The organism is Hymenobacter coalescens (genome assembly GCF_054783195.1).
Genome location: NZ_BAAGRA010000011.1, coordinates 114,821 through 170,654, shown reverse-complemented (window position 1 = coordinate 170,654; position 55,834 = coordinate 114,821). Strand labels below are relative to the sequence as shown.

Genomic DNA, 55,834 nt, shown 5'->3' with positions numbered 1-55,834 from the left:
GCTCGGTGCGCGACCCGGAAGCGCCCAACCCCGACCTCTCCAAGTACCTGGGCCGGGTGCCGGTGCTCGGCGTGTGCTACGGGGCGCAGTTGCTGGCCCAGCAGGGCGGCGGCGAAGTGTTGCCGGCCACCATTCGCGAGTACGGCCGCGCCCGCCTCCACCACCTCGACGGCAGCTCGCCGTTGATGCACGGGCTGAGCGTGGACTCGCAGGTGTGGATGTCGCACGGCGACACGATCAAGACGCTGCCCGCTGGCTACGACATCATCGCCAGCACGCCGGAGGTGGCCGTGGCCGCCTACCACATCCAGGGCCAGCCCACCTACGGCATCCAGTTTCACCCCGAGGTGACGCATTCCACCCAGGGCAAGCAGCTGCTGCGCAACTTCGTGGTCGACATATGCCAGTGCGCCCAGGACTGGACGCCCGAGCACTACGTGGACTCCGCGGTGGCCTCGCTGCAGCACACCATCGGCCCCGACGACCAGGTGATTCTAGGCCTCTCGGGCGGCGTCGATTCCTCGGTGGCGGCCCTGCTGCTGCATCGGGCCATCGGGCCGCGCCTGCACGGCATCTTCGTCAACAACGGGTTGCTGCGCAAGGAGGAGTTTGAGAGCGTGCTCGAATCGTACCAGGGCCTAGGCCTGAACGTGACCGGCGTGGACGCCTCGGCGGAGTTCTACGCGGCGCTGGCGGGCTTATCCGACCCCGAGCAGAAGCGCAAGGCCATTGGGCGCACCTTTATCGAGGTATTCGACCGCGAAGCCCACAAGGTGGACGGCGCCCGGTGGCTGGCCCAGGGCACCATTTACCCCGACGTCATCGAGTCGGTGTCGGTGAAGGGCCCGGCCGTGACCATCAAAAGCCACCACAACGTGGGCGGCCTGCCGGAGCAGATGAACCTGAAAATCGTGGAGCCGCTGCGCATGCTCTTTAAGGACGAGGTACGCGAAGTGGGTGAAACGCTCGGGCTGCCCCACCACATCCTGCACCGGCACCCCTTCCCCGGCCCCGGCCTGGGCATTCGCATCCTGGGCGACATCACGCCGGAGAAAGTGCGCCTGCTGCAGGCCGCCGACGCCGTATTTATCGACGCGCTACACGACACGGGCCTCTACCAGAAGGTCTGGCAGGCCGGCGCCATTCTACTGCCCATCCAGAGCGTGGGCGTGATGGGCGACGAGCGCACCTACGAGCAGGTGGTGGCCCTGCGCGCCGTCACCAGCGTCGACGGGATGACCGCCGACTGGGCCCACCTGCCCTACGACTTCCTGGCCGACGTGTCGAACCGCATCATCAACCAGGTGCGTGGCATCAACCGCGTGGTGTACGACATCAGCTCGAAGCCGCCGGCAACGATTGAGTGGGAATAAGCTCCGCTCAAGAGTTGTTGAGTTTGGAAAAAAGCCGCTTCGGGTAACTGGAGCGGCTTTTGTTCTACTTTGCCGGCGCCAACAACCGGAACTGAATGTACGCGGAGCTGCTATCCTTTCTGTTTTTATTTCCCGGCAACTACCTGCTGCTGGCCGGCTACGGCTGGCTGGCTTATCGAAACCACCGCCGGATGCTGCAGCGCCCGTACCGCAACCTGCCGGGCGCAGTAGTGGATGGGGTACGGTTCTGGCTGCTGTTTCTGCTGGGGCTGGCCGGAATGCTGGTGCTGAGCTACTTGACCAGCCTAGGCTACGGGATACTCCGACTGCGCGTGCCGATGTGAGGTGGGCCGGTGAACAACTCGGCTTAGCCCTTCAGCAACGCCTCGGCTTCCAGCAATAGCGCCGTGCAATCGAGCAGTTCCAGCAGCTCCGTCAGCTCGGCGAAGGAAAAGACCAGGGCCAGGCGCGGCACGGCCGTACGCACGGCAATGCAGCGCGCTTCCGGGTCGCGCGGCGGGGCAGCGGCGTAGTCGCGGAACGTCTGGGCAATGAGCGCCCGAAACTCCGCCAGCTCGGGTGGGGTCAGGGCCATGCCCACGCTGCTGAAGCAGAGGTGCACAAAGCCGGCCGCCCGGGGGCAGCGGGCCGTGTAGCCGAAGGTGTTGTGGTGAAGCAGCTGCGCCATCGGAAATCGGAGGTTGGGACGCGCGAACAAATCGGAATCAGGCCGGCACCGACGCCGCCCGGCGGGCGGCGGGGCGCCGGGTGGGGCGTTGCCGGCGCCACCAGAGCAGGTACCCCGTCACGGTGAGGACGGCGCTGCTCAGGGCGAGCAGGCTGTAGAGCAGCTTGACGGCCAGGCCGCCGTACTGGCCGTAGTGCAGGGTGCGCAGGGCAAAGTCGAAGCGCTCGGCCGGCCCCAGGTCCTGCTCGCGGAAAGCCTTTTTCAGCTGGGGCGGCCCGGGCGCGTTGGCAAATTCAAACTTGCTGGCCGTGCTGCCCCACAGCCAGTTGCTGCCCGGCGCCCGGCCGAGCACGGTGATGGGCGCGTCGGGCTTGCGCGGGAAGTTCACGCGCGTCAGCTGGAGGCCCGGCTCCTGCCGGGCGGCTTCGGCGATGAGCGCGTCGAGGTTGGCCACGACTTCGGGCAGGACTTTCGCCTTCGGCTCGCCCTCTCCTTGCAGCAGCTTGTTCAGGTCGAAGGCGTCGTAGGTCATCCACAGGCCGCTGCCGGCCAGCACCACGTTGAAGAGCAGCGCCCAGGAGCCCAGCACGCGGTGCAGCCCCGACGACGCCGTGCGCCAGTTGCGCCAGCGGATGGCCGTGCGGAACACCAGTGCATCGAGCACGTGGCGGCGGTACACCACGAAGCCCGTCAGCACCGAGCCGAGCAGGGCCAGGGCAAACAGGCCGGCCAGCAGCTTGCCCAACTCCTTCAGGAAGAAGGTGGAGTGCAGAATAATGAGCTGATCGGTAAACGAGGCAAAGGCCTTGCCCAGCACCCGGCCGCTGTACGGGTCGACGAACAGCCGGCCCGGCTCCGTCCCTTCGTAAATGCGGATTTCCAGTGACTCATCGGCGGCCTGGGGCAGGCGCCGGAACGAGTAGAACTGCGCCGTGGGCTGGGCCGCCTTGGCCTGCCGGTACAACCGGTCGTAGCCGGCATGCGAGCCGCTTACCCGCGGCACCCGAAACAGCTCCGGGTGCAGCCGCTGGTTCAGCTCCTCCCGGAACACCATCAGGGCCCCGGTCAGGAAGAACACCAGAATGAACGCGCCGCAGAGCAGGCCCAGCCAGGAGTGCAGCGTAAACAGGCGGCGCTTGAGGTTCATGGGGTGAGGCAGAGGGTCGGGCGCACCGGACCGCCCCGCGGGGCGGTCCGTGCTTTGGCGCAGGAAATTAGAAGGAGTAGCCCGCCGTGAGGTTAAAGCGGGCGCCGTTGCCGCGGGTGTAGTTGGCAGCCGTGCCGGTAAACTGAGCGATGGGCGCGTAATAGGAGTTGTTGAGCAGATTCTCGATGCCCAAGGTCAGGTTCAGCTTCGGGGTGAAGCGGTACGAGCTGGTCAGGTTCAGCAGGCCGAAGCTGTGCACTGGGCCTTCGCCCGAGGCGTAGTTGCCGGCCGCGTTCGAGCGGAAGCGGGTGCGCGTGCCCGAGTACACGTAGTTCAGCGCCAGGCTCAGGGGCTCCCAGGGCTGGTAGCGCAGGTAGGCGGTGGCTTTGGGCGGCGCAATGCGGTTGCCGTTGAGCCAGACCTTCGATTTGGTTTCCACCCCGCCGGCGGTGCTAGTGAGCGTGGCGCGGCCTTCCACCCACGACCACGACCCGCCCAGCGTCAGGTTTTTCTGCACAAACCAATCGGCCGTCAGCTCGTAGCCCCACACCCGCTCCGGGGCGCGCTGCGGCACCAGGATGCCGTTGCCCTGGTCCACCAGGTTGGCCCCCAGGTCCGACTTGCTCACGAAGTACACCCCGCTCAGGGTTACCGGACCCAGTTCGGAGCTGGCGCCGGCCTCGTAGTTGCGCACCACGATGGGTTGGGTCTCCAATAGCGAGAGGGTGTTGGCCCGGGCCGTACGCAGGGTGCGGCCCAGCTCGTAGAGCGAGAAGCCTTCGGAGTAGCTCACGAAGGGGTTCAGCCACTTGAAACGGGCGTAGCGCAGGCCGGCGTTGTACACGGTGGTGTTGTACTTGAGCGTGCCGCCCTGCACGGCCACGCCGCCCACGTACGTCGAGCCGCTGAGCGTGCGGATGGTGGTGTAGTCGGGCACTTCCACGCGGATGTTTTCGCGGCGGGCGCCGCCTTTCAGCACGAAGTGCTCCAGCAGGGTGGCCCGCAGTTGGGCGTACGGCGCCAGGTTGCGCATCTGCATGCGCGGCGTCCAGAGGCGGCCGTCCACCAGGTTCTGGGTGGTTTCGTCGCCGAGCACATCAAGGCCGTAGGTCAGCTCGGCGCTGAACCGCTCGCCCGTCAACACCGGCGTGTTCAGGTTCAGGCGCAGCCCCCGCTTGTCGGAGTTGATTTCCGACTGGCCACCGAACTCAAAAAAGCTCGGCTCGGCGTCGTAGATGGTGCGGAAATCCTGCCAGTACCCGGTCAGCTCCACGCTGGTAGCCAGGGGCAGCACCTGCTGGCCACGGTAAGTCAGGTAGGCGTTGTGGTTGTGGCGCGTGCCCTCGTCCGTGCCGGGCCGGTCGCCCTTCACCCCGATGGCCGGGCTCACCCCGTACTTGCCGAGCTGGGTGACGTAGTCGGAATTCTGGCGCGAGCTGAAGTAGTTGTACATCAGCTCCACCCGGTTCTTGTCGTTGAGGTCGTAGCCAAGCTTGGCGAAGCCGTTGTAGGTCTTGGTCTCGCCCAGGCCGTAGCGCGGCGAAATCACCGCCCCCCGGGCATCCTTGAAGACGCCGGTCTGGTCGAAGGTGCCGCTGGCCACGTAGTCGAAGCGCCCGGGCTTGCCGTAGAATTGCTGGGTGGCACGGTAGCCCAGGGTATTGCCGAGGTGGGCCACGTTGCCGTTGACGCCGAGCGTGCTGAGTCCGCCAAACTTCTGGCCCGTCGCCGGGCGCTTGGTGATGTAGTTGATCAGGCCCCCGTCGGCGCCGTTGCCGAAGATGGCCGTGGCCCCCTTGATGACTTCCACCCGCTCGATGACCGTCGCGTCGATGCTGCGGATGTCGCGGCCGCCGGCGCGCAGCGGGGTGCTCTGCGGAATGCCGTCGATGAGCACCAGCACGTTGCGGCCGCGCAGGGTCTGGCCCACGTTGCCGGTCTGGTTGGTGGTCAGGCCCAGGCCGGGTACAGCGTTGCCCACCACGGCCGCCAGGTTGTTGGGCGTGGCCGCGGCCTGCAGCTGCACCTCGCGGGCATTCAAAATAGTAGCCGACACGGGCGTCTCGCGGATGGGCTCGGCCCGCCGGCTCGCCGACACGATGACTTCGCTCAGCTGCCGGCCCGCGTCTTCCTCCTTCAACTGCAAATCGGCCGTGGTGGTAGCCCCCGCCGTCACGCTGATGCCCTGCCGCGCAGGGGCCGCGCCGATAAACGTGGCCTCCAGCGTGTAGGCCCCGGCCGGCACGTTGTCCAGCACAAACGTGCCGTCGGCCTCGGCGGCGGTGCCCAACTGGCCGGGCAGCAGCCGCACGCTGGCTCCGGGCAGGGCAGCGCCTTTCGCGTCGCGCACCGTACCGCGCACCGCGCCGGTCGTTTGGGCCAGGAGAGAAATGGAAAGAAGCAGCCCGCTAACGGTCAGAAGCAGGCGCTGGGAAAAAGGAAAAAGCATGAACGTCTGGGCTAGATGCGGCTTAAAGACGTCACAAAGGTAGGTCAGCAGCTCCCTTTTTGCCAAGCTTATTTAGAATTGATTTAAACAACCAATACCAAGAGCCCATCCCCCAACACGCCAACGCCCGCGCCGAAGCGCGGGCGTTGGCGTGTTGGCCACTCTCATACCAGTCCGACAGGCCGCCATCTCCCCCCGGGCCGCGCTTAGCGGATGCCCACCGGGTTTTGGACTTCCACCTCGAGGCGTTCGAGCTTGGTGATGGGAACGTATTGGTTGTCGTGGGCCTGCTGGGGGTAGCCGATGCCTTGAAACAGCGTGCCGGAAACCGGGCCGGAGCCGGCCAAGGGCTGCTGGAAAGCGGGACCGTGCTGGTGCAGCTGCGAGCCAAAGTAATACAGCAGCTCGAAGCCCGAAGCGGCAAATACCGAGGGCGGAATGTTTTGCTGCTGGGTATACAGCTGGCGGAAGCGGCGCACGCCGGGCAGCGTCGAGTCCAGGTATTTCGGCTGCACAAAGTACACCTCGCGACGGTCGAGCTGCGCAGGTTCGATGCTGGGGTTTTCCTGCCAGGAAGCGTAGGTAATCAACGGTACTGCAAGGCCCTGGCTCTGCATGATGCCCAGGGTAAACGGCCCGGCCTTGCGGTGGTCCGAGGCCACCACGAGGTGCCCGGCGCTTTTTAGGTCCAGCCCGCCGAAACCGGCGTTCAGGGATTCGGGGTTGTCCGAGTCGAGGCTCCGCACGGCCAGCACTTTGCCGCCGAGCGCCTCGAAGGTTTTGCGGTAAGCTTCGGCGAAGGCGGTTTCGTCCTTGGTGTCCTCGTGGAAGATGACGGCCGGGCGGCCCCCGCCGAAGGCCCGGTAGGCGTACTCGGCCGCCGCGCGGCCCTGGGTGGCGGTGCTCGGCTCATACAAGTAGTACCAGGCATTGTCAAGCACCAGCGACCCGTCCTGCGAGAGGGGGTTGACGGCAACAATTTGGTTTTGCTGGGCGAAGCGGGCCAGGATCTTCGCGCCCGACTTGTACACCGGCCCCACCATCATATCCATACCGGCCAGCTCCGGCTGCTGCAGCAACTGCTTGAGCTGCAGCGTGTCGGCACCGGTATCGTAGGCGTACAGGTTCAGCGTGCGGCCTTCGCGCTGCAGCGAGTCCTGGGCCAGCTTCATGCCCGCGTACAGGTCCGTCACGAACTGCAGGCGCCGGCGCGTTTCCCAGCTGGGGTCGCTGAACTCGAACGGCAGCAGCACAGCCACGTTGTAGCTGGTCTTGCGCTGGGGCCGCGGGCGCGGCGTGTAGCGGGTGCGGTCGAAGCCGTACTGTTGCACCAGCTGCTCCAGCTGGGAGCGGTCGGCATCGGTGTAGAGCCCGCCGTACACCAGCTGCTCGGCGTAGGCGCGGGCCACAGCGGTATCCTGCGGGTAGCGGCGCACCAGGTTTTGCCACAGCGCCTTATCGCGCACGCGGGCCAAGTAGGTGGATTTCATAGCCGTGCGCTGGGCCCGCAGTTGCGCGCCGGGAATCTGCCCGAGCACGCGCAGGGCGTTGTCGGTGTCGCCTTGCTCAAACGACACCTGCCCCTGAAGGAAAAACGCCTCGCTCAGCCCCGGCCACTGCGGATACTCGTTGCGCAGCAGGTTCAGCATCTGCTCGGCCTCGGCCCACTTGCGGGCCCGCGTCGCGGCCACGGCGTAGAGGTAAGCGGCCTCAGGCGCCCGGCCGAACTTGGCAGCTGGCATCGTGACGGGCAGCAACTCCTCCATGGCCAGGTCGTTGCGGCCCTGATCAAGCAGCGTTTTGCCGTTACGGTAGCGTGTGTCGGGGTCCTGCGAGCCGAGGTTGGCGGGCAAAGGCGGCGCGGGCCTGGCGGCAGGCTTGGCCGGTGCCGGGGCAGCAGCGGAGGCCGGCGCGCCCGGTTTGGTGATGGTACCGGCGGCCTTCGCGGGCGCCGGGGCGGTCTTGGCTCCCAGCACCGCGGGCTTGGGGCTCGTCGGGACGGCCGCCGACTTGGCGGGGGAAGTGGCCGATGCTTTGGTTGGGGTGCCCCCCGGCCGGGCCGCAGCGCCGGTAGCCGGTTTGGGGGCCGCCGGCTTAGCGGACGAAGGCTGTTGGGCCAGCGCCGGCTCGGCCAAGGCGAGGAGGAAGCAGGCGAAAAAAATCCGCATGAGACAGAATAAAAGCGGCGAAGGAGGGCGGTCCGGCCCGAAGCCGGGGCCGCAAAGGTAGGAAGTTGAGCACGTAACGGAGTGGAGCCAATGGATGATTCAGATAGTAATACTATCATTACAAATAGCATTGCTATATTTGCGCAGGCTTAACCTCCCGTACCATGACCAACCCAGCAACTTTCCCCACCCCGGTGGCTTCCCGCGCCGCCACGCCCGTTCCCATCACCGTCGCCGCCGGCGACGGCATCGGCCCTGAAATCACGGCGCAGGTGCTGCGCATACTGCAGGCCGCCGGCGCGGCCCTGGCTCCAGAGTCCATCGAGGTGGGCGAGCAGGTGTACCGGGCCGGGCACACGTCGGGCATTGCGCCCGAGGCCTGGGAGTCGTTGCACCGCACGCGGGTACTGCTGAAAGGCCCCATCACCACGCCGCAGGGTGGGGGCTACAAATCACTGAACGTGACGCTGCGCAAAACCCTGGGGCTTTACGCGAACGTGCGCCCCTGCCGCTCGCTGTACCCGGCCGTGGCCACGCTGCACCCCGAGCTGGACGTGGTCATCATCCGCGAAAACGAGGAGGACCTTTACGCCGGCATCGAGCACCAGCACACGCCCGACGTGGTGCAGTGCCTGAAGCTGGTGACGCGCACCGGCTGCGAGCGAATCGTGCGCTACGCCTTTGAGTACGCCCGGCAGCACGGACGGCGCAAGATTACCTGCATGACCAAAGACAACATCATGAAGCTCACCGACGGGCTGTTTCACCGCGTGTTCGACGAGGTGGGCCGCGAGTACCCCGACGTGGCGCAGGAGCACCAGATCATCGACATCGGCACGGCCCGCCTGGCCACCCAGCCGCAGCGCTACGACGTGGTGGTGACCATGAACCTCTACGGCGACATCATTTCCGACGTGGTGGCCGAGCTGACCGGCTCGGTGGGCCTGGCGGGTTCGGCCAACATCGGCCGCGGCTGCGCCATGTTCGAAGCCATCCACGGCTCGGCTCCCGACATTGCCGGCCAGGGCATTGCCAACCCCTCGGGCCTGCTGCAAGCGGCGGTGCTCATGCTCCGGCACGTGGGCCAGCCGGCCGTGGCCGCGCGCATCGAGCGGGCCTGGCTTCAGACCCTGGCCGACGGCCTGCACCCGGCCGACATTTTCCGCCCCGGCCACAGCCGCGAGCGGGTGGGCACTGCCGCTTTTGCCGAGGCCATTATCGCGCGCTTGGATGCCACGCCCGAAGCAGACGCCCCGGCTGCACCGGCCCCCACCGACGCCCCGGCCCCGCACCCGCAGGCCCGCCCACAGGCCCGGCAGGAGCTGGTGGGCATCGACATTTTCCTGCGCTGGGACGGCGGCCTACCCGAGCAGTTGGGCCAGCAACTGAGCGCCTTGGCCGCCACCGGCGGCGCGCTGCAGCTGAAGCTCATTACCAACCGCGGCGTGAAGGTGTACCCCGAAGGCCAGCCGGAAACGTACTGCACCGACCACTGGCGCTGCCGCTTCGTGGCCACCGGCGAGCTGCCCACCGCCGGGGCAGGCTACCACCCGGCCTTCTTCGCCGATGCGCTGGCCCTGCAGCAGCAGCTTACGGCGGCCGGCCTGCACATCGTCAAGACGGAGAACCTATACCTCTTCGACGGCCAGCGCGGTTTCTCGCTCGGCCAAGGGGAGTAGCATCGCCAGCCGCCGCGTGCCCCGGTCCGGATGTCGGCCGGGGCACGCGGCGGCCATGAGCGGCGTGGCCTGAGCGGCCTTGCGGAACAGCAGCGGTTTGTTAATGCCTTCCGTACGTAATTTACGAAGCCGATACTATCACCCCAGCCCGCGGCGTTACGTCGCTTCGCCGGCCTCATCCGTACGCCATGTCAGCTCTATCGCCTTCGGCTTCCGCCCTGCTTCGTCACCGCTTCGGCCTGGTGCTTATCCTCGCGGCTTCGCTGGCCCTGAGCACGGTGCTGGTAGTGTTCCGCGTGTTCTGGACGCACCACATCACCTTCGTATTCCTGCTCTGGAACCTGTTTCTGGCGGCCATTCCCATGGGGCTGACGCTGCTGCTGGGGGCGCTGGAGCCGCCGCAGCGCCGCCGCTGGCTGCTGCCGGTGGGCCTGCTCTGGCTGCTGTTTTTCCCGAATGCCCCCTACATCCTCACCGACCTGCTGCACTTGGGCCGCTTCGCCGGCGTGCCGCGCTGGTACGACCTGACGCTGATCCTGACGGCCGCCTGGAACGGGCTGATGCTTGGCTACGCCTCCCTGCTCGACATGCAGCGCTTCGTGGAGGAGCGCCTGGGCTGGGCCGCCGGCTGGGTGTTCAGCTGCGCGGCTCTGACGTTGAGCGCCTTTGGCGTGTACCTCGGCCGTTTTCTGCGCTGGAACAGCTGGGACATCGTCACGAATCCCTTCAGCCTGGCCTACGACATTCTGGGCATTCTGCTGCATCCGGCTTCGCACCCGCGCGCCTGGGGCATGACGCTGCTATTCGGGGCGTTTCTGCTGCTGGGCTACCTCACGCTGCGGGCGCTGGGGCGGCTGCAGGTGGCAGAGTAAGCATTAACCCCGCTTAGCGCGGGAAGTCCCGACCGTCTGCAGCTGGTGTTGGCGCATCAGCGCAAGGCTACCACAAGCCCGCTTGTGCTGGTGGGGCACTGGGAAACCGGACGTCAGCGAGCGGAGCCGCTTCGCTATCTTGCCCGCCGCATGAAGCTCGCCTCCTCCCCCGCCCCCATGTCCTGGCCGCGCCTGCTCTCGCGCCGCCGCTACCCCGACCAGCCGCAGCTGCACATCGTGTCCGACGCGGCGCCCGTGCGCGGGGCCTTCGTGCAGGACTACGACCGGGTGGTGTTCAGTTCGGCTTTCCGGCGCCTGCAGCGCAAGACGCAGGTCATGCCCCTGCCCGAGACGGACTTCGTGCACACCCGCCTCACCCACTCCCTCGAAACGGCCTGCGTGGGCCGCTCGTTGGGCCGGCTGGGCGGGCGCCTGCTCATGGAGCGCGACGCGGAGCTGGCCGAGCAGCTGCCCTACTTCGACGCCGACTGCGGCGACATCGTGGCCGCCGCTTGCCTGGCCCACGACATCGGGAACCCACCCTTCGGCCACTCCGGCGAGGATGCCATTTCGGCCTACTTCGCCAGCCCGGCCGCGGAGCCCTTCGTGCGCATGCTCACGGCCGCCCAGCGCGCCGACCTGCAGCACTTCGAGGGCAACGCCGCCGGCTTCCGCGTGCTCACCCACACCTACGCGGCCCACAGCACCGGCACGGCCGGCCTCGGGCTGACGTACGCCACGCTGGGGGCCTTCACCAAGTACCCGCGCCCCTCGGTGGTCGACGCGGCGGACCAGACCGGCGGCGCCAGTGAGAAGAAGTACGGCCATTTCCAGACCGAAGCCGCCCGCTTCCGCCACGTGGCCCACGACCTGGGCCTGCTGCCCAAGGCCGACGAGCAGGGCTTCTACCACCGGCACCCGCTGGCCTTTCTAGTCGAAGCCGCCGACGACATCTGCTACCGCATCATCGACTTCGAGGACGCGCTCAAGCTCGGCCTCATCCCGCCCGAACTTGGCCTGAGCCTGCTGCGCGACATGCTCGCCGACCCCGCCGACCGGCCCCGCTCGGTGCAGTGGCACGACTGGCGCGAGGAGCTGGGCTACCTGCGCGCCCGCCTCATCGGCAAGCTGGTGGCCGAAACCGCCCAGGTATTTGCCCGCCACGCCCCGGCCATGCTCCACGGCGCTTACGACGGCTGCCTGATCAAGGAGCTGGAGTGCTGGGAGGCCCTGCAGCAGGTGCAGCGGCTGTCGGTGACGCACCTCTACCGCTCGCGCCCGGTGCTGCAGATCGAGGCGGCCGGCTTCGAGGTACTGGCCGGCCTGCTCGACGCGTTTCTGCACGCCACGTTCGACCCGGCCGCCAGCTCCCGCTCCCGCAAGCTGCTGGAGCTGGTGCCCCCGCAGTTTCGCGCCCTGGAGCTGCAGGCCGGCCTCTCCGCCTACGAGCAGATTATTCTGCTCACCGATTACGTGGGCGCCCTCACCGACCAAAACGCGCTGAGCCTGTTCCGCACCATCAAGGGCATCGACCTGCCGAAGGGGTTTTAGCTCGGGGCTGCCCTTCGCCGCTGCCAAGTTCCCGGTTACCTTTGCGCACGTCGCCGGGACAAATCCACCCCGGCGGTTGTTCGGCCCTTATGCAGCAAGCTACTCCCGCTACCGACCTCAACCTCGCGACCAGCGACCAGCTCTTTACCCGCGCCAAAGACCTGATTCCGGGCGGCGTCAACTCGCCCGTGCGTGCCTTCCGCGCCGTGGGCGGCCACCCCGTGTTCATGCAGTCGGCGCAGGGCGCGTGGCTGACCGACGTGGACGGCAACCGCTACCTGGACTTTATCAACTCCTGGGGGCCGATGATTCTCGGCCACGCCCCGCAAATCGTGCTCGACGCGGTGGCCCAGGCCCTGCCTTCCTCCCTTTCCTTTGGCGCCCCGACGCGCCGCGAGGTGGAAATGGCCGAGCTGATCACCCAGATGGTGCCCAGCATCGAGAAGGTGCGCCTCGTCAACTCCGGCACCGAGGCCACCATGTCGGCCATCCGGGTGGCCCGCGGCTACACCGGCCGCGCCAAGATCCTCAAGTTTGAAGGCTGCTACCACGGCCACGGCGACTCCTTCCTGATTGCCGCCGGCTCGGGCGCCCTCACCCTCGGCACCCCCGATTCGCCCGGCGTAACCGAAGGCGTGGCCAAGGACACGCTCACGGTGCCTTACAACAACCTCGACGCGGTCAGCGCCGCCATCGAAGCCAACCCCGAGCAGATTGCCGCCATCATTCTGGAGCCCGTCGTGGGCAACATCGGCCTGGTGCCGCCCGCCGAGGGCTTTTTGCAGGGCCTGCGCGAGCTGTGCACCCGCCACGGAATCGTGTTCATCTTCGACGAGGTGATGACCGGCTTCCGCCTCGCCCGCGGTGGCGCCCAGGAGCTGTTCGGCATCGAGCCGGACCTGACCACGCTGGGCAAAATCATCGGCGGCGGCATGCCGGTGGGCGCCTACGGCGGCAAGCGCGAAATTATGGACCAGGTGGCCCCCGCCGGCAAGGTGTACCAGGCCGGCACGCTCTCCGGCAACCCCATCGCCACGGCCGCCGGCCTGGCCCAGCTGCGCTACCTGCACGAGCACCCCGACGTATACGAGCAGCTGGAGCGCACCAGCGCCGCCCTGGCCGACGGCACCCGGCAGATTGCCGCCGAGCTGGGTCTGGACTATACCGTCAACCGCGTCGGCTCGATGTGGAGCGTGTTCTTCACCGCCCAGCCCGTTACGGACCTGGCGTCGGCCAAAACCGCCGACCTGGAAGCCTTCGGTCGCTACTTCCGCGCCATGCTGCACCGAGGCATCTACCTCGCGCCCTCGCAGTTCGAGGCCCTGTTTGTGAGTACCGCCGTTACCGACGACCTCGTGGACCTGTACCTGACCGCCTGCCACGCCTCCATGCGCGAGGCCCACGGGCTGTAAGGGGCCGGAGTGTAGCCAGACGCACCATTTCAAAAGCGCAGCCACTACCCCAGCAACGGGTGGTGGCTGCGCTTCGCCGTTTAGACAATGGCCCAAAAGTATCTGCGCCCGGTTGGGGGAAGCGTACGCGTTGACCAGAACCTACTCTGGAGGCCGCGCTTTCGAAGAGGGCGTTTAGTCCTTTTCCAAGCCCAAGGCCCTATTTCCCCGCGTTATAGCCATTGGTTTGGCATCATAGCCGGCCCGCGGCCTATCTTTGCCCCAAACCTGTTGCCTGTTGCTATGCCTTACCGCTACCGTTTGGGGTTCTGGAGCCTGCTCGTGCTGTTGCTGATGATGCCGTTGGGAATGCTTGCCCAGACCGAGAAACTGGCCGCGCAAAACAAGCAGCTGTTCGACCGCGCCGTGGACGAGCTGAATTTCCGCACCATGGAAACCGTTTACGACAAGGCTTTCACGCGCCGCAAGTTTCCCGTGACGCTGCGCACGGCCAAGGCCCGCCGCGACTTCGACGACTTCCCCGGCCGCGACGACCTCAAGCAGCTGTTTCGCAACTACAACGGCGTGGCCGAGCGCTACAAGAACCGCTTCGGCAAAGGCCGCACCGATTTGGCCGAATTTGAGAAGCAGCTCAACAGCATCCTGATCGACCCCAACTTCGAGTTCTTTATCCGCGGCCTGCCGCGCGACGAGCGTGCCGCCCTCATCCACGGGCTGCAGCGCTACATCAAGCAGGCCAGCGCCCAGTTCAACGCCTCCGAGGACCCCGTGCCCGAGGACCTCTTGGCCGACGCGGCCAACGTGCCCCCGGCCGACGTGGACGCCCAGGCCGAAGCCCCGGTGAGCAAGCCGCTCGAAGACCCCGCCCCGCAGACCGACGAAGCCGCCGAGGAGCCCGCGTCGCCCCGGGCCCGGCCCATCGGGGAGTACAGCGCCCCCCGCCACGACTGGCTCGACTACACGCTGCTGCTCAGCTCCGTACTGTCGCTCGGCCTGGTGCTGTACCTGACGCTGTCCGTGATTCCGGGCCTGCGTGCCCAGATCAATAACCTCACTGCCGAAGCCGAGCCGTTCGGCGAAGAAGAGGAGGAAGAAGCCGCCTCGGTGGCCGCCAAGCGCCGCGCGCCGGCCCTTCCCAGCGACCGGTACGAAGACGACGAAGCCTGATTTCATAGGAATGAAGCAGGAGCCATGAAGAGTTGGAGGCCCCTCCAGTTCGTGGCTCCTGCTTCGTTCTTCTTTTTCTTTCCTGATGATCCTGACCGACGAGCAAATCCTGGCCGAAATGGAGCGCGGCACCATCGTAATTGAGCCTTACGACCGCAGCTGCCTGGGCACCAACTCCTACGACGTGCACCTGGGCCGCTACCTGGCCACCTACCGCGACGCCGTGCTCGACGCCCGCAAGCACAACGAAATCGACGTTTTCGAAATCCCCGAAGAAGGCTTCGTGCTCAAGCCCGAAACGCTGTACCTCGGCGTGACGGAAGAATACACCGAAACACATGCGCACGTCCCCTTCCTGGAGGGCAAAAGCTCGGTGGGCCGCCTCGGCATCGACATCCACGCCACCGCCGGCAAGGGCGACGTGGGTTTCTCCAACACCTGGACGCTGGAAATCAGCGTGACGCAGCCCGTGCGCATCTACCGCGGCATGCCCATTGGGCAGCTCATCTACTTCACCGTGGAGGGCGCCATCCAGAACTACTACAACCGTAAACCGAACGCGAAGTACAACCAGCGCACTGACAAACCCGTCGAGTCGATGATGTGGATGAACAAGTTCTGACCACGCTTTGCGGAATGGTAGCCTGGCCGATGCGGGCCGTTCTAACCCTACGGAACGTCCAATAATTTGGCAAGGCCGTTATTTACCCCTCGTGGAGAGAACTGCCCGGCATACTTTTTCGTTAGAAAAGGGCGTTAGCTGCTTAGGCAGCTTCAACTTTGTCTCCGTGGCTTCGGCCCGCTAACGATATAACTTGCCATGACCATGAAGAAGATCCTTGCAACGGCTGTGCTGGTGACGGGTGTAGCACTCGGGACGCAAGCGCAGCAGCTGAAGAAGAACCCCGTGGTGCAACAGCGCGCCGACCGTCTGTCCGACCAGATGGCCCGCGAACTGCGGCTGAACAACTACCAGACTACCAAGCTGCGCGCCATCAACACGGACAAGGTCGCCAAGATGGCCGCTATTGAAACGCGCTTGGCTGGCAACGACCAGCTTATCGACACGCAGTGCTTGGGCGTGTGCCGGGAGCGGGACCAGGAGCTGCGCTCCATCCTCACCACCGACCAATACAGCGCGTACTACGGTAACCGCTCGCAGTACTACAAGTTCGATAAGGACTACGCCGCGCAGTCGTCGAACATCATGCTCGTAAAATCCGTGCAGAATCCGCTCCCGGCTTCGGCCAAAGGCGCGACCCTCAGCCAGACCAAAGACGACGCCAAAGGCTCGTCGCGCGGCGGTAGCCGCTAGCATTACGTATCAGATATAAAAAGCCCGCCCGGCGTACTGCCGGGCGGGCTTTTTTGCGTTCAGTGGCAAGCTGCCGCGCTTACCGCTGGTTTTTCTCTTCCTGCTCCACGTGCTGGGCCAGCTCCTTGCCCACGGCGCGCAGCTTGGCGCCCATGAATTCGTCGCTGGTGGCGGCCACGATGCTTTCGGCCAGCGAACCGATCATGTCCACGTAGAAGCGCTTCATCTCGTTCACGGGCATGTCCTTGGTCCAGAGGTCAATCTTCATGGTGCCGCGCTCTTCCCGGTCCCAGATGGAGATGTTCATGGCCTTGGCGAAGTGAATGTCGGCGCCCGCGTCAGTGGCGCTCCAGCTGATGGCCTCGGGGATTTTCTGCTCGTCGAGGGCAATACTGAAGCGGATTTCAGATTTTTTCATCTTGATGAATGGTCAAATGGTTGAATGGCTAAATGGCTGACCGTTCAGGTCCACCTAGCCAGCAAATCCGATGGCAGCATAAGCGAAATGGCCGGCCGTGTGAACGACCAGCCATTTAACCGTTTAGCCATCAAACAATTTAAACGTAGTTGTTCAGCATCACCGGCATCACCAGCATCAGGATGCTTTCGTTGTCCTCGGCGAGGGTGGGCATCAGCAGGCCGGCGCGGTTCGGGGTGCTCAGCTCCAGGGTGATTTCCTCGGAGTCGATGTTGGAGAGCATCTCGATCAGGAAGCGGGCGTTGAAGCCGATTTCCATGTCTTCGCCGTCGTACTGGCAGGGCAGCTTTTCGTTGGCTTCGTTCGAGAAGTCCAGGTCTTCGGCCGAAATGGTCAGCTCGGAGCCGGCCAGGCGCAGGCGCACCTGGTGGGTGGTCTTGTTCGAGTAGATGGCAATGCGCTTCACCGAGTTCAGCAGCTGGCCGCGGTCGATGATGAGCTTGTTCGGGTTCGACACCGGGATGACGTTCTCGTAGTCGGGGTACCGCTCGTCGATGAGGCGGCACACGAGGCGCATCTGGTTGAAGGAGAAGAAGGCGTTCGACTGGTTGAACTCCATGCGCACCGGCGTGGCCTCGGAGGGCAGCGCGCCTTTGAGCAGGTTAAACGCCTTGCGCGGAATGATGAGGTTGGCCGTCTGGCCGGCGGCTACATCGGCGCGGCGGTAGCGCAGCAGGCGGTGCCCGTCGGTGGCCACGAAGGTGGCCTGGTTGTCGGCTAGCTGCACCAGGATGCCGGTCATGGCCGGGCGCAGCTCGTCGGTCGAAACGGCAAAGATGGTCTTGGTGATGGCGCGCAGCAGGGAGCTGGACGGAATTTCCACCGGAGCCGAGCCTTTCACCACCGGCACGCGGGGGAAGTCGGTGGCGTTTTCACCGGCCAGCTTGTAGCGGCCGTTGGCCGAGCTGATTTCGATGCCGTAGGTCTCTTCGTCCAGCGTAAAGGTGACGGGCTGGTCGGGCAGGTTCTTGAGCGTGTCGAGCAGGATGCGGGCCGGGGCGGCGATGCGGCCGCCTTCGCGGGCTTCCACGGGCAGTTCGGTCATCATGCTGGTCTCCAGGTCGGAGGCGGTGATGGTGAGCTTGCCGTTCTCAATTTCAAAGAGGAAGTTCTCCAGGATGGGTACCACGGGGTTGCTCGTGACGACGCCGTTGATGCTCTGGAGCTGCTTGAGGAGCGCCGAGGACGAGACGATGAACTTCATATAGGGCTTTGGGAAGTGTGGCGAATTTAGGAAGACAAAGATAGGGAGCTATACGGGAGTTTCTAGGGCTGTAGCGGGCTTCCGTAGCGGCTTGCTAACCCAGTGTGTGGTATCGGCCCGTTTCTCGTCGGGGGACAGAGCAAGACCTACTGCGCTATTGAACTGCTGTGTTTTTCCCTGATTTTTTGTAGGTTGTCGGAGCCGCGCCCACCTCTATTCATCCCGGTTGTTTATTATGAGCGTTGCTCCCCTCTACCATCTCGTTTACCAAAGCGCAGCTACCAGCCTGTTCACGGAGGCGCAACTGCAGGCGCTGCTCGCTCAGTCCCGTGCCTGGAACACCGCGCACGGCATCACGGGCGTGCTGCTTTACTGCCACGGCCATATCCTACAAGTGCTTGAAGGCCCCCGCAACGAGGTGCAAGGCATCTTCGCCAGCATCAGCCGCGACCTGCGCCACCACGACGTGACCAAGCTGGCCGACGGGCCCCTCACGCGGCGCAGCTTTGCGGAATGGTCCATGGGTTTTACCGCCATCGAGCCAGCGGATTATGTGCACCTGGCGGGCTTTCGCACGCCAGAAGGGTTGACTTCCACGGTGGCCGGCGATGCGCTGCTGCATTCGGTCCTGACGGAATTTGTGCGCCGCGAAACGGTCCGCCTTTAATAAGCCCGAGAAGCACCCACCGCCGCAGCGCCGGAACACCAGCGCCCAGTTCCAAAACCGGCATGAGGCGCTGTGTTCTATTGCTGCGGCGGTTATTCGCAGGTCACGCGCCGCATCAGCCCCGCTTGGCTTCCCGCTTGCACCGCCGGCAGGCAAAGGCCGGCCGGTAGCCGGGATTGAGCCACACCGGCCCGTCGGGAGCTGCTCAGGCCGCCACCGCAGGCTGTGCACCCGTCGTCTACGAATACCTCTCCGTCGAGCTGCACCATCCAAGCGGCCACATGCCCGTTGGAACCGCCGCCAGCCGTGTCGATGGGCGGGGCAAAGGCTGTCAGCGCTTGGGCACCGCCCGCGGGCAGAAACACGGGCCCGGCTAGGCATCCCGCCACGCCAAAGGCACTCCGAGGCCGCTGTTTTCGAAGCGGCTCCGCAGCTGAGCGCGCCCATTTGCCGTTTAAGCAGCTGCGGCCACCTTCACGGGGCTTTTGATGGCCTCCTACTTCAGTCTATTGCTGTTATGCCCTTCCAGGTTCTCTGCTACGGCGAAATGCTGTGGGACATGTTGCCCACGGGTCCGGTGCCCGGCGGCGCGCCCCTGAACGTGGCCGTGCACCTGCACCACCAGGGCCTACGGGCCCGCCTCATCAGCCGCGTGGGCGACGACGCGCCGGGCCGGGAACTGCGCGCCTTTCTGGGGCAGCAGGGCGTGGATACCGGCCTGGTGCAAACCGATGATGCCGGGCAGCCCACCGGCACGGTGCAGGTGCGGGCCGAGAGCTGGCAGGAAGTCAGCTACGATATCGTGGCACCAGTGGCCTGGGACTTCATCCGTTACTCCGAGGAGCTGGCCACGGCCGCCGCGGCCGCCGACGTACTGGTGTTTGGCACCCTGGCCTCGCGCAGCCCGGTTTCCTTTGCCACCCTGCAGCACCTGCTGCCCCTGAGCCGCCTGCCGGTTCTCGACGTGAACCTGCGGCCCCCGCACTATTCTCGGGGGCAGCTGGAGTGGCTGCTGCCCCGGGCGCGGGTAGCGAAGCTGAACCACCACGAGCTAAGCGAAATCACCGCTTGGTACGCCCCGGGCCTCGACGCGGAAGCCGCCATGGGCTTTTTGCAGGCCCGCTTCGGCTGGCAGCTGCTGGTGGTAACGCGGGGCGAAAACGGTGCCGCTGCCCTCACCGCCGACGGCCAGCTGCTGGAGCAGCCCGGCTTCCCGGTGGTGGTGCAGGACACCATCGGCAGCGGCGACGCCTTCCTGGCTACTTTGCTGCGCCACTGGCTGCAAGGCAACACCGTGGCCGAAGCCCTGCGCCGCGCCTGCGCCGTGGGCGCGCTGGTAGCCACCTACCGCGGCGCCACCCCGCCCATTGCGCAGGCGGAAATTGAGCGGCTGCTGGCTACGGGGTGAGGCAAGAACCGCTTACTCAGGAGCGCAATTCGTGCTTTTACTGCGACTTGCCCTTTTTGGTCTAAGCTATTTTAGGCTTTCGACGTAGCTGCTAACGCTGCCGTCCCGGTAACATAGTAGGCACCTGCCATGCGCCATGTTATGGTCGCAATTGGGGTAACCGTAAAGCCAATGTGCACATTCTGGATATAATAAAGTCATCCGAGAAGCGTAGGCGAAGTAAAGGATGCGGCACTCGTCGCATACGCTGGTTTCTCTTCCAGCCGGATGGCCGCTCATCGAATCACACAGGTTTACTCTACCCCAAACGACGCGTACTTCCGCTTCCGCAGCCAGGCCCGCACCAGCCCAAACACGGCCAGCAACGCCAGCGGAGCGCCCAGGTTCAGCAGCTGCCACTGACGCTTTTCTGCGTTGATTTTCACCTTGTCCAAGGGGCGCAGGGTGATCTGCTTGCTGCGCACGGCAATCAGGCCCGACTCGTCGAGCAGGTAGTCGACGGCGTTCTGCACCAGCTGGCGGTTCGCAAATTCGGTGGTGGCCAGCCGGTCGTAGCCCAGGCGCAGGGGGCGCTTGGTTTTGGGGTCCACATCGTTGCGCACGAAGTCGCCGTCGGAGATGAGCACGATTTTACCGGGCATGGCCTGCGGGTTTTGGCCGGGCAGAAATTGCGTGGTGCCGGGCTTGGCACGGTTGGCGAAGAGGGAGCGGAATTGCCCTTCGAGCAGGTAGCCCACGGGCTTGGGGCCGCTTTTGTACAGTTTGGGGTCCGGGGGCAGGCGGGCGTCGTTGAGGTTGATGGGCACCGGGGCGGGCAGCACGCGGGTGTAGCGCGAGGTGTACATGAGCGGCGTCTTGCGGATGCCGGCGGCCTTCACCGTGTCGATGGTGCTGACGAACTTCAGGTACACCGCGTCGAGGTTGCGGGTGATGGGGTGCGGGCTGAAGTTGTTCACGACCGGGTAAAACGGCCAGGGCATGGGCTCCACCTGCGGCTTGTCGCCCGACATGCCCGTTACCATCGGAATCACGCCGGAGTTCACGTCGAGCAGCAGGTCGCCGTTGACGCGCACGCCGTAGGTAAACAGCAAATCCGTCAGGCCCAGATCGAGCGGGAAGGAGAGCATGCCGCCGCGGTTGGCGCTGTCCAGGTTCACGCGCATAGCATCCACGAAGAACAGCGCCCGGCCACCTTCGGTGATGAACTTATCAAGCTTGAACTTCTCGGGGTCGGTGTAGGCACGCTCAGGCTTGGCCACGATGACGGCCGAGAGGGCCTTCATGTTCTGCTCGGTCACCTTATTCAGGTCGATGCGGTACACGTTGTAGTCGCGCTGCAGCGTGCCGATGAGGTCGGCGATGTGCTCGTTGTCGGGCTCGCCGTGGCCCTCCACGATGCCGATGAGCTGGCGTTTGGTGGGCTCCAATCGGCGCACGGCGGAGGCCAGCTCGTACTCCAGCCCTTCGATGCTCTGGTTCAGGCGCACGTCGGGCGGAGCGGCTTGGTTGCCGCGCAGCAGCAGCACGTTCTCCTCGCGGTTGCCCACCGTGACGGTGGCCCAGGGAAAGATGATCTTCTCCACGCGCTTGCCGCCTTCGTTGGCGCCGAGGTTGGTGGGGGTCAGGCCCTTCTGCATCAGCCGCTGGTACTCCTTGTTGCGGTCGGCTTCGGAAGTGGCCGCCGAGGGGTCGACGAACACGTAGCGCAGCTTGGAGCCGGCGTGAATCTGCATTTCGTCGAGCGTTTCGCGGGTGGCCTGCGAGAGGCGCCGGAACGCGGGCGGAAAGTCGCCGGCCAAGTACACCGTCACGGTGACCGGCTCGGGCATGGTGGTGAGCAGCTGCTTGGTAGCGGCCGACATGCTGTAGCGCTTGTCCTCGGTCAGATCAACGCGGAAGAAGAACCGCTGGGCGACGAAGTTCAGCACCAGCAGGCCCAGGATAATCAGGCCAAAGCGTAGCAAATCGCGCTGCTTGCGCGGGGTGGCCGGGGCAACGGAGGCGGGCGTAGTGGCGGCGGGAGTGGTTTCCATGCGTCAGGTAGGTCCGGGTTACCAGTTGCGGCTTTGCAGCACGAGGCGGGTGGCCAGCAGCATGGCCGTCACCACCGAAAGGAAATACAGCAGGTCGCGCGAGTCCACGAGTCCCTTGCTCAGGTCGCGGTAGTGGGCCGCAATGCCGAGCTGGCCGATGTAGTAGGCCGCGGAACCTTCAAACAGTGAGGCCAGCGAATCGAAGCCGGAATACACCAGAAAGCAGCCGACCACGGCCACCAGGAAGGCAATGATCTGGTCGCGGGTGAGGGCCGAGGCCAGCACGCCGATGGCAGCAAACACGGCGGCCAGCAGCGTAAGCCCGATAAGCGAGCCGGCGAAGGCGGCCGAGTCGATGTTGCCCTGCGGCGAGCCGAGCCGGTGCACGGAGTAGTAATAGAGCAAGGTGGGCACCAGCGCCAGGAGTGCCAGCAGCAGACAGGCCAGGTACTTCCCTCCTACCAGTTGCCCGTCGGTGAGCGGGCGAGTGAGCAGCAGTTCAATGGTGCCGGCCTTTTTTTCCTCGGCGAAGGTGCGCATGGTGATGGCCGGAATCAGGAACAGGAAAATCCAGGGGGCCAGGTTGAACAGCGTCTGCAGGTCGGCAAAGCCGTAGTCGAGCACGCTGCTATCGGGGAAGACCCACACGAACAGACCGGTGGCCACCAAGAACACCCCGAGCACCACATAGGCCACCGGGGAGTTGAGGAAGGCGTTGAATTCTTTGCGAAGGACGGCGAACATGAACCGCTGATTAGCGCTGAGTTAGTTGATTTCGCTGATGCCGGATATCATCAGGTCGTCATGCTGAGCTTGTCGAAGCATCTCTACCGAACGATGCAACGAAGCGGTAGAGATGCTTCGACAAGCTCAGCATGACGTTCTTATTTTTCTTGCTTGGTGGCCGTCGTCAGCTCCTGGAACACCTGCTCCAGCGACTGTTCTTCTTGGCGCAGTCCGAGCAACAGCCAGCCCTGCTGGGCGGCCAGCTGCGAAATGGCGCGGCGCTGGTCGCCTTTGCCCTCGGTGCGGATAATCCAGGCGCCGCCCTGCCCCTGCTCCACGCCTTTCACGCCCGGCAGCTGCCAGAGCGGGGCCGGGTCAATCGGGCCCTCAAACTCGGCCCGGATGACTGCGCCGCCCTTGGTCAGGCCAGCCAGCTCGCGCACCGGCGCATCGGCCACTAGCTGCCCGCGGCTGATGATGACCACCCGGTCGCAGAGGGCCTGCACTTCGGGCAGGATGTGGGTGCTGAAGATGACGGTTTTATCCTGGCCCAACTCGCGGATCAGGGTGCGGATTTCGCCGATCTGGTTGGGGTCGAGGCCGGTGGTGGGCTCGTCGAGGATGAGTACCTGCGGGTCGTGTACCAAGGCCTGCGCCAGGCCCACGCGCTGCCGGTAGCCCTTGGAAAGAGCGCCGATCTGCTTGTTCTGCTCGCGGGTGAGGCCCACCCGGCCGACCAGCTCCTTGACGCGGCTGCGCAGTGTGCTGCCCGACAGCCCGTGCACCCGCCCGATGAAGTCGAGGTACTCGTGCACGTACATGTCGAGGTAGAGCGGGTTGTGCTCGGGCAGGTAGCCCACGCGGCAGCGCACTTCCAGCGGGTGTTCCACCACGTCGAAATCGGCCACGCGCACCGAGCCCGCGCTGGGCGGCAGGTAGCCGGTGGCAATTTTCATGGTGGTGGACTTGCCGGCCCCGTTCGGGCCCAGAAAACCCAGGATTTCGCCGCGGCCGGCCGCAAACGAAATGTCGTTGACGGCGGCCTGCGGGCCGTAGAGTTTGGTTAAATGTTGGATTTCAACCATAGGGAGGGCGAAAGTACAGCGTTCAGGGCGCATTACCGGCACCGGGGCCTCACCGATGCGTCAGGACGGCCTCGCCAATCCAGGACGCGACCAGCGGCAGGATCACCCAAACGCCCAGCAGCACCAGCCAGGCCAACGCCAGCAGCACGAACATCGCCTGCACCCGGTGGCGTTCCGGCCGCGCGCGGCGGTGCTGCCGCACGGTATACCACACCAGCAGCACCGAGGCTGCCCAGATCAGCAGCATCACGGTGTTTACTTTTTGGGCTGCAGCGGCCGCATCTCCACGTCCACGATGTGGAAGTTGAAGGGCGTCTGCAGGGCGTACAGAATGGCCCCGCCGATGTCCTCCGGCTGCATCATGTGCTCGTTGGCCGTGGTGCCGGGAATGTCGTCGAAGAAGTTGGTCTGCGTGGAGCCCGGGTAGAGGCAGGTAACCTTGATGCCATCCTTGCGCACTTCCTTGAACAGGGAGTGGGAAAAGCCGCGCACCGCGTACTTGGTGGCGCAGTAGCCGGCCATCATTTCGATGCCGTTCAGGCCCGCGATGGACGAAATATTGATGATGTGGCCCAGCTGCTGGCGCTTCATCTGCGGCAGCACGGCCTTGGTGCAGTAAAACAGTCCGTGCACGTTCGTGTCGAACATGCGGTGCCACTGCTCGGAGCTGAACCCGTCGACCGGGCCCGAGATGCCGAGGCCGGCGTTGTTGACCAGCACGTGGATTTCCTGGCCCAGTTCGCGCTGCGTGTTCGTGAAAGCCTCCTGCACCTGCACCTCGTCGCGCACGTCGCAGGCAAAAAACTGAAACCGCTCGTGTTGCAACGATTCGGGCTGGCGGCGGCCCCAGCCGGCCACTACGGCCCCCTGCGCCAGCAAGAGCTGCGCCGTAGCCAGGCCAATGCCTTTGCTGACGCCCGTGACAATGGCTACCTTGCCGTTCAGATCCATAAGCTTCCTGGTTGGAAAACGTGTTGACGAATTGGTGTTTGAAAGCCGCGCAAGTTAGCAGCCGGCGCCGCCTCCGGGCATACGCAGCCCCGGCGCTGCTGTTGGCCGCCGCGCTGCTGGCCGGCTGCGGCGAAGACCACGAAACCGACTGCCTCAAAAGCAGCGGCAAGGTGACCGTGGAGCGCCGCGCGCTGGCTCCGTTTCACGTGCTGCGCCTCTACGACAACGTGGAAGTGACCGTAGTGCAGGACACCGAAACCTACGCCGAGGTGCGCACCGGCAAAAACCTGCAGGAAGACCTGGAGCTGACCGAGCAAGACGGCACGCTCACCATCCGCAACACCTCGCGCTGCAACTGGGTACGCCGCTACGACGTGCCCCGGCAGGTGACGCTGCACACCCCGCGCCTCACCGACGTGTTTCACATCGGCGAGAAGACGCTGCGTACCCAGGGCACCTTCCGCCAAGACACGCTCTTTCTGCACCTCTCCCGCGCCGGCGACGTGGAGTTCGACGTGGAAAGCAACTTCCTCTGGGTCGACCTCTACGAGCTGGGTGACATGCGCCTGACGGGCCGCACCAATCAGCTCATTGCCACCGTCGGCGACCTGGGCAGCCTGTACGCCGACGGCCTGCGCGCCCGCCGCGCCCAGGTCGAGCTGAACAAGCTCGGCGACGGCAACGCCCGCGTGCTCGTCACCGACTACCTCAGCGCGCAGGTCGACGGCTCGGGCACGCTGTACTACAGCGGACCACCGGCTCGCCACGACATCAACGTGACGGGCAAAGGCCGGGCAGTTAGCCAGTAGGGTATGAGTTAGAGAAGTGAAAAGAGTAAAAGAGAACAGGCCAAACGCCTTCATTCTCCTGTATTATCTTCCCCTTTTTTAACTCCTAAACTCCTACACTTACACCCTCCTACCGCAAGCTAAATATCCCCCAGCTGCGGCCGGATCAGCAACTCCTCCACCACGGCCTGCGGCGAGAGGCTCCAGGTGCCGTACACGGCCTCGGCGACGTCAGCGGCGCGGATAAACCGCTCGGCGGGCAGGTCTACTCCTTCCCAGCTGGCCGTGAGCGTGGCGCCGGCCAGCACGGCCGTCACCCGCACGCCGGTGTGCTTGAGCTCCTCGCGCAGGTTTTTGGTCATGCCGTACAGGGCAAACTTGGCCACGCCGTACGACCCACCGTTGGGGTACGGAATCAGGCTGGCCGTGGAGCAGATGGTGAAAATGTGGGCCGCCGGCTGCTGGAGCAGCTGCGGCAGCAGGCCGCGCGTCACGTCGTAGGCCGAGAGCAGGTTCACGGCCAGCATGTCGCGCAGGGTCGAGCCGTCGGCCGCGTCGTCCTGCAGGCGGCCGGGCACGAAGGAACCGGTGTTGTTGACCAGCACGTCGACCGGGCCGCCCAGGCCCAGCACGAAGTCCACGAAGCGCCGGGCTTCGTTAGGCTTGCTCAGGTCGGCCGGCAACGTCTTAACTTCGGCGCCGGGATGCTGTTGTTCCAGCGCGGCGCGCAGCTCGTCGAGGTCGTTGGCGGAGCGGGCGCAGGTTACCAAGCGCCAGCCGGCCTGAGCAAAGCGCTCCAGAATAGCGCGGCCAATACCTTTGGTGCCGCCCGTCACCACAATTGTTTTGTGCATATCGCGTAAGATTGTTTCGCGGTTTGTACGTATGTAGGCCTGCGGCGCTGCCGCAGGTTCATTTCTTTTTCTCCAGCCTTCCTATGGTCAAAGTTTTCGGCCAGTTCTTGCTCTTCATGCGGAGCATGCTTGTGCGTTCCGAACGCCTAAAAGTACTCTGGAATCGCACCCTCGACGAAGCCGTGCTCATTGGTATCGATTCGGTGTTCATTGTCAGCATCGTAGCCGCGTTCATCGGCGCCGTTACCTGCGTGCAGATTGCCTACAACCTCACCAACCCGCTTATTCCGAAGTCGACCATCGGCTTCATGGTGCGCGAAATGACCATCCTGGAGCTGGCGCCCACCATCACCAGCATCGTGCTGGCCGGCAAGGTGGGCAGCAGCATCGCCGGGGGGCTGGGCACCATGCGCATCACCGAGCAGATCGACGCGCTGGAGGTCATGGGCATCAACGCCACCAACTACCTCGTGCTGCCGCGCATCCTCGGGGCCATGATTACCTTCCCGATGCTGGTGATTCTGGCCATGCTGCTCTCGATTATGGGCGGCTACATTGCCGGCACGCTTTCCGGCGCCCTCTCGGCCCAGGAGTACGTGGAGGGCATCCGCGACTCGTTTATTCCCTACAATATCCTTTTCGCCCTGATCAAATCGGTGGTATTTGCATTCCTGGTATCGGCCATTTCGGCCTACCGCGGCTTTTTCACGGAGGGCGGCGCCCTGGAAGTGGGCGCCAGCAGCACCACCGCCGTCACGCACTCCATTATTGCCATCCTGCTGGCCGACTACGTACTAGCCCAGACCCTACTATAATTGTCAAATGGCTGCATTGCTAAATTGCTGACTGTTCTACTCCGAACGATAACAATTTAACAATCAATAAATTTAGCCATTCCTCCCGATGATCGAAATTCACAACGTTCACAAGTCCTTCGGCGACACGCCCATTCTTAAGGGCATCAACTGCACGTTCGAAACGGGCAAGTGCAACCTGGTGCTCGGCGGCTCGGGTACCGGCAAGTCGGTGCTGCTCAAGTGCATCGTGGGTCTGCTCAAGCCCGACCTGGGCTCTATCACCTTCGACGGCACCATCTTCACGAACAACAAAATCGAAATCCGCCAGGAAATCCGGAAGCAGATCGGCATGCTGTTTCAGGCTTCCGCGCTCTTCGACTCTATGAACGTGTTCGAGAACGTGGAATTTCCGCTGCGTATGCTCACGCCCGACATGGGCCGCGGCGAGCGGCGCGACCGGGTGGAGTTTTGCCTGCGCCGCGTGGGGCTGGAAGCTGCCGGCAACAAAATGCCGTCCGAGCTGTCGGGGGGCATGAAAAAGCGCGTCGGCATTGCCCGCGCCATTGCCCCGAACTGTACCTACCTCTTCTGCGACGAGCCCAACTCCGGCCTCGACCCGCTCACCAGCATCAAAATCGACGAGCTGATCTACGAGATTACCCACGAGTACGGCATCACCACCGTCATCATCACCCACGACATGAACTCGGTGGTGGAAATCGGCGACCATATCGTGTACCTGCACAAGGGCCAGAAGCTCTGGGACGGAACCAAGGACGAAATTTTGAACGCGCAGGTGCCCGAGCTAAAGGAATTCATCTTCAGCAGCAGCCTGGTACGCGCCGCCAAACGCATCGAGATGGAAGGTGGCAGCCTCGAAGAAATCCGCCAGGAGCCTTCCCAGGACATATAGCCCGGTTCAAGCGCGCCGCAACGGGCCCGAAAACAGCACCGCCCGAAACCTCAGCAATGGGTTTCGGGCGGTGCTGTTTTCGGGTACCACGTTCAGCTCGCGCAGGTCAGGTCCGGCGCGGAGAATGGTGCGTTACGGCGGCTACTGCCCAAACACGCCCCAGCCCATGCGCTTGCGCAGGCTGGTGATGTGGGCTACGTGGTGCCGGCCGTGCCAGGCGTACATCACCAGGGCCTGATCGAGGCGCACGGTCTGGCCGGTGCCGGGGTGGAACCAGGTGCGCAGCCACTGCTCGTCGGTGAGCTGGCTCAGGAGCACCACCCAGCGCGCGTGCAACGCATCCAGCAGGATCAGCGACACGTCGGGCGGCACGATGCTCACGTCGGGCAGCTCGGCCCAGGCGGCCTCCTCGTAGGGCTTGATGGTGGGATTGTCCTCCGTCAGAGCCAGGCGGAAGCGCGTGTAGCTGTTCAGGTGCGAGTCGGGCAGGTGGTGCAGCACCTGGCGCACGGTCCAGCCGCCGGGCCGGTAGGGCGTGTCGAACTGCAGGCCGTTGAGGCCGTCCAGGGCCATGCGCAGCTCGGTGGGCAGGGCCATCAGCTGCTGAATGTAGGGGGCGCGCTCCTCGGCCGTGAGCGGCTGTTCCGGCAGGGTGTAGTGGCCGATGGGGAAGCGCAGGTCCTGCTCGGCGGTTTGGGGGTCAGTGGTTGACATAAAAGCGAGAATATGGGGCGCAAGTCTACTCAATTGCGGCCAACCGCCGCACTTTGCTGCCACCCGGAACCAGAGCGGCCCGTCTCCTATTCGGAAACGGGCCGCCGCGTCACATTCAGGCTGGCTTTGCAGCCAGCCGCCGTGCTTATTCTTTGCCTTTGTCGCCGCGCTTGTTGAGTTCGTCGCGGATCTTGGCAGCTTTCTCGTAGTCTTCGCGCTCCAGGGCCTGGGCCAGCATCTTGGTCAGTTCGTCCAGCGACACCTGCCCCGACGGTTCGCGGGGTTCAGCTACTTCGCTGCGCGTGCCCGGGGTGTCGTCGTCCTCGTCCTCATCGTCCTCGTCGTCGGCTTCAGCGCCTTCTTCCAGGTCCGATAGAATGATGCCGGCCTCGCTCATCACGCTTTCCACGGTGTAGATCGGCACACCGAAGCGCAACCCGATGGCAATGGCGTCGGAGGGGCGCGAGTCGAGCTCAAACGTCGTAGCGCCGTCGGAGCACACGATTTTGGAGTAGAACACGCCTTCCTTCAGGTCGGAGATGAGCACCTCCAGAATGGTCACGTGCACCTGCTCGGCAAACGACTTGAATAAATCGTGGGTGAGCGGGCGGTTCGGATTGATTTTCTCGATCTGGATGGCAATGCTCTGCGCCTCAAACATACCAATGATGATGGGCAGGCGGCGGTTGCCGTGCTTTTCGCCCAGGATCAGGGCAAACGACCCCGACTGTGACTGGCTGGATGACAAGCCCAGAATTTCGAGCTGAATTTTCTTCACGAGGGAGAGAAGAGTGAATGAGCAAATGGGTGAATGAGGGGTTTAACGCGAAATGCGGGAATGAGGAAAGCCCGGGCAGACTTTTTTTCGCTCATTCCCGCATTGCAAGGCCCTCACTAGCCCAGTTCCTTGACGGCTTGGGTCAGCTTGGGCAGTACCTCGAACACGTCGCCGACGATGCCGTAGTCGGCCGCCTTGAAGAACGGGGCCTCCGGGTCTTTGTTAATCACCACGATAACCTTCGACGAGTTTACGCCCGCCAGGTGCTGAATGGCGCCCGAGATGCCGCAGGCAATATACAAGTTCGGCGATACGGTGATGCCGGTCTGGCCCACGTGTTCGTGGTGCGGACGCCAGTCCACGTCCGACACCGGCTTGGAGCAGGCCGTAGCCGCACCCAGGGCCTGGGCCAGTTCTTCGATGAGGTGCCAGTTTTCCGGGCCTTTCATGCCGCGGCCACCCGATACCACTTTATCCGCCTCGGGCAGCAGAATGCCGCCGGCCTGATCCTGCATTACCACCTGCTTGGGCGCATCGGCGAAGTCGGTATCCGCCAGCTGAGCCGAGAAGGCCTCCACCTGGGCCGTCTGGCCGGCGTTGTGCAGGGCTTCGATGCTGTTTTTCTTCACGGCGATGATTTTCCGCTCGCCGCTGAGCACCACGTCGGCAAAGGCCTTGCCCGAGAAGGCACCGCGCTTCACCGTGAACTGGCCGCCGTCCATTTTGGGCAGCTCCACCACGTTGGTGGCCAGCGAAGCCTTCAGGCGCACCGCGAGGCGCGAGCCCACCGAGGCGCCGATATTGGAGTTGGCCAGCACGATAACCTTGGCCTGCTCCTGCTCGGCGGCGGCGGCAATCAGCTTGGTGTACGCGCCGTTCACGAAGTCCTTCAGGCGGGGCTCGTTGTCGAACAGCACTTTGGTGATGCCCTGCTCGCCGAGCTGGGCCAAGTTGGCTTCGGTGGCTTCGCCCACGGCCACGGCCGTGGCCGTAGTGCCCAGGGCCTGGGCCACCTGCGCGCCGTACGACGCTACTTCCAGCGAAGATTTTTTCACTTCGCCCTTATCGCATTCTACTACTACGAGTACTGACATTTTCGGAGAGGTTGGAAGCTAGAGCTTAGACCGGAGAAAACTGTTGAAAAGCATCTCGTTATCAAGAACCAGCAGCGGAATGCTAAGTTCTGAGCTCTAAAATCTCGGTTCTGAATTAGATTACTTTGGCTTCGTTGCGCAGCAGCTTGATCAGGTCGCCGGCCGACTCGGCCGGAACGAGCTTCACGCCCTGCTTCTTGGGGGGCAGCGCGTACTCGGCCACGGCGGTTGCGGCGCCTTCACCTACAGCTTCCACCACCTTCAATGGCTTCGTGCGGGCCGTCATAATGCCGCGCATGTTCGGGATGCGGGGCTCGCACATGGGCTGCTGGCAGGAGGCCACGAAGGGCGCATTGACTTCCACGATTTCCTTGCCGCCTTCGATTTCGCGCTCCAGCGTGGCGGTGTTGCCGCTCAGGTCCAGCTTCATGGCCGGGGCCACCGTCGGGATGCCGAGCAGCTCGCCCACCATGCCGTGCACCTGGAAACCGTTGTAGTCGATGCTTTCCTTGCCCATCAGGATGACGTCGTAGCCGCCTTCCTTGGCGTAGTGGGCAATCTGCTGGGCAACAAACCAAGCGTCTTTCGGGGCGGCGTTGACGCGGATGGCGTCGTCGGCCCCGATGGCCAGGGCCTTGCGGATGTTGGGCTCGGTGTCGGCCTCACCAACGTTGAGCACGGTCACGGTGCCGCTGCCCTGGGCTTCTTTCAGCTCAATGGCGCGAGTGAGTGCGTACTCATCCCAAGGATTGATGACGAACTGCACGCCCGCCTTGTTAAACTCCTTATTATCCGGGGTAAACGTGATTTTGGTCGTCGTGTCCGGGACGTTGCTGATGCAAACGAGGAACTTCATCAGGTCGGCTTATGGGTCAGAAGATGCGGGCTAAGCCCTAATTTCGGGCCGAAGATACTGGAAAACTCCCGCCGATGGAAACCCCGCCTACCCGCCTCGCCCAACTGCTTTCGTTCTACCAGGACGACCCGAACGACGCCTTCACCATCTACGCGCTGGCCACCGAGTACCGCTCGGCCGGCGACCTAGACACAGCCTGGCAGTACTACCAGAAACTACTCGCGGAACACCCTGATTACGTGGGCACTTACTACCACGCCGGCAAACTACGCCAGCAACAGGGCCAGCCCGACGAGGCCGCTCAGATCCTGCGCATGGGTCTCACCGTAGCCCGCAAAGCCGGGCAGATGCACGCCGCCGCCGAGCTGCAGGGTGCCCTGAATAACGTGCTCGGACTCGACTACGAAGACGACTAAAATTTATTCGGCACGCCTACTAAATCCAACAGCGGCCGCTGGTGTGGCACCTAGCTACCCGACTTTTTTGCACGTCATCCCGGGTCCTGGTTTCGCCTCCCTTTCGTAGGCCCGCTGCCGACGCTCTTTGGCGCGGCCAGCGGGCACGTAGCGCCGACCGCGCCAAGCCCGCCCGGTACGCCAACAGCCCGAAGCCGCCATCCGGGCCTTATCGGCGACCCAATAGTCTGGTCACCGCTCAATCATAATGGCTTGAAGAGTACAAAACCAGCTTACTGCGCGGCCAGGGCTCTGATGGAATAATTTTCTTAACGCATTGTAAGTCATCGTATTTATAAAATAAAGTCGAGCTTTCCAGGCAACCATCGGTTCGCCGCCGGGGTAAAACTTAGCCTCAACCAAATCACTTCGTACCCATGGCAAATCGAGAGCAACTGCGCACCGACGACTTTGACGACCGGGGCCGCAACCAGTACGAGCACAACGACAACCGCCGGCCCAGCGGCATGCGCCGCGACGACACCTACGAGCAGCGCCACTACGGCCACAGCCAGCGTGGCGAGGAAAGTAGGGCCAGCTACACCGGCTCGGGCAGCCGCGACAACTACGGCCAGCGCGGCGAAAGCCGCGGGTATGACCAACGCAGCCGCCACGAGCAGCACCACGACGAGGACCGCCACCCAGGCCAGGGCAATCAAAGCCGTGGCTTCAACACAGGCCCCCAGGGCGGCGGCTCGGAATACTACCGCCGCGACAACTCCCAGTTCCGCAGCTACCACGACGACACGGACCGGCGCGAGTACCCGGCCCGCCGCGACGACGACGCGCCCAGCTACATCCACTACAGCCACCAGCGCCCGGGCGGCATCACCCCGCGCGACTACCACGAGGACGACGCCCGGGTGCGCGGCCACGAGACCGCGCGCGGCCGCGACCAATATTCACGGGGCTATGCCGACCGTGGTAACGACCACTTCTACGAAAACTACCACGACGACTTCACCGAGCGGCCGGCCCAACAGAACGCCCGCTACAACCGCCGCGGCGATGATGACCGCGACGAGCAGCGCCCGCGCTACGACGGCAGCAACCGCGACGGGGCCCGCTCCGACTACGGTTACGGCGACGATTACAGCAGCAGCCTCTACGACCCGAACAGCCGCAACAGCGCCTTCCGCCGCCGCGACGACCGCGACGACCGGCGCGGGGAACAGAACCGCCGCTGGAGCGATACGCCCGACCTCGACAACCGCCCCAACCGCTAAGCCACGCCGCCCCAAGAAACTAGCATGTACTGGGGCGGCGCGTTCCGCTGGCGGCCGAGCAGCGCAGGAGTTCAGCGGCTGGTGTTGTATATTAATCCATCGGCAAATCAACTCCTTACGCCCATGGACAACATGACCGACCAGCAAGCCCGAGCTTTTGTAGCGCAGTGGCTGACCTCCCACCCCGAGCGGCTCCAGAGCCGCCGTCAGGACCCCACGCTGTTTCGCAACTGGCAAGACGCGGCTATCATGCAGCTGCGCCAGGGCATTCCCGCCGACGCGGAGTTTATCCTGCGCCGTTTGGCCACCCAAACCGAGACGCACTCGATGCATTAGGCACCGGCCGTAAGCGGCCGTCCGCTTCGAGCGGGCGGCCGCTTACTGCTTGGCGTCCTCGTGGTTCTGGAAGGTGTACAGGAAGCCCAACGACAGGGCCTGGCTGGCCTGAATTTTCCGGTCTTGGTCGTAGTCGTACAGCCCGATGCCGGTCAGGGCCACGTTGATGTAGCGGTTGACCTTGGCCGTGAGGGCCAGCTCCAGCCGGTGGTCCAGCCGGCGAAAAGCCAGCGTCTGGTAATTGGCATACAGCACGTAGCGGCCTTTCAGGTTCACGTTCTGCATGATTTCCTTGTCCAGCTCGGCCAACACCTGCGCGGCCAGCCACTCGCGGCGCACTTCGCGGGGCGGCGCCACGCCGTAGGGCTTCTCGCCCACGGAGGCCACGAAGCGCTCCGGGCGGTTGACGAAGGTAAAGCGCGGCGCAAACGGCGAGAGGCGCAGCTTGAAGAAAGTGGTGGGGTGATACTCAAACCCGTAGGCCGCCGTCAGGAAAGCCGGCGCAAACCACGACGAAACCAGCCGGGCGCGTTCGTTGCCGGCCGCATCCTTATCGTATTCGTAGCCGGGGGCAAACTGGGAAAGCAGGTTCAGCGAAGTAAACATGTCCCAGTCGGAGCTGATGCTGTAGCCGTACTTGGTGTCGAGAAACAGGCGGTCCAGGTTTTTGCGGTAGCCCTGCCCCTTGTTTTGCGCGAAGGCAAACAGAAAGTCGGCTTGATTGTCCCAGCTTTGGCGGCCGCGGCGGTAGTTGGCCTGCGAGTTGACCAGCGCGTTCAGCCCGAAGAAGCTGACGCCCCCGCCCTTCCAATTATCCGACAACAGCGCTTCACTGATGTTGAGCGAGCCTTTGAACTTGGTTTTCCAGGGCGAGACGGTGTCGGCTGGCGCGAGATTCTGGCCCTGCGCGGCGGGGCTGACGGCAGCCAGCAATAGTCCTAGGTAAAAGTGTTTCATGAGGGCAAATTGGTGAAATAGACCGCCATTAGGTTCCTGTTGAGCTGTACGGAAAAGGTTACGCACCAAACCAATATTCTTTGAAAAGAACAATTTAAGTCCTGCTGACTGCCTTGACTGACAATTATATTCTTTCCGGCAGTCAATATCTGAACCTCCCATCAGTGCAGGCTGTCGGTAGGGCATGCGTACGACCATTCTGCTGACCAGCGCCCTGGTATTGGGCGCCGCCGGCCGCACCTTGGCCCAGACCACCGACCCGACCCAGAATGAGGAAGCGCCTTTCGTGCGCAACATTCGTCCTGACCGCCCGGGCCAGACCGTTACCACCAGCATGTTGCGCCCGGGCCAGTTTCAGGTGGAACTCGGCACGCAGCGGCAGCTGCCGGCGGCGGGCCGCGCCCAAACCCTCTCCAGCGGCTTGCTGCGCATCGGCTTCTTCAACCACATGGAACTGCGCCTGACGCAAGGCTTCCAGCACGCCGGTCCGCGGCGGATCGGAGCCGACGGCAGCGCTACACCGGTACCTACGGGGCTGGCCCCGCTCACGGTGGGCGCCAAATGGCTAGCCTCCACTCGGCAGGATGCCCGCTCGCAGGTGGTCTTCCTCACGGAGCTGACCCTGCCCAAAACCGGCGACGCCACCCTGCACCTGGCCAAGCCGTTGGCCTCGGCCCGGGCGCTGGTGTCGCAGCAAATCGGGCAGCGCTTCGGGCTGGAAACCAACCTAGGCTTTAGCCAGAGCGGTTTTCGGGCTGCCGATACCAAGCTGGGCCAGTACCTGTACACGCTGGCGCTGAACGGGCCGCTGGTAGGCAAATTCGGTTTCTTCGCTGAGGCCTACGGTACCGGGCGGCAACGCTTCACGCACGGCAGCACCCTGGGCCTGAACTGGCGTCCCCTGCCCGGCATCCGCCTCGACGTGGCCGCCGGCCGGTCTTTCACGGGCGTGCGCGGCAGTACCATCAGCGGCGGCGTGAGCGTGCGGCTGCCCCACTGAGCAGGCTTCCAAAGGGTGGGTTCGGACGAGTCACATTATCGTGTGATTGTCGGCGGAGTGCAGACAACCTAGTTTTGTCCCATTCATTCACCGCCCCATACCAACCACATGCCCTCAACCATACTCCGCTTTTTGCTCCTGTTTGCCTTGCTGCTCATCGGCCACGCCTCCGTGCGGGCGCAGTCCGCACCCACTGGCTCTCCAGCTCGTTCGGTGACCGGCTTTGGTGACCCGGAACCCATGGATCCGCGCTACGCCCCTGCCGCCGAGCTATCGGACCTGAAAAACCAACTGCAAACCCTGCTGCAAGCCTACGATCAGCTCGTAACGCGCTACAACACGCAGAGCGCGCGGTTGCAGCAACTGGAGCGGCAACAGGCGACTTCCGCCTCCCCCTCGGCGGGCGGCCGCCCCCGCAACCTGCGCGCCAACGCCCTGCCGGGCAGCTACTAATCTTTAGTACTAATTCTCCGCGCGACGACGCCCGGCCCCAACAGGTCGGGCGTCGTCGCGCGGGGGAGTGCCGTTTCCGGCTGGGGCGGCGAGTACAGCCGCGCCCGGTGCAGCTTCGCACGGGCAAGGTGTGCCGCGGCCACGGCGTCAACCTAAGCCGCCGCGGTGCGTTAAGCAAGGCCATACCCGCTACTTTCGCTCATGAACCGCCTTTTCCTTTTTGGTATAGCCGTTTTGGCGCTGGGCATGCCGGCTTGCCGGAGCAACGGTCCCGGTCCCGCTGCCGACCGCGCCGCCGCTACTCCGCCGGCTTCGCTGCGCAATACCCGCTGGGTGCTCCGGCAGCTGGAGGATGCCCCGATCCAGCTTACCGAAAACAGCCGTGAGCTGGATCTGCTGCTGGAATCCGAAGGCTCCCGGGTGCGGGGCAACGCGGGCTGCAACCGCTACTCCGGCACGTTTGAGCAGCCCACCCCCGAGCAGCTGCGCTTCAGCAAACTGCTTTCCACCCGTATGGCGTGCCCGATGCTTGATACCGAAACGCGCTTTCTGGCGGTGCTTGGCCGCATCAGCTATTTCCGCATTTCGGGCGATACGCTGCGTTTGTACGCGGGGCCGCCGGCCGAGGCCGCTGCCTTGGCCCGGCTGGAAGCCGTCTACACACAATAATGCCGCCGCAGCCGCCTGCATGGACTACGGTGGCTCGCATCAACCGACGGTGTACTGGATTTTCTTTATTTGCCGGATTCCGCCGCCTGCAGCAGCTCCACGGCGTCCTGCTCCGTTTTCACGTCGCGCTTGCTTTGGCCCAGGGCACCGAGGGTTGGCGCGGCGGTGGCCAGCGACTTGCGGTTCAGCTTGACCTCGGCCACGCTGCCGTCGGGGCGCCGCAAGTAGTATTCCGTGCGGTCTACCAGCTCGTCGAAGCGGCGGTCGGCGGCGTAACCGCCCTGGTAGCTGGCCTTTACCATCAGCTTGCGGGGCAGTTTCAGCAGCGCGTAGCCGGCCGGGCTGCGGTAGAGCACCTCTACGAAGGCCGTGCGGAGTTTGGGGTCAGAAGATTCTGTGAACGGCTCAAACACGCGCTCCGCTTGCCCGGGCAATGCAGGCAGCAGTTTGAAGCGGCTCATGCGCGCTGCGTCCAGCCATACAGAGTCCTTTCGGTTGGCGTAGGGCTGCACCACCAGCAGTTGCCGGTACACGTCGTAGCGGGCCGGAATGCTGTTTAGCTCCCGCTTGTCGGCCATCGTGACCTGGGCCATCGTCCAGCCTTTCTGCAAATACGGCGTGCCTACTAACCCCTCGTAGCGGTGGTCGAAGGTATTGTACGCTTGAAATTCGGTGGTAAGAATGTTGGCCTTGTTGTAGTTAGCGGCCGCCTGCGAAGCAGAAGCGGCGGCCGGGGTGCTGCCTTGCTGCGCCTGGGCAGCGGTGGTCAGCAAGCCACCGAAGAATAGAAGGCCGATAAACCGGCTGCTCGTGCGAAGGTGAATCATCGTTGTAGAGGGAAAGATAAGCTCTGCAAATTATAAGATTACCGGACAAAAAATGGGCCCCGCTGCTTCGAATCAACAAAGCGGCGGGGCCCGGTAACGAGCGGTTTCGCGTGGCGACCTAGTTGAGCGTCAGCACCAGGTCGTCGGCATTCACGAGGGTGCCCTCGCTCAGGTTCACGGCCTGCACCAGCGCGTCGGCCGGGGCCGTGATGGTGGTTTCCATCTTCATGGCCTCGATGATGAACAGCGGCGTGTTGCGCTTGACTTTCTGGCCGCTTTCCACCAGCACCCGCGACAGCAGCCCCTGCAGCGGAGCCCCGATCTGCTGGGCGTTGTTTTTGTCGGCTTTGGGGTTGGAAATCGTCTTGACTTCCACCGACCGGTCGCGGATTTCCAGGTTGCGCGTCTGCCCGTTCAGGGTAAAGAAGATGGTGCGCATCCCGTCGTCGTTTACCTGCCCCACCGACTGCAGCCGCACGATGATGCTCTTGCCGCGGGCAATGTCGATAATGGTTTCCTCCCCGGGCCGCAGCCCGTAGAAAAACACCCGCGTGGGCACCACCGATACGTCGCCGAACTGCTGCAGGTGCGCCCAGTACTGCTCGAACACCTTCGGGTAGAGCAGCCACGAAAGCAGGTCGGTAAAGCGGGCACCGGGCCCGAACTTCTCCTGGAACCGCGCCCACTCCTTGTCGAAGTCGATGGGCTTGAGGTGCTCGTTGGGGCGGTCGGTGAAGGGCTTTTCGTCTTTGAGGATGATCTGCTGCAACTCCTGCGGCCAGCCGCCTTCGGGCTGCCCAATGTCGCCGCGGAACAGCTCGCGCACCGACTCGGGGAAGCTGATACCGTGGCCTTTGGTGAGCACGTCCTGGGTGGTCAGGTTGTTCGACACCAGGAACAGGGCCATGTCGCCCACCACCTTGGACGAGGGCGTGACCTTCACGATGTCGCCGAACAGCTCGTTTACCTCGGCGAAGGTCTGCTTGATCAACTCAAACTTGTCGAGCAGGCCGAGCCCGGCGGCCTGCGGGCGCAGGTTGGAGTACTGCCCGCCGGGTATTTCGTGCTGAAATACCTCGGAGGTCCCCGCCTTCAGCCCCGACTCGAAGGGGTAGTAATAGTCGCGCACCGTCTCGAAGTAGTTCGAGAATTCGTTGAGGCTGTGCTGGTCGAACTCGCGGTGGCGCTCGGTGCCGCGCAGCATTTCCACCACCGAGTTGAAGTTCGGCTGCGAGGTCAGGCCCGACAAGGAGCCCAGCGCCACGTCGATGACGTCGACGCCCGCTTCCACGGCCTTCAGGTACGTAGCGGCCTGCAGCGACGAGGTATCGTGGGTGTGCAGGTGAATGGGCAGCTGCACCGTGTCGCGCAGGGCCGTTACCAGCTCGGTGGCGGCGTAGGGCTTCAGCAGGCCGGCCATGTCCTTGATGCAGAGGATGTGGGCGCCCGCGTCCTCGATTTGCTTGGCCAGGCGCAGGTAGTAGTCGAGGTTGTACTTCTGGTTGCGCTTCACATCCAGAATGTCGCCGGTGTAGCAGATGGCGGCTTCGGCCAAGCCCTGCGTCTTGTTGCGCACGAAGCCGATGCAGGACTCCATGCCCTTCATCCAGTTCAGCGAGTCGAAGATGCGGAACACATCGACGCCGGTTTCCCAGGCTTGCTCCACGAAGCGCTCCGTGAGGTTGTCGGGGTAGGCCTTGTAGCCCACGCCGTTGGCCCCGCGGATGAGCATCTGCAGCAGGATGTTGGGCACGGCCTGCCGGATTTTGGCCAGCCGGTCCCAGGGGTCCTCGTGCAGGAAGCGCAGGGCCACGTCGAAGGTGGCGCCGCCCCACACCTCCATCGAGAACGTCTGCGGGTGGCAGCGGGCGTAGCGCTCGGCCACCTTCAGCATGTCGAAGGAGCGCATGCGCGTGGCCAGCAGGCTCTGGTGCGCGTCGCGGAAGGTGGTGTCGGTGTAGTGGATGGGCTGGTCGGCGCGCAGCCACTGGGCAAAGCCCTCGGGGCCCAATTCGGTGAGCTTCTGCTTGGTGCCGGCAGGCACCGCGCCGGCCGGGTCGAAGTGCGGCAGCGTGGGCTTGGGCAGCTCGCGCTTCGGGTCCACGTGGCCCTTCACGTCGGGGTTGCCGTTCACGATCAAGTCGCCGAGAAACTCCAGCAGGCGGGTGCCGCGGTCGAGGCGGGGCTTGAACTTGAACAGTTCCTGGTGGTCCTTGATGAAGTCCACGTTGGCCTGCCCGCCCACGAACACCGGGTGCGCGATGATGTTCTGCAGGAACTGGATGTTGGTGCGCACGCCGCGCACCCGGAACTCGTCCAGGGTGCGCTGCATTTTCTGGGCGGCGCCTTCCAGCGTAGGTGCGTGCGCCGACACCTTCACCAGCAAGGAGTCGAAGAAGGGCGAAATCTTCACGCCCTGGTACACCGAGCCCTGATCCAGCCGGATGCCGAAGCCGCCGGCCGAGCGGTACGCCACGATGGTGCCGTAGTCGGGCTTGAAGTCGTTTTCGGGGTCTTCGGTGGTGATGCGGCACTGAATGGCGTAGCCGATTTTCAGCGGCTTCACGTCGCCGCCCAGCCCGATTTCGGGGTCGGCGAGGTGGCGGCCGTCGGCAATGTGCAGCTGGGTTTTGATCAGGTCGATGCCCGTAATCATCTCCGTCACGGTGTGCTCCACCTGGATGCGCGGGTTCACCTCGATGAAGTAGATGCGGTCCAGCTCGGGGTTGACGAGGAATTCGACGGTGCCCACGTTGTTGTAGCCCACGGCCCGGCCCAGCCGCAGCGAATACTCGTAGAGCAGGTGGCGCATGTGGTCGGGCAGGTTCAGCGACGGGGCCACCTCCACCACTTTCTGGTAGCGGCGCTGCACCGAGCAGTCCCGCTCGTAGAGGTGCATCAGTCCGCCGTGGTTGTCGGCCACCAGCTGCACCTCGATGTGCTTGGGGTGCTCCACAAACTTCTCCAGAAACACCGTGTCGTCGCCGAAAGCCTTTTTGGCCTCGTTGCGGGCCTCAAAAAAGCCTTTCTCCAACTGCTCGTCATCGCGGATGACGCGCATGCCGCGCCCGCCACCGCCGGCCGCCGCCTTCAGCATCACCGGGTAGCCGATGCGCTGGGCTTCGTCGCGGGCTACTTCAAACGAGGTCAGGTCCTGCTGGCTGCTCTCGATGATGGGCACCTGGCAACTCACGGCCACCTGCTTGGCGCGCACCTTGTCGCCGAGGGCCTCCATCACCTCCGGGCGGGGACCCACGAAAGTGATGCCCTCCTGCTGGCAGCGCCGGGCGAAGGTGGCGTTTTCGGAGAGGAAGCCGTAGCCGGGGTGAATCGCGTCCACGCCGTTGGCCTTGGCCACGCGCAGTATTTCCTCGATGTCGAGGTAGGGCTTGAGGGGTTCCTCGTCGCGGCCGACCTGGTAGGCCTCGTCGGCCTTGTAGCGGTGCAGCGAGTAACGGTCCTCGTACGTGTAGATGGCCACCGTCTGAATGCCCAGCTCGGTAGCGGCGCGCAGCACGCGAATCGCAATTTCGCCGCGGTTGGCAACGAGCAGCTTGCGGATGTTCATAATGTTGGTTGTGGGAGTTGGGGAGGGGATGCGCCGAAGCTACGCAAAAGCGGCAGCTTTAGGTGAGGTCGATAGTCGGCATGCCGACTATTTTTGCGGAGTTAATTTATGATACCCAAGCAAGATTCGCTTGGGGAAAAGCTAGTTAATCAACCAATAAAAAAAACAATCCCTTCCCGACCATTGCGCAGCGGCGCGACAGGTTCCGACCGTCGGGCAGCAGCGTGACCGGTCGCCCCGAAGCCCCCGCCAGTCCGCGGAGGAAATTCTTTGTCCTCATACAACTTTCTAGGCCCGACGGCCCTCTTGCTCACGTACCGGCGCGTTATTATCAACTCATTTTTCGGGCTTGCTGATGTTCTCTGTCTTTCGATCCTGCTGCTACACCTTGGCCGGCCTGCTACTGCTTACGCCCAAACCCGCCCATGCCCAGCAGCCTACCGGCCTGACGCTGGGCATGGGCGTGGGCAACGGCCTAGGCGCCAGCGCGACGTACGAGCGCGGCGCCTGGCTGCTGACCGGTCGCCTGCGCTACAAGTGGTGGATACCCCGCGAAATTGATCTGAACCCGGTGTTCAGTCGCCTCAATTCCCGCTCGCGGCAGGCCGAAGCTGCCCTGCTGCTGGGCCGGTCCCTGACCACGGGAACCCACCGCTTCCACGCGGCGGCCGGCGTGGCCTACGTGGCCGGGCGCAACCTGGGCGCCTACCGCTACACTCTGCGGCGCAGCGGTCTGTTCAGCAGCCCGAGCACCGATTATTTCGCCTACCAACGCTACTCGGCCCTCGGCGTTCCATTGGAAGTGGGCTGGCAGGTCAGCCTCGACCCGCTGGGCGTAACCCGCCTGGGCATTACGGCCCAGGGCAACCTCAACCCGCAGCGCCACGACCTGACGCTGCTGGCCACCTTAGCATTCGCCATTCCCCTATCCGACCCACGCTGATGATGCGCCTGTATTCCCTACTCTGTGTGCTGGGGCTGACTAGCACCTTGGCGGCCTGCACGTTTACCTCCACCGAGGTAGAACCCTCTCCCCCGCAGAAGCCCGTATCGGGCCAACCTACTGTTTCGTACCAGCTCGATGGACAGCCGGTAGTGGCCAATAATTACTCCAACCTGGGCGACCTGTTCCTGCTGGCCGTGCCTCTGTTCAACCGCAAGTACCCCGTGGAGGCCGTCTTGTGGGACGACGGCACGCTGTTGTTAGCAGTCATCGACGCGCAACGCGGCCAGCAGGCGGGCGAGCCAAATCCGCAGAGCGTTCGGCACGATCTGGTGCTGCGCGTGCCGGGGTTTCAGGGCGTAGGCACCTATACCCGCTTCGAAGTCCGCTTTGCCGAGCAGCGCCGCGACGCCAATCAGCAATGGCAGTCCGGTCCGGAGTTGCAGGCGGCCCCGGGGGCGCCGCAGCGCTTCACCGTCACGGAGTGGACGCCGGCCAACGGTGAGGTGCGCGGCACGTTCGAGCTGACCCTGCTCTCCCCCGGCAGCGGGCAGCAGCGGGTAGTTTCTGACGGGTGGTTTTTTGCGCTGGCGAACTAGCCGCGTCGTAGGGAGACGCAAACTTTCCTTCCCGGCCGGGGTTGTCAGGGGGTTCCGCAACCCCACTCCCCATGGATTTTTCCGGTAAGAATGTTTTGCTCATCGGTGCTTCTTCGGGCATCGGTCTGGCCACCGCCCAGCTGCTCAGCCAGCGCGGCGCCACGCTGTTTACCGCTTCGCGCCACCCTTCCCCCGAGCTGGAGGCCCTGGTTACCACGCATCTGACGCTGGATGTCACGCAGTTCGACGCCGAGGCGCTGGCGGCGCTGCCCGAGGTGCTGCACGGCGTGGTGTACTGCCCCGGCTCCATTATGCTGCGCCCTTTCGAGCGGCTGGGCGCCGAGCAATTCCGCCAGGACTTCGAGCTGAACGTGGTGGGCGCCGTGCAGGTGCTGCAGGCCGTCGTCAAGCGCCTGAAGAAGGCCGGCGGGGCGTCGGTGGTGCTGTTCAGCACGGTGGCGGCTTACAACGGCATGCCGTTTCACGCCAGCATTGCCACGGCCAAAGCGGCGGTGGAAGGTCTGACCCGCTCGCTGGCCGCCGAGTACGCCAGCAGCGGCGTGCGCGTGAATGCCCTGGCGCCTACGCTGACCGACACGCCCCTGGCCGCAGCCCTGCTCAACACGCCCGACAAGCAGGAAGCCGGCGCCAAGAGGCACCCGCTGCAGCGCGTGGGCCAGCCCGCCGACCTGGCCGAAACGGCCGCGTTTCTGCTTTCGGAGGCCGCCAGCTTCATTACCGGTCAGATCATCCGCGTCGACGGCGGCTACTCCACCCTGAAATAAGGGGGCGAGGGTATGAGGGTGGGGGTTGAAGCGTTATCGAGCTGCCAACTCCTACCCTCTCTTCCATATCCTCTTACCTGATCCTCCCATGCCCATTGCCCTATTCTGGCACCGGCGCGACCTGCGCCCACACGACAACGCCGGCCTGGCCGCAGCGCTGAACAGCGGTTTGCCGGTGCTGCCGCTGTTCATCTACGATACCGACATCCTCGACCACGTGCCGCGCCCGCATGATGCGCGCGTCACGTTTATCTACGACGCGGTGGAGCGGCTGGCCCGGCAGGCGGAAGAGCTCAGCGGTCGGTTCATGGCCTGCTACGGCCGCCCGGAAGACGTTTTTCGTCGCCTGTTCACCGAGTTTGAGGTCGGGGCCGTGTACACCAACGCCGACTACGAGCCTTACGCCACCGCGCGCGACTCGGCCGTGAGCCAGCTGTGCCAGGAGCGCGGCATTGCTTTTCAGACGCACAAGGATCAGGTGATTTTTCAGAAGAACGAGGTTCTAACCAAGACCCAGACGCCGCACCGCAGCTTCGGACCCTACCGCGACGCGTGGCTGGCCGCGCTGCAGCCCGAGCACCTGCAGCCCTACCCTTCCGCCGAGCGGCTGCGGGCCGGGCGGATGGCCGACGTGCCGGTGCCGCCGCGCCCTACCTTGGCGCAGATGGGCTTCGAGCGGTACGAGCAGTACGTGCCGGCCGCCGAGCTGCCCGCGGCCGAGCTGGTGCGCGGCTACCACAACACCCGCGACCAGCTGGGCCGGCTGAACAGCAGCACGCGCCGCTCGGTGCACCTGCGCTTCGGCACGCTGAGCGTGCGGGAGCTAATGCGGCAGGCCCAGGAGCTGAACCCCAAGCTGCTGGCCGAGCTGGTGTGGCGCGACTACTTCATGATGCTGCTCTGGCAGTATCCGCAGCTGGTGGAAGAGAGTTTTGAGCCGCGCCTGCGCCACGTGCCCTTCCGCCACGACGAGGCCGCGTTCCGGTGCTGGTGCGAAGGCCGCACGGGCTACCCGCTTGTCGACGCGGGCATGCGCGAGCTAAACCAGACGGGCTACCTGCCCAACCGCGTCCGCATCGCGGCGGCCAGCTTCCTGGTCAAGCACCTGCTCATCGACTGGCGCTGGGGCGAGCGGTACTTCGCCGAAAAGCTGCTCGACTACGACCTGGCGCTGAACGTGGGCAACTGGCAGTGGGTGGCGGGCACCGGCGTGGTGGCGGCGCCCTGGTTCCGGGTGTTCAGCCCCGCGGCGCAGCAGCAGAAATTCGACCCTCAGCTGGAATACGTGCGCCGCTGGGTGCCGGAGTACGGCACCGCCGCCTACCCCGTGCCGGTGGTAGACCACAAAGAGGCCCGCGAGCGGGCCATCAGCACGTACCGGGCAGCTTATCAGGCTGCGCAGCTCTAACGCGGCCAGCTCCCGCGGCCAGCAGTGCCCTCATTCGTTTTCCGAACCAGGCTCCGCGGCGCTTCTCGAAAAACCATTATTTACTGAGCACCTTGATGCTCAAGCGGCGATTCATGGCCCGGCCTTCGTCGGTGGCGTTGCCGGCAATGGCGTAGCGCGGCCCGTAGCCGCGGGCATCCATGCGGCCGGGGCTAATGCCCAGCTCCACCAGGGCGGCCCAGGCAGCTTGCGCGCGGGCTTCGCTCAGCAGCTTATTGACTTTGTAAGTGCCCGTGCTGTCGGTGTAGCCCCCGATCTTGATGCGCACTTTGGGATAGGCGCGCATGATCTGGGCAATGTGGCCCAACTGCACCCGGGAATCGGGCGTGAGCGTGGCCTTGCCAGGTTCAAAGAACACCCGATCAAAGTTCAGCCAGCCTTTGGTCAGGTCCACCGTATCCACCTGCGCGGCCGGATCGGTGATGAAGCGGTGCAGCAAGCTCTCGGTGGACTGCACGCCCACGCCGGTGAGGCGCCCACCACCGGCTAGTGTGAGGGTGGTGCTGGCACCGGTGTGGTAGATGTAATTGCCGGTTTTGGCGTCGTAATGACCGGGCGTGGCCGGGGTCACCTTGGGCGCGGGCCGGCGCGGCGTGTTCTTTTTGGGAGCGTACGCGTACGTGCGGGGCGGCTCGGCGGCGGCGGGCGCCAGCGGGGCGGCAGAAACCGGCTGGTTGGCAGCCTCATCGAGCCGGGGCACCTGCTTGATATAGGTGGGCGTGGCAGCAGCGGCGGACGCGGATGGCGCAGCTTCCCGGGCGGTGGCCCGTCGCGTAGCAGTGGCCTTGCCACCGGCTGTCGGCTGGCCTAGCACGAAGGTGAGGCTGGTGGATTTGCCCGCCGCTAAAAATACGTTGTCGGCCAACTGCGGTTGAAACCCGGCCCGGCTAACCTGTAACACGTACGGACCGCCGGCCACCAACTCCGCTAGTGCAAAGCGGCCGGTGGCGTCGGTGGTCGTGACCCGCTTGGTGCCCGAAGGCAGGTGCACCACCGTCACGGCCGCCTGCGGCAGCGCCTGCTGGTCAGCCGATTGCACGCTTCCAGCAATGCTGCCAGCGCTGCTTGGGCTGGCTGTTTGCGCAGAGGTGGGCAGCGCCAGCAGGGCGCCCAAGCTACTGACTGCGAAGACTGTAAAGCGGTAAAAGTGTTTCATACCAATAGGTGGCGCGGGGGTAGTAATGTTCGAAGGTAGCGCATCGGGTCATGCACACAAATGATTTAATAGGTTAATACCTATATTATTTATAACCACATGCATTTCGCTCCATTGCCTCCGGGGGCAGGCGGCAACCAACTGGGGGACGCGCGGGTTGTATTGTTGCCATGGAGAAAGACCGCATCAAGCGGGCGTACCTCGAGTACGTGCTGCGCCACAATCAACCGCCAGCTTCGGTGTACCTGCTCAGCGAGCAGCTAGGCCTGCCCGAAGCCGAGTTTTACCGCTACTACGCCACCTTCGCCGCCATCGACCGCGAAATCTGGGCTGACTTCGGGCGGCAGGCCCGCGAGCAGGCCAGCCGCGAGCCGGTGTGGGCCGAGTACGGCGCCCGCGAAAAGCTGCTCGCCTTTTACTACACCCTGCTGGAAATCCTGAAGCAGAACCGCAGCTACGCGCTGCAGTCGCTGCGCCGCTCGCTGCGGGGCATGCCCGCCCTCACGCCCCGGGTACTCGACGACTTCCGCCAGGACTTTGAAACCTTCGTGGCGGATGTGCTGCGCGCCGGGCGCCAGACCGACGAAGTGGCGGGCCGCCCGCTGGTGCAGGAGCAATATCCGCGCGCCTTTTGGCAGCAGGCCCTGTTTCTGCTCGGCTTCTTTGCCAAAGACGAGTCGCTGAACTTCGAGCGCACCGATGCGGCCGTGGAAAAGGCCGTCACGCTGAGCTTCGATCTGGTCGGCCGCAACACGCTGGATTCGGCCCTGGATCTGGCACGCTTCCTCTTCCAATCGAGCCGCAGTCGATGAGCGAGCAACCGCAGCCGCTGGCCTCGCTGCCCACCACCAAAGTGGCCCGGGCGGCCCGCTTTGCCAAAACCGGGCTGAAAGTGGGGGCCAACTACGTGAAACACTACGCCCGCCGGGCCGCCGGCGCCGACCTCGCCCCCGAGGACCTGCACGCGGCCAACGCGGCCGAGCTGTACGGCGCCCTGAGCGAAATGAAAGGCTCGGTGCTCAAGGTGGCGCAGATGTTGGCCATGGAGAAAAACATCCTGCCCGCCGCCTACGCCGAGCAGTTTGCCCAGGCCCAGTACCAGACGCCGCCGCTATCGGGGCCGCTGGTGGTCAAGGCCTTCCGCGACGCGTTTGGGAAGTCGCCCTTCGAGCTGTTCGACGCGTTTGAGCCTGCCGCCCGGCAGGCGGCCAGCATCGGGCAGGTGCATTTTGCCCGCAAGGATGGCCGCGCCCTGGCCGTGAAGGTGCAGTACCCCGGCGTGGCCGACAGCATCCGCTCCGACATCCGGCTGGTGAAGCCCGTGGCCCTGCGCGTGCTCGGCCTCGACGAGGCTACCGTGCGCCCCTACCTGCAGGAGGTGGAAACGCGCCTGCTCGAGGAAACCGACTACCAGCTGGAGCTGCGCCGCGGCCAAGCCATTGCGGCCGGCAGCGCGCAGTTCGCGCACCTGGAGTTTCCGCGGTATTACCCGGAGCTGTCTACCGCCCGCATCCTGACCATGGACTGGCTGCCCGGCCAGCACCTGAAGGAGTTTCTGGCGACCGGGCCCGCGCAGGCCGTGCGCAACCAGCTTGGCCAGACGCTTTGGGACTTCTACATGCACCAGCTGCACTCGCTGCGGCAGGTGCACGCCGACCCGCATCCCGGCAACTTCCTGCTCCGCGCCGACGCAGGCGGTACCGTGGGCGTGCTGGACTTTGGCTGCGTCAAGGAAATTCCGGCCGAGGTGCACCGGCTCTTCACGGCCCTGCTCGCCCCGGAAACCCTCGCCGACGAAAGCCGCCTGGCCGCCCTGCTCACCGAAGCCGGCCTGCTGCGCCCCGACGACCCGGCCAGCCTGCGCCAGCTGTACCTGCGTACCTTGCACGACTCGCTGACCCTCGTGGGCCAGCCGTTCCGCGAGCCGGTGTTTGACTTCGGCAACCCCGATTTCTTGCCGGCCCTGTACGCCCTCGGCGACGACCTGATGCAGCAGCCGGAGCTGCGCCGCCAGCGCGAACCCCGCGGCTCCGAGCATTTCATTTACCTGAACCGCACCTACGTGGGCCTGTACGCTCTGCTCACGGAACTAGGCGCCGAGGTGCGGACGCAGGCACCCGCACCCTAGCAACTTCGACAGCTCGCACGCGGCGCGCAACAGCTGGCTGTTGCGCGCCGCGTGGCTTTTTGCCCCACCGCGTCCCGCCGTGGTTGCTGCTGGCGCGGCCGCGCCGCGGCAACCAATTCCCACGGTTTTCGATTCAGCCACTAAGCCAACCAAATTCCTCACCGATGAAGCACCTTTTCCTTGCTTTGCTCCTGCTGCTCGGGGCTGGGGCTGCCGGGGCGCAACAAGCTCCTTCCTGCTGCGCCAAGCCCGATGCCCTGGTCGCCTTTGCCCACCTGGCAGCTGATCCGGCCTTCATGAGCGGCCACGACTCGCCCCTGCCGCTGGACTATGCTCAGCAGGCCGCGGGGCAGACCGTAACCTTTACCACTCCCGACAGCAGCACCGCCTACGGCTACGAAGTGCGGCCCGCCGCACCCACGGGGCAGTACCTGATGGTGGTGCACGAATGGTGGGGCCTGAACGACTACATCAAGCGCGAAGCCGACCGCCTGGCCGCCGCCCTGCCCGGCGTGACGGTGCTGGCCGTGGACCTCTACGATGGGAAGCTGGCCACCGACGCACAGGAAGCCAGCCGGCTGGTGCAGGCCGTGGATAACAACCGCGCCAAGAACATCATCCGCGGGGCCATTGCTCACGCCGGCCCCACGGCCCAGGTAGCCACGCTGGGTTGGTGCTTTGGGGGCAGCTGGTCGCTGCAGGCCGCTATGCTGGCCGGCAAACAAGCCGTGGGCTGCGTCGTCTACTACGGCATGCCGGAAAAGGACGTCGCCAAGCTCAAAATGCTGAATACCGACGTGCTGGGCCTGTTTGCCACCCAGGACCAGGGCATCAGCCCGGCCGTGGTACGGCAGTTTCAGGCCGACATGAAAAAGGCCGGCAAGCAGCTAACGGTACACAACTTCAATGCCGTGCACGCCTTCGCCAACCCCTCGAACCCGAAGTACGACGCGGCCGCCGCGGGCCAAGCTAATACACTGGCGCTGGCTTACCTGAAAAAGAAATTCAAGCTCAAAACTTAGTCGCCAGTGGCTTCTGCGTGCAAGCCACCGCTTCCGGGGAAAGCGGTGGCTTGCTTGATTTTTGGAGCACGGTCCGCAGTCAGCGTGCCCGGTGGCCGACGTCCGCTGCCCCCCTTTTCGGTGCAGCAGTGCACCGAAAAGGGGCGCAAACCGGGCAATAATTCGGTAAATCATTGGCAGCAAGTTGTATAAATACCGGCAGCAGCTACTTTTAGCCTGTTGCCGGCTTTGCGTGCCTTCGCACCGCGCGGGCCGCCGTATTTGCGCCTGCGGGCGCCCGCTCAGTCATTCCACCTTTACCTTCTCCTTATGCCCACATTTACGCATGTATTCGCCCGTTTGCTGGGCTTGGTACTATTGACGGGACTGGCCGCTGGTTCTGCGGCAGCGCAGCAGGTGGGCAACAGTACCCGCCCCCGGCAGTGGACCCCCACGGATACGAACCCGCGCTACCAGCTGCTGAAAGAGCAGCAAGCCAGCCGCCAACAACAGGCGCTCCGGCCAGGCCCGCACATCAACGTGCCCGGCACCCGCTCGGCGCTGACGCCCGCAGCCCGGCCGGCCTGCTTCGAGCCCTTCGACAGCACCGGCGCCAACGGCTGGCAGCAACTCGTGCGCAACGACGACGAGTCGTTTGGCCCTGTTGACCTGAACTGGAATTTCTCCCTGTTCGGCAGCACCTACAACCAAGTGTACATCAACAACAACGGCAACATCACCTTCGACAACGCGCTGAGCGCCTTCACGGCGGCGGGCTTTCCCATCTCTACGCCCATGATTGCGGCTTTCTGGGCCGACGTGGACACGCGCAACCCGGGCAGCGGCACGGTTTGGTACAAGGTGTTTCCTGACCGGCTGGTGGTGACCTGGAACCGGGTGGGCTACTTTAACACCAAAGCGGACAAAAAGAACACCTTTCAGCTCGTCATCAAGGCCAACACCGCTGCGGGCTTCACCGGCGACGACGTGCTGATTTCCTACGACGACATGCAGTGGACCACCGGCGACTTTTCCTCCGGCATCGACGGCTTCGGCGGCACGCCAGCTACCGTCGGGGCCAACCGCGGCAACAACGTTGACTACATCCAGACGGGCCGCTTCAACCTGCGCGGCAACGTGGCTCCTAACCAAACGTTTGCCGGCAACCCGGGCGGCGTCGATTGGCTCGACGGGTTGTGCCTGGGTTACCAGGTGCGCGCGGTCAGCAGCGCAAACATTCCGCCCGCCGTAGCGGGCCTGCCGCCCGGCAACACCATCACGCTGAACCAGGGCGAAACGCGCACGGCCACCCTGCAGTTTTCCGGGCCCGAAGTAAATCAGACCGTGTCCGTCACCTCGAACCTGAACGGGCTGTGCTCGGCGGCGGCACCGGTTACCGGCAACGGCGGCACCAACCCCACGGCTACGTTTACCGTGACCGGCAGTTCCTGCAACGTGGGCACCACCAACGTGACCTTTACCGCTACGGACGACGGGGTGCCCGCTCCGGCGCAGAACACCTTCACGATTCGCGTAGTTGTAAACCCACCCGCCGCCCCGAATGGGCAGTGGACCGGGGCCGTCAGCACTACCTACACCGATCCGGCCAACTGGAGCAACAACGTGGTGCCCACGGCCGCCGATAACGTGACCATACCCGCCACGGCTGTGCGCATGCCTGTGCTCAGCGCCAATGCCGGCGCCAACGGCCTGACCGTGGCCAGCGGCGCGTCTCTCACCCTCAGCAGCGGTGGGGCCCTGCGCCTGAATGGCAACCTGACCAACAACGGCACCGTGAGTGGGGCGGGCACGCTGCTCACCGCGGGCGGCGCCACGCAAAGCTTCGGTGGCAGCGGCAGCCTGAGTCTGGCCAACCTCACGGTAGGCGCCGCCGGCCTGCAGCTCAACAGCCCGATGGCCGTTTCCCGGCTGCTGTCGCTCAACGGCAACCTCGCCTCCAACGGCAACCTGACGCTCCTCTCCAGCGCCGCCGGCACGGCCATGGTGGTCAACAGCGGCGCCGCGGCGGTAACCGGCCCCGCCACCGTGCAGCGCTACCTCGACCCCAGCCTGAACCCGGGCCTGGGCTACCGCCACCTCAGCGCGCCGGTGGTGGCCACCACGCTAGCGGACCTGACCACCGGTAGCTTCCTTCCGGTGGTAAACCCGGTGTACAACACAGCGGCCAACCCCGGCTTGGTGTCGCCCTTCCCGACTATCTTTTCTTATGCCCAAGCGCGGGTAGCCGCCACGGGCAACGGCAGCATTGCCGATTTTGACACCGGCTGGGCTTCTCCTGCCAGCCTCGGCGAAACCATGGCGCCGGGCCGTGGCTACACCGTGAACCTGGCCGCCGGGCAGGCAGTGGATTTTGTGGGCACGCTCGGCAACGGCGCCGTGTCGCTAACCGGGCTGGACCGCCAGGCGGCTGCGCAGGCCGGCTGGCACCTGCTGGGCAACCCCTACCCTTCCCCCATCGACTGGAACCAGGCTTTTCTGAACGCCACGGGCCTCGACAACGCGGTGCACGTGTACAAGTCGACGGGCCGGTACACGGGCTCCTATGCCAGCTACGTGAACGGGGTGGGCACCAACGGCGGCACCAACCTGATTCCCCTCGGCCAAGCCTTCTTCGTACGCACCTCCGCCCCGGGCACTGCGGGCAGCCTGAACCTCAACAACGCCGTGCGCCCGACTGCCTACACCGATGCGGCCCTGCAGCGCACGGCTTCCGAAACCCGGACGCTGCTGCAACTCAGCCTCAGCGGCTTGGGCGCAACCGATCAGGTGGCGGTGTACTTCCAGAACGGCGCTACCCTGGGCTTCGACCAGGCTTTTGATGCCCCCAAGCTGACGGGTGGCCACAACGTGTTGCTGGGCCTGGACCACGCGGGCAGTCTGCTGGCCATCAATGGCCTGCCGCTGCTCCACAACCAGGGCGTGACCGTGCCGCTGCTGGTGCGCGTGGCCCGCGCCGGCACGTACTCCCTGCGCGCCGATGAGCTGCTGAACCTGCCTGCCGGCACCGTGGTGCAGCTGCGCGATGCGCTGACGGGTACGCTGACCCCGCTGACCCCGCAAACCACCTACTCCTTCACCGCCGATGCCACGCTGGATGGCCCGCGCTTCTCGCTCATCTTCAACCCAGCCCGGGCGCTGGCTACCAACACGGCGCAGCTAAGCGCGCAGGTAGCGGTGTTTCCGAATCCGGCGCGCGAGCAGCTTTGGCTCAGCGTCCCGGCTGATCAGAAAGCGGCCGAGGTAATGCTGCTCAATGCGCTGGGGCAACAGGTGCTCCACCGGGTGCTGCCCGCCAACCGCAGCAGTGCCGCGCAAGTTCTGCCCCTGGGCCATTTGGCGCACGGCGTGTACACCCTCCGCGTAGCTCTGGCCGAGGGTGTGGTCACCAAACGCGTGGTGCTGGAGTAGCGTTTTCCCGTCAGCATCCTCATGAAAAAGGCCCCGCATCGTGCGGGGCCTTTTTCATGAGTTACTGCATTGGCTCGACCTGCTGTGGCGCCGGTACCGCAGCGGTTGCCGTAAGGCGCACCACCAACTCGGCCGTGGCATCGGACAACTCCGTCCAGTCGGGCAATACGAAGTACTGCTGCTGAAACCCGTCGCGCACGGTGGGCGCCGCCAGCGCGGCGCTGACCTCCAACGGCTGGCGCGGGGCGTCCGCCGTGAGGCAGTGGTGCAGTTCGGCGGCCGACGACAGCAGGCCCGCCCCGTACACGCGCAGCCCTTCGGGCTCCTGGGTAAGGCCAAACTCGGCGGTGTGCCAGAACAGGCGCACCAGTTGCTCCACGGCGTGGTCGTCGGTGAGGTGGTGGCGGGCTATCTGGCCGAAGTGCGCGAGCCACGCGGCCCATTCGGGGTCGGTGAGCAGGGGCAAATGCCCAAACGCGTCGTGGAACAGGTCGGGGCCGGCCAGGTAATCGAAGTAGCGCATGGAACGCACCCAGCGGGTCACCGGAAAACGCCGCTCGGCCAGCAGGGCCAGAAACGCGCGGTCGTCCACGCGGCCGGGGGCGGGCACCACCTCCCAGCCCGTAAGCCGGCGCAGGCGCTGGCTCAGGGTGTCGAGGTCGGGGGCCGCGTCGCGGGTCAGGCCGAGGCGCTGCAGCCCGGCCACGAAGGGCGCCGCCGCCCGGCGGTGCAGCAGGGCCGTTTGACGGTCGAAGAGAACTTTCCACACCAGGTGGTCTTCGGCGGTGAAGTGCGGGGCTTTCATGACTGGCTAGGTAGGCAGAAAAAAAGCCCGGCCTCCGTGGTGCGGAGCCGGGCTTGGTTGTTTTCAGATCAGGAAGGTCAGCTGCGGGGGCTTCATTTCCAGACGTTATGCAACGGCACGGCTCCGGTCCCTTTGAGGGGCTGGACGTACAGCGTAAAGTTGCAATTAATGGTCTGGTTCAGCATGACAATTACAAAGGTAGCAGATTTCGTGAGCGGTGCAAGTCTGCCTGGGTTCGAGCCTATAAATTTTCAATTCCGGCTCGGCGCTTAGCGCCGAAACGAATACTCGCTGCGCCACACGAAGGCCGTGTCGCCGGCGAAGCGCACCTGCTTGCGCAGCCGACAAAAGCGGCTGCCAATCTGCACGGTCCGTCGAATCAGGGCCGGGCGGTTGTCATCCGGGCCCTCTCCTTCCAGCACCAGGTACAAGGTCCCATCGGGCAAGGTCTGGCGGCGGCGCAGCTGCAGCAGCAGGCCTTCCCACTCGATGGCGGTGCCGCCGGGCGGGAAGCGCAGGCGGTCAAAGCCTTTAACGAGGCCACCTTCGGGTTCCTGGTACTGATAATCCAGCACCAGTTCCTGGGCGCCGGCCCGCATGCCGTTGAGCCGGGCCTGGAGCGTAACGGTACGCTCACTTTGGTAGTCGCGGTAGCGCAGCGTACCGAGCCAGTCGTAGCTCAGCAGGGGTTTGAAGTCGGCGAGGCTGAGCACGGATGCCTCGCCGGCTCGTGAAGCGGGCGGCATCGTAGCGGCGGCCAGCCCAAAGCAGATAAGCAGGGCGAGGAGTAGCTTGTTCATTGCCGGAGCTCGGTTAGCGGACTTCCAAAGCACCGTACCGCATGCCCAGATCGGGGCTGCCGCTCACGCGCAGCCGCAGGCGCGCCGCAGTGGCCGCGGGGTTGCGCAGCACGGCTGCGGCACCAGGGCTGAAAAGCAACACGCTGCGCTGGCCCGGCCGCAGCACACCTTTGCCCCGCTGAACCCCATTGGCTAGCCGCTCCTGCACTTCCACGGCCACCGGCCCGACGTTGCGCGCCTGCACCCGGAAGGCCCCGGGCTGCTGGCCGCCGAGTACAAACTGCTTGCCGGGCTCGAGCAGCAGATCGGAGTGCAGGTTGCCGGCCCAGCCGGCCGGGGCCCCAAGCAGCAACAGCGCAGCTAGCACGGCCGCGGCCACGGTGCGCGCCGGCCCGGCAGCCACCAATGGCGCGGGCGCGGCTGCCCGCCTTGGGCGCGTCAGCAGGTAATCGAGCGAATAGCGGCCCGGCCCAACGGCCGTCATCACCACAAAGGCCCAGAACAGCAGCTGCTGGAAGTACATGCCGGTGATGGGCGACGGGTCTTCGTACCAGAGGAAGGCGACGACGAAAAACTGAAACGCCAGCTGCAGGCCGCTCCAGCGCGTGAACAGGCCCAAGGCAATCAGCAGGCCGCCCGCAAACTCGCCCCACACGGCCGCGCCGGCCCAGAAGTAGGGCGAGGGAAACGTAAAGCCGAGGCCGGCCACCTGCTGCACAAACCAGTCGGGCGGCCCCGGCACCTGGGCGCTGGCCACCGCGGCGAGGTTGGTCAGCTTGGGCAGGCCGGCCCCGTCGGCAATGGAGAGGCCGAGGTGCAGGCGGAAGAGCAGCCACGCCGCGTCGATGGCGCGGTTTTGCAGTGGGGCGGCGGAAAACAATAGCTTTTTCATGGGGCAGTGTTGTGGGTTGGTTGAACGGCCCAAAACTGCCCTACTGACGCCTCCAAAGCGCTTCAACTTATGATTCGGGACGTCGCAGCTTACGATTTGATCCGGGCCGCTGCCTCGCTGGGCGTCTCGCCCCTCAGCTTCTTGAAGACCCGGTTGAAGGTGGACTTGGAGTTGAAGCCCGACTCCAACGCTATGGCTACCAGGCTGTAGTGCCGGAAGCGCGGGTCGGCCAGCAGGCGTTCGGCTTCGCCCACGCGGTAGCCGTTGACGAAATCATTGAAGTTCTGGCCAAAGCCCGCGTTGATGACCCGGGAGAGCAGGGAGGTGTTGGTGCGCAGCGCCGCGGCCAGCTCGCCCAGGGTCAGTTCGGGCCGCAGATAGGGCTGCTCCGCCGTCATGTAGGTCCGCAGCCGCTCGGTCCAGCGTTCCAGCTCGGCATCGGCAGGGGCCGGAGGGGCATCCGCTGCTTCCGACAATTCGATGGCAACTGCAGGGGCTGCGGCCCCGGCACCGGGCGCGTAGCCCGCTACCGCCGAGGCGACCGGCACCGGGGCTTCCGCGGCGACTGGCTCGGCCGGTCCGGCTGGCGGCGCGGCGGGCTCGAAGTGCAGCGGCGCGGTGAGGCGGTGGTTGGCCAGCAGCCCGGCAATGCTCAGGTAATAAATGAGCAGGCCCGTGAAAAAGTAATCGTACCAAGACTGGTAGTAATCGAGGGGGCGCACCAGCAAATCGACCAGCTCGAAGGCTAAGGTGACGAGCAGACCGGCAGGTATGGCCAGCAGCACGTGGCGCAACCAGCCGAAACGGATGCGCTCGGTGTCGGAAAAGTGGTCGTTGATGTAGCGGCGGTAGGCGCGGTAGTCGCGCAGCGTGACGAAGGCGTAGGCCACGGCCAGCAGGTAGCCCAGGTCTTCGGGCAGGTAGTTGAGCGGCGAACCTTCCAGCCGGGTGGCCCAGTTGCCCTTGGTGCCAAAGTGCCCGGGCAGGGGCTGTCCCAGCGTAAGATGCTCCCAGCCGATGTCGTGCGCCCACAGCAGCAGGCGCCAGCCCAGGTACAGGAGGGCCGGCGCAAAGTGCCACCCGTCCCGGGGCCGCAGGCGAAACTCCCAGTTCGTGAGGCTGCGGAAGTAGAAGTACAGCGCCGGCCCCACCAACAGCCAGTGGCTGAAGGGGAAGTAGAACATGAAGGTG

The 55,834-nt window shown here is 64.7% G+C and carries 52 protein-coding genes (2 of these 52 cut by a window edge); 28 read left to right on the top strand and 24 right to left on the bottom strand.

Annotated elements, in window-relative coordinates; all coding sequences use genetic code 11:
* Both guaA and ACYVKQ_RS08480 read left to right on the top strand, forming a co-directional pair.
* Positions 1-1,373 carry the 3' portion of a glutamine-hydrolyzing GMP synthase gene (gene guaA, locus ACYVKQ_RS08485; RefSeq protein ID WP_460577586.1) on the top strand. Its footprint begins 160 nt before the window's first position, so only the last 1,373 of its 1,533 coding nucleotides appear in the window; its start codon lies beyond the left edge, outside the window; the stop codon is at positions 1,371-1,373.
* Between the two features lie 95 nt (positions 1,374-1,468).
* A complete protein-coding gene (locus tag ACYVKQ_RS08480; RefSeq protein WP_460577584.1) occupies positions 1,469-1,717 on the top strand; it encodes a hypothetical protein in 249 nt (82 codons plus the stop codon).
* A gap of 23 nt (positions 1,718-1,740) precedes the next feature.
* Here ACYVKQ_RS08480 and ACYVKQ_RS08475 read toward each other — a convergent pair whose 3' ends face one another.
* From ACYVKQ_RS08475 to ACYVKQ_RS08460, 4 genes are all read right to left on the bottom strand, one after another.
* Positions 1,741-2,061, bottom strand: coding sequence for a DUF6686 family protein (locus ACYVKQ_RS08475; RefSeq protein WP_460577582.1), 321 nt, complete (start codon positions 2,059-2,061; stop codon positions 1,741-1,743).
* A gap of 37 nt (positions 2,062-2,098) precedes the next feature.
* Positions 2,099-3,208 (bottom strand): PepSY-associated TM helix domain-containing protein, encoded by a 1,110-nt coding sequence (locus ACYVKQ_RS08470; protein ID WP_460577580.1) that lies wholly within the window; start codon positions 3,206-3,208, stop codon positions 2,099-2,101.
* A 67-nt stretch (positions 3,209-3,275) separates the two neighbouring features.
* Positions 3,276-5,657 carry a TonB-dependent receptor gene (locus ACYVKQ_RS08465; protein WP_460577578.1) on the bottom strand — a complete coding sequence of 794 codons (2,382 nt, stop codon included), beginning with the start codon at positions 5,655-5,657 and terminating at the stop codon, positions 3,276-3,278.
* 206 nt (positions 5,658-5,863) lie between these two features.
* Positions 5,864-7,825 carry an ABC transporter substrate-binding protein gene (locus tag ACYVKQ_RS08460; protein WP_460577576.1) on the bottom strand — a complete coding sequence of 654 codons (1,962 nt, stop codon included), beginning with the start codon at positions 7,823-7,825 and terminating at the stop codon, positions 5,864-5,866.
* A gap of 164 nt (positions 7,826-7,989) precedes the next feature.
* On the opposite strand from ACYVKQ_RS08460, the gene ACYVKQ_RS08455 reads away from it, so the two are divergent.
* From ACYVKQ_RS08455 to ACYVKQ_RS08425, 7 genes are all read left to right on the top strand, one after another.
* A complete protein-coding gene (locus ACYVKQ_RS08455) occupies positions 7,990-9,504 on the top strand; it encodes an NADP-dependent isocitrate dehydrogenase (RefSeq protein ID WP_460577574.1) in 1,515 nt (504 codons plus the stop codon).
* 188 nt (positions 9,505-9,692) lie between these two features.
* A complete protein-coding gene (locus tag ACYVKQ_RS08450) occupies positions 9,693-10,376 on the top strand; it encodes a DUF1361 domain-containing protein (protein WP_460577572.1) in 684 nt (227 codons plus the stop codon).
* Between the two features lie 150 nt (positions 10,377-10,526).
* Positions 10,527-11,927 carry a dGTP triphosphohydrolase gene (gene dgt, locus ACYVKQ_RS08445; RefSeq protein WP_460577570.1) on the top strand — a complete coding sequence of 467 codons (1,401 nt, stop codon included), beginning with the start codon at positions 10,527-10,529 and terminating at the stop codon, positions 11,925-11,927.
* 89 nt (positions 11,928-12,016) lie between these two features.
* Positions 12,017-13,339 (top strand): glutamate-1-semialdehyde 2,1-aminomutase, encoded by a 1,323-nt coding sequence (gene hemL, locus ACYVKQ_RS08440; RefSeq protein WP_460577568.1) that lies wholly within the window; start codon positions 12,017-12,019, stop codon positions 13,337-13,339.
* Positions 13,340-13,621: 282 nt separating this feature from the next.
* Positions 13,622-14,506 (top strand): hypothetical protein, encoded by an 885-nt coding sequence (locus ACYVKQ_RS08435; protein ID WP_460577567.1) that lies wholly within the window; start codon positions 13,622-13,624, stop codon positions 14,504-14,506.
* Between the two features lie 85 nt (positions 14,507-14,591).
* Positions 14,592-15,128 carry a dCTP deaminase gene (gene dcd, locus ACYVKQ_RS08430; protein ID WP_460577565.1) on the top strand — a complete coding sequence of 179 codons (537 nt, stop codon included), beginning with the start codon at positions 14,592-14,594 and terminating at the stop codon, positions 15,126-15,128.
* A gap of 204 nt (positions 15,129-15,332) precedes the next feature.
* Positions 15,333-15,821, top strand: coding sequence for a hypothetical protein (locus ACYVKQ_RS08425; protein WP_460577563.1), 489 nt, complete (start codon positions 15,333-15,335; stop codon positions 15,819-15,821).
* A 79-nt stretch (positions 15,822-15,900) separates the two neighbouring features.
* Here ACYVKQ_RS08425 and gldC read toward each other — a convergent pair whose 3' ends face one another.
* A complete protein-coding gene (gldC, locus tag ACYVKQ_RS08420; protein WP_460577561.1) occupies positions 15,901-16,239 on the bottom strand; it encodes a gliding motility protein GldC in 339 nt (112 codons plus the stop codon).
* A 139-nt stretch (positions 16,240-16,378) separates the two neighbouring features.
* Positions 16,379-17,503, bottom strand: a complete 1,125-nt coding sequence (gene dnaN, locus ACYVKQ_RS08415) for a DNA polymerase III subunit beta (protein ID WP_460577559.1) — start codon at positions 17,501-17,503, stop codon at positions 16,379-16,381.
* A 235-nt stretch (positions 17,504-17,738) separates the two neighbouring features.
* On the opposite strand from dnaN, the gene ACYVKQ_RS08410 reads away from it, so the two are divergent.
* Both ACYVKQ_RS08410 and ACYVKQ_RS08405 read left to right on the top strand, forming a co-directional pair.
* On the top strand, positions 17,739-18,170 hold the full coding sequence (locus tag ACYVKQ_RS08410) for a BLUF domain-containing protein (protein ID WP_460577557.1): 432 nt from the start codon (positions 17,739-17,741) through the stop codon (positions 18,168-18,170).
* 517 nt (positions 18,171-18,687) lie between these two features.
* Complete coding sequence (locus tag ACYVKQ_RS08405; protein WP_460577555.1) at positions 18,688-19,578, top strand: carbohydrate kinase family protein; 891 nt, start codon at positions 18,688-18,690, stop codon at positions 19,576-19,578.
* A gap of 293 nt (positions 19,579-19,871) precedes the next feature.
* Here ACYVKQ_RS08405 and gldG read toward each other — a convergent pair whose 3' ends face one another.
* From gldG to ACYVKQ_RS08380, 5 genes are all read right to left on the bottom strand, one after another.
* On the bottom strand, positions 19,872-21,611 hold the full coding sequence (gene gldG, locus ACYVKQ_RS08400; protein WP_460577553.1) for a motility-associated ABC transporter substrate-binding family protein: 1,740 nt from the start codon (positions 21,609-21,611) through the stop codon (positions 19,872-19,874).
* Between the two features lie 18 nt (positions 21,612-21,629).
* Positions 21,630-22,355 carry a gliding motility-associated ABC transporter permease subunit GldF gene (gene gldF / locus ACYVKQ_RS08395; protein WP_460577551.1) on the bottom strand — a complete coding sequence of 242 codons (726 nt, stop codon included), beginning with the start codon at positions 22,353-22,355 and terminating at the stop codon, positions 21,630-21,632.
* A 140-nt stretch (positions 22,356-22,495) separates the two neighbouring features.
* Positions 22,496-23,422 (bottom strand): gliding motility-associated ABC transporter ATP-binding protein, encoded by a 927-nt coding sequence (gene gldA, locus ACYVKQ_RS08390; protein ID WP_460577549.1) that lies wholly within the window; start codon positions 23,420-23,422, stop codon positions 22,496-22,498.
* A gap of 49 nt (positions 23,423-23,471) precedes the next feature.
* Positions 23,472-23,672, bottom strand: a complete 201-nt coding sequence (locus ACYVKQ_RS08385) for a hypothetical protein (RefSeq protein WP_460577548.1) — start codon at positions 23,670-23,672, stop codon at positions 23,472-23,474.
* A gap of 5 nt (positions 23,673-23,677) precedes the next feature.
* Positions 23,678-24,373, bottom strand: coding sequence for an SDR family oxidoreductase (locus ACYVKQ_RS08380; protein WP_460577546.1), 696 nt, complete (start codon positions 24,371-24,373; stop codon positions 23,678-23,680).
* Positions 24,374-24,411: 38 nt separating this feature from the next.
* On the opposite strand from ACYVKQ_RS08380, the gene ACYVKQ_RS08375 reads away from it, so the two are divergent.
* Positions 24,412-25,182, top strand: a complete 771-nt coding sequence (locus ACYVKQ_RS08375; RefSeq protein ID WP_460577544.1) for a head GIN domain-containing protein — start codon at positions 24,412-24,414, stop codon at positions 25,180-25,182.
* A 119-nt stretch (positions 25,183-25,301) separates the two neighbouring features.
* On the opposite strand, the gene ACYVKQ_RS08370 is transcribed toward ACYVKQ_RS08375, so the two are convergent.
* Complete coding sequence (locus ACYVKQ_RS08370) at positions 25,302-26,015, bottom strand: SDR family oxidoreductase (protein WP_460577542.1); 714 nt, start codon at positions 26,013-26,015, stop codon at positions 25,302-25,304.
* Positions 26,016-26,140: 125 nt separating this feature from the next.
* Here ACYVKQ_RS08370 and ACYVKQ_RS08365 point away from each other — a divergent pair, with 125 nt between their 5' ends.
* Together ACYVKQ_RS08365 and ACYVKQ_RS08360 are read left to right on the top strand one after the other, a co-directional pair.
* Positions 26,141-26,830: an MlaE family ABC transporter permease gene (locus tag ACYVKQ_RS08365; RefSeq protein WP_460577540.1), complete on the top strand. Its 690-nt coding sequence runs from the start codon at positions 26,141-26,143 to the stop codon at positions 26,828-26,830.
* 88 nt (positions 26,831-26,918) lie between these two features.
* Complete coding sequence (locus ACYVKQ_RS08360; protein ID WP_460577538.1) at positions 26,919-27,725, top strand: ABC transporter ATP-binding protein; 807 nt, start codon at positions 26,919-26,921, stop codon at positions 27,723-27,725.
* Between the two features lie 141 nt (positions 27,726-27,866).
* On the opposite strand, the gene ACYVKQ_RS08355 is transcribed toward ACYVKQ_RS08360, so the two are convergent.
* The 4 genes from ACYVKQ_RS08355 to ACYVKQ_RS08340 all read right to left on the bottom strand — a co-directional run bounded on the left by ACYVKQ_RS08355 (position 27,867) and on the right by ACYVKQ_RS08340 (position 31,167).
* Positions 27,867-28,439, bottom strand: a complete 573-nt coding sequence (locus ACYVKQ_RS08355; RefSeq protein ID WP_460577536.1) for a metal-dependent hydrolase — start codon at positions 28,437-28,439, stop codon at positions 27,867-27,869.
* A 145-nt stretch (positions 28,440-28,584) separates the two neighbouring features.
* Positions 28,585-29,217, bottom strand: coding sequence for a bifunctional nuclease family protein (locus tag ACYVKQ_RS08350; protein WP_460577534.1), 633 nt, complete (start codon positions 29,215-29,217; stop codon positions 28,585-28,587).
* A 116-nt stretch (positions 29,218-29,333) separates the two neighbouring features.
* Positions 29,334-30,311, bottom strand: coding sequence for an electron transfer flavoprotein subunit alpha/FixB family protein (locus ACYVKQ_RS08345; RefSeq protein ID WP_460577532.1), 978 nt, complete (start codon positions 30,309-30,311; stop codon positions 29,334-29,336).
* Positions 30,312-30,426: 115 nt separating this feature from the next.
* Entirely contained in the window at positions 30,427-31,167 is a 741-nt protein-coding gene (locus ACYVKQ_RS08340; RefSeq protein ID WP_460577530.1) for an electron transfer flavoprotein subunit beta/FixA family protein, read from the bottom strand.
* 74 nt (positions 31,168-31,241) lie between these two features.
* On the opposite strand from ACYVKQ_RS08340, the gene ACYVKQ_RS08335 reads away from it, so the two are divergent.
* From ACYVKQ_RS08335 to ACYVKQ_RS08325, 3 genes are all read left to right on the top strand, one after another.
* Positions 31,242-31,583, top strand: coding sequence for a tetratricopeptide repeat protein (locus tag ACYVKQ_RS08335; protein ID WP_460577528.1), 342 nt, complete (start codon positions 31,242-31,244; stop codon positions 31,581-31,583).
* Positions 31,584-31,999: 416 nt separating this feature from the next.
* Positions 32,000-32,848, top strand: coding sequence for a hypothetical protein (locus ACYVKQ_RS08330; protein WP_460577526.1), 849 nt, complete (start codon positions 32,000-32,002; stop codon positions 32,846-32,848).
* 123 nt (positions 32,849-32,971) lie between these two features.
* The gene (locus tag ACYVKQ_RS08325) at positions 32,972-33,184 is read left to right on the top strand and encodes a hypothetical protein (protein WP_460577524.1); all 213 of its coding nucleotides are present in this window, start codon (positions 32,972-32,974) and stop codon (positions 33,182-33,184) included.
* Positions 33,185-33,226: 42 nt separating this feature from the next.
* On the opposite strand, the gene ACYVKQ_RS08320 is transcribed toward ACYVKQ_RS08325, so the two are convergent.
* Positions 33,227-34,141 carry a DUF3078 domain-containing protein gene (locus tag ACYVKQ_RS08320; RefSeq protein ID WP_460577522.1) on the bottom strand — a complete coding sequence of 305 codons (915 nt, stop codon included), beginning with the start codon at positions 34,139-34,141 and terminating at the stop codon, positions 33,227-33,229.
* 184 nt (positions 34,142-34,325) lie between these two features.
* On the opposite strand from ACYVKQ_RS08320, the gene ACYVKQ_RS08315 reads away from it, so the two are divergent.
* The 3 genes from ACYVKQ_RS08315 (at position 34,326) to ACYVKQ_RS08305 (ending at position 36,263) form a co-directional block, all read left to right on the top strand.
* On the top strand, positions 34,326-35,141 hold the full coding sequence (locus ACYVKQ_RS08315) for a transporter (RefSeq protein ID WP_460577520.1): 816 nt from the start codon (positions 34,326-34,328) through the stop codon (positions 35,139-35,141).
* A 108-nt stretch (positions 35,142-35,249) separates the two neighbouring features.
* Positions 35,250-35,594 (top strand): hypothetical protein, encoded by a 345-nt coding sequence (locus ACYVKQ_RS08310; RefSeq protein ID WP_460577518.1) that lies wholly within the window; start codon positions 35,250-35,252, stop codon positions 35,592-35,594.
* A 201-nt stretch (positions 35,595-35,795) separates the two neighbouring features.
* Positions 35,796-36,263: an META domain-containing protein gene (locus ACYVKQ_RS08305; RefSeq protein WP_460577516.1), complete on the top strand. Its 468-nt coding sequence runs from the start codon at positions 35,796-35,798 to the stop codon at positions 36,261-36,263.
* A gap of 65 nt (positions 36,264-36,328) precedes the next feature.
* On the opposite strand, the gene ACYVKQ_RS08300 is transcribed toward ACYVKQ_RS08305, so the two are convergent.
* The gene (locus ACYVKQ_RS08300) at positions 36,329-37,090 is read right to left on the bottom strand and encodes a hypothetical protein (protein WP_460577515.1); all 762 of its coding nucleotides are present in this window, start codon (positions 37,088-37,090) and stop codon (positions 36,329-36,331) included.
* A 118-nt stretch (positions 37,091-37,208) separates the two neighbouring features.
* Entirely contained in the window at positions 37,209-40,658 is a 3,450-nt protein-coding gene (locus tag ACYVKQ_RS08295) for a pyruvate carboxylase (RefSeq protein ID WP_460577513.1), read from the bottom strand.
* Between the two features lie 355 nt (positions 40,659-41,013).
* Between ACYVKQ_RS08295 and ACYVKQ_RS08290 the strand changes: the two genes are divergently transcribed.
* The 4 genes from ACYVKQ_RS08290 (at position 41,014) to ACYVKQ_RS08275 (ending at position 44,393) form a co-directional block, all read left to right on the top strand.
* Positions 41,014-41,601: a hypothetical protein gene (locus tag ACYVKQ_RS08290; RefSeq protein WP_460577512.1), complete on the top strand. Its 588-nt coding sequence runs from the start codon at positions 41,014-41,016 to the stop codon at positions 41,599-41,601.
* The gene (locus ACYVKQ_RS08285) at positions 41,601-42,200 is read left to right on the top strand and encodes a hypothetical protein (RefSeq protein ID WP_460577510.1); all 600 of its coding nucleotides are present in this window, start codon (positions 41,601-41,603) and stop codon (positions 42,198-42,200) included. Before ACYVKQ_RS08290 ends, ACYVKQ_RS08285 begins: the two co-directional genes overlap by 1 nt.
* Before the next feature lie 71 nt (positions 42,201-42,271).
* Positions 42,272-42,985 carry an SDR family NAD(P)-dependent oxidoreductase gene (locus ACYVKQ_RS08280; RefSeq protein WP_460577508.1) on the top strand — a complete coding sequence of 238 codons (714 nt, stop codon included), beginning with the start codon at positions 42,272-42,274 and terminating at the stop codon, positions 42,983-42,985.
* Positions 42,986-43,073: 88 nt separating this feature from the next.
* The gene (locus ACYVKQ_RS08275; protein WP_460577506.1) at positions 43,074-44,393 is read left to right on the top strand and encodes a cryptochrome/photolyase family protein; all 1,320 of its coding nucleotides are present in this window, start codon (positions 43,074-43,076) and stop codon (positions 44,391-44,393) included.
* Positions 44,394-44,469: 76 nt separating this feature from the next.
* Here ACYVKQ_RS08275 and ACYVKQ_RS08270 read toward each other — a convergent pair whose 3' ends face one another.
* Positions 44,470-45,588 carry an OmpA family protein gene (locus tag ACYVKQ_RS08270; protein WP_460577504.1) on the bottom strand — a complete coding sequence of 373 codons (1,119 nt, stop codon included), beginning with the start codon at positions 45,586-45,588 and terminating at the stop codon, positions 44,470-44,472.
* Between the two features lie 170 nt (positions 45,589-45,758).
* Between ACYVKQ_RS08270 and ACYVKQ_RS08265 the strand changes: the two genes are divergently transcribed.
* From ACYVKQ_RS08265 to ACYVKQ_RS08250, 4 genes are all read left to right on the top strand, one after another.
* A complete protein-coding gene (locus ACYVKQ_RS08265; protein WP_460577502.1) occupies positions 45,759-46,400 on the top strand; it encodes a TetR/AcrR family transcriptional regulator in 642 nt (213 codons plus the stop codon).
* Positions 46,397-47,716: an ABC1 kinase family protein gene (locus ACYVKQ_RS08260; RefSeq protein ID WP_460577500.1), complete on the top strand. Its 1,320-nt coding sequence runs from the start codon at positions 46,397-46,399 to the stop codon at positions 47,714-47,716. The genes ACYVKQ_RS08265 and ACYVKQ_RS08260 overlap by 4 nt, the downstream gene beginning before the upstream one ends.
* 164 nt (positions 47,717-47,880) lie before the next feature.
* Positions 47,881-48,738 carry a dienelactone hydrolase family protein gene (locus ACYVKQ_RS08255; RefSeq protein ID WP_460577498.1) on the top strand — a complete coding sequence of 286 codons (858 nt, stop codon included), beginning with the start codon at positions 47,881-47,883 and terminating at the stop codon, positions 48,736-48,738.
* A 309-nt stretch (positions 48,739-49,047) separates the two neighbouring features.
* Positions 49,048-52,146, top strand: coding sequence for a nidogen-like domain-containing protein (locus ACYVKQ_RS08250; protein ID WP_460577496.1), 3,099 nt, complete (start codon positions 49,048-49,050; stop codon positions 52,144-52,146).
* A 61-nt stretch (positions 52,147-52,207) separates the two neighbouring features.
* Here ACYVKQ_RS08250 and ACYVKQ_RS08245 read toward each other — a convergent pair whose 3' ends face one another.
* From ACYVKQ_RS08245 to ACYVKQ_RS08230, 4 genes are all read right to left on the bottom strand, one after another.
* The gene (locus ACYVKQ_RS08245; RefSeq protein ID WP_460577494.1) at positions 52,208-52,951 is read right to left on the bottom strand and encodes a phenylalanine-4-hydroxylase; all 744 of its coding nucleotides are present in this window, start codon (positions 52,949-52,951) and stop codon (positions 52,208-52,210) included.
* 269 nt (positions 52,952-53,220) lie between these two features.
* Positions 53,221-53,751: a hypothetical protein gene (locus ACYVKQ_RS08240; protein WP_460577492.1), complete on the bottom strand. Its 531-nt coding sequence runs from the start codon at positions 53,749-53,751 to the stop codon at positions 53,221-53,223.
* A 13-nt stretch (positions 53,752-53,764) separates the two neighbouring features.
* Complete coding sequence (locus ACYVKQ_RS08235) at positions 53,765-54,643, bottom strand: DoxX family protein (protein ID WP_460577490.1); 879 nt, start codon at positions 54,641-54,643, stop codon at positions 53,765-53,767.
* 89 nt (positions 54,644-54,732) lie between these two features.
* Positions 54,733-55,834, bottom strand: the 3' portion of a protein-coding gene (locus ACYVKQ_RS08230) for a helix-turn-helix domain-containing protein (protein ID WP_460577488.1). 209 nt of this gene lie beyond the right edge of the window; only the last 1,102 of its 1,311 coding nucleotides appear in the window; its start codon lies beyond the right edge, outside the window; it ends in the stop codon at positions 54,733-54,735.

Coding starts and splice junctions, on each gene's coding strand:
- ACYVKQ_RS08480 (WP_460577584.1), top strand. CDS start 1,469: ATGTACGCGGAGCTGCTATCCTTTCTGTTTTTATTTCCCGGCAACTAC.
- ACYVKQ_RS08475 (WP_460577582.1), bottom strand. CDS start 2,061: ATGGCGCAGCTGCTTCACCACAACACCTTCGGCTACACGGCCCGCTGC.
- ACYVKQ_RS08470 (WP_460577580.1), bottom strand. CDS start 3,208: ATGAACCTCAAGCGCCGCCTGTTTACGCTGCACTCCTGGCTGGGCCTG.
- ACYVKQ_RS08465 (WP_460577578.1), bottom strand. CDS start 5,657: ATGCTTTTTCCTTTTTCCCAGCGCCTGCTTCTGACCGTTAGCGGGCTG.
- ACYVKQ_RS08460 (WP_460577576.1), bottom strand. CDS start 7,825: ATGCGGATTTTTTTCGCCTGCTTCCTCCTCGCCTTGGCCGAGCCGGCG.
- ACYVKQ_RS08455 (WP_460577574.1), top strand. CDS start 7,990: ATGACCAACCCAGCAACTTTCCCCACCCCGGTGGCTTCCCGCGCCGCC.
- ACYVKQ_RS08450 (WP_460577572.1), top strand. CDS start 9,693: ATGTCAGCTCTATCGCCTTCGGCTTCCGCCCTGCTTCGTCACCGCTTC.
- dgt (WP_460577570.1), top strand. CDS start 10,527: ATGAAGCTCGCCTCCTCCCCCGCCCCCATGTCCTGGCCGCGCCTGCTC.
- hemL (WP_460577568.1), top strand. CDS start 12,017: ATGCAGCAAGCTACTCCCGCTACCGACCTCAACCTCGCGACCAGCGAC.
- ACYVKQ_RS08435 (WP_460577567.1), top strand. CDS start 13,622: ATGCCTTACCGCTACCGTTTGGGGTTCTGGAGCCTGCTCGTGCTGTTG.
- dcd (WP_460577565.1), top strand. CDS start 14,592: ATGATCCTGACCGACGAGCAAATCCTGGCCGAAATGGAGCGCGGCACC.
- ACYVKQ_RS08425 (WP_460577563.1), top strand. CDS start 15,333: ATGAAGAAGATCCTTGCAACGGCTGTGCTGGTGACGGGTGTAGCACTC.
- gldC (WP_460577561.1), bottom strand. CDS start 16,239: ATGAAAAAATCTGAAATCCGCTTCAGTATTGCCCTCGACGAGCAGAAA.
- dnaN (WP_460577559.1), bottom strand. CDS start 17,503: ATGAAGTTCATCGTCTCGTCCTCGGCGCTCCTCAAGCAGCTCCAGAGC.
- ACYVKQ_RS08410 (WP_460577557.1), top strand. CDS start 17,739: ATGAGCGTTGCTCCCCTCTACCATCTCGTTTACCAAAGCGCAGCTACC.
- ACYVKQ_RS08405 (WP_460577555.1), top strand. CDS start 18,688: ATGCCCTTCCAGGTTCTCTGCTACGGCGAAATGCTGTGGGACATGTTG.
- gldG (WP_460577553.1), bottom strand. CDS start 21,611: ATGGAAACCACTCCCGCCGCCACTACGCCCGCCTCCGTTGCCCCGGCC.
- gldF (WP_460577551.1), bottom strand. CDS start 22,355: ATGTTCGCCGTCCTTCGCAAAGAATTCAACGCCTTCCTCAACTCCCCG.
- gldA (WP_460577549.1), bottom strand. CDS start 23,422: ATGGTTGAAATCCAACATTTAACCAAACTCTACGGCCCGCAGGCCGCC.
- ACYVKQ_RS08380 (WP_460577546.1), bottom strand. CDS start 24,373: ATGGATCTGAACGGCAAGGTAGCCATTGTCACGGGCGTCAGCAAAGGC.
- ACYVKQ_RS08370 (WP_460577542.1), bottom strand. CDS start 26,015: ATGCACAAAACAATTGTGGTGACGGGCGGCACCAAAGGTATTGGCCGC.
- ACYVKQ_RS08365 (WP_460577540.1), top strand. CDS start 26,141: ATGCTTGTGCGTTCCGAACGCCTAAAAGTACTCTGGAATCGCACCCTC.
- ACYVKQ_RS08360 (WP_460577538.1), top strand. CDS start 26,919: ATGATCGAAATTCACAACGTTCACAAGTCCTTCGGCGACACGCCCATT.
- ACYVKQ_RS08355 (WP_460577536.1), bottom strand. CDS start 28,439: ATGTCAACCACTGACCCCCAAACCGCCGAGCAGGACCTGCGCTTCCCC.
- ACYVKQ_RS08345 (WP_460577532.1), bottom strand. CDS start 30,311: ATGTCAGTACTCGTAGTAGTAGAATGCGATAAGGGCGAAGTGAAAAAA.
- ACYVKQ_RS08340 (WP_460577530.1), bottom strand. CDS start 31,167: ATGAAGTTCCTCGTTTGCATCAGCAACGTCCCGGACACGACGACCAAA.
- ACYVKQ_RS08335 (WP_460577528.1), top strand. CDS start 31,242: ATGGAAACCCCGCCTACCCGCCTCGCCCAACTGCTTTCGTTCTACCAG.
- ACYVKQ_RS08330 (WP_460577526.1), top strand. CDS start 32,000: ATGGCAAATCGAGAGCAACTGCGCACCGACGACTTTGACGACCGGGGC.
- ACYVKQ_RS08325 (WP_460577524.1), top strand. CDS start 32,972: ATGGACAACATGACCGACCAGCAAGCCCGAGCTTTTGTAGCGCAGTGG.
- ACYVKQ_RS08320 (WP_460577522.1), bottom strand. CDS start 34,141: ATGAAACACTTTTACCTAGGACTATTGCTGGCTGCCGTCAGCCCCGCC.
- ACYVKQ_RS08315 (WP_460577520.1), top strand. CDS start 34,326: ATGCGTACGACCATTCTGCTGACCAGCGCCCTGGTATTGGGCGCCGCC.
- ACYVKQ_RS08310 (WP_460577518.1), top strand. CDS start 35,250: ATGCCCTCAACCATACTCCGCTTTTTGCTCCTGTTTGCCTTGCTGCTC.
- ACYVKQ_RS08305 (WP_460577516.1), top strand. CDS start 35,796: ATGAACCGCCTTTTCCTTTTTGGTATAGCCGTTTTGGCGCTGGGCATG.
- ACYVKQ_RS08300 (WP_460577515.1), bottom strand. CDS start 37,090: ATGATTCACCTTCGCACGAGCAGCCGGTTTATCGGCCTTCTATTCTTC.
- ACYVKQ_RS08295 (WP_460577513.1), bottom strand. CDS start 40,658: ATGAACATCCGCAAGCTGCTCGTTGCCAACCGCGGCGAAATTGCGATT.
- ACYVKQ_RS08290 (WP_460577512.1), top strand. CDS start 41,014: ATGTTCTCTGTCTTTCGATCCTGCTGCTACACCTTGGCCGGCCTGCTA.
- ACYVKQ_RS08285 (WP_460577510.1), top strand. CDS start 41,601: ATGATGCGCCTGTATTCCCTACTCTGTGTGCTGGGGCTGACTAGCACC.
- ACYVKQ_RS08280 (WP_460577508.1), top strand. CDS start 42,272: ATGGATTTTTCCGGTAAGAATGTTTTGCTCATCGGTGCTTCTTCGGGC.
- ACYVKQ_RS08275 (WP_460577506.1), top strand. CDS start 43,074: ATGCCCATTGCCCTATTCTGGCACCGGCGCGACCTGCGCCCACACGAC.
- ACYVKQ_RS08270 (WP_460577504.1), bottom strand. CDS start 45,588: ATGAAACACTTTTACCGCTTTACAGTCTTCGCAGTCAGTAGCTTGGGC.
- ACYVKQ_RS08265 (WP_460577502.1), top strand. CDS start 45,759: ATGGAGAAAGACCGCATCAAGCGGGCGTACCTCGAGTACGTGCTGCGC.
- ACYVKQ_RS08260 (WP_460577500.1), top strand. CDS start 46,397: ATGAGCGAGCAACCGCAGCCGCTGGCCTCGCTGCCCACCACCAAAGTG.
- ACYVKQ_RS08255 (WP_460577498.1), top strand. CDS start 47,881: ATGAAGCACCTTTTCCTTGCTTTGCTCCTGCTGCTCGGGGCTGGGGCT.
- ACYVKQ_RS08250 (WP_460577496.1), top strand. CDS start 49,048: ATGCCCACATTTACGCATGTATTCGCCCGTTTGCTGGGCTTGGTACTA.
- ACYVKQ_RS08245 (WP_460577494.1), bottom strand. CDS start 52,951: ATGAAAGCCCCGCACTTCACCGCCGAAGACCACCTGGTGTGGAAAGTT.
- ACYVKQ_RS08240 (WP_460577492.1), bottom strand. CDS start 53,751: ATGAACAAGCTACTCCTCGCCCTGCTTATCTGCTTTGGGCTGGCCGCC.
- ACYVKQ_RS08235 (WP_460577490.1), bottom strand. CDS start 54,643: ATGAAAAAGCTATTGTTTTCCGCCGCCCCACTGCAAAACCGCGCCATC.